The organism is Leucobacter faecis (genome assembly GCF_054456635.2).
On record NZ_JBTJEP020000011.1, the window covers coordinates 1 to 56363 of the forward strand.

The window sequence follows — 56363 nt, forward strand, 5'->3', positions numbered from 1 at the left end:
TTGTAATCGATTATTTATAAACCCCACACTCATAGGGTCTGCGCGGAGCGAGCTTGCGAGCGCAGTCGCAGGATCCACAGCACCTCAATCACACTCAACTTCCGCGTATTTTCGACGGTAAATCGTGATGTCGTAGGTCCCTGCTGTAATGGAATCATGCAACATCCTTTCAGTGTCGAGAGCCCCAACCGGGGGCGATTGAACGACCTGGTCTCCCGGGTCGTGGAGGCCACTGCGCGCATGCGGGCGCTGCAGGCCGAGCTGACGGTGCTGCTGGCTGACGCGTATAAGCTGGCAGAAGCAGAGGGTGACTGGCCGTTCAAGCCCGCGCCGAGCGAAGATGACGATGCCGGCGCCGAGGGTCATGACGCCGAGGGCGACGGCACCGAGGGCGCTGAGGATGCAGCGGGCGCTTCATCTGCGGTTGAGCAGCCGGCGTTTGTGACCGACGAAGCGGTGGTGCGAGCGAGCATCGCCGCCAGGGAAGCTGAGCCTGGCACGAGCGGCAGCGCCGATGACGACGATACGAGCACGAGCACGAGCGCTGACGGGCAGTCGTTTGGGCGGCCCGTGATTAAGCTTCCGCGGGGTGCGCAGGTGTGGCGTGACCGGTCATACCGGGTAGTGCGGGCCGAGATCGCGGCCGCGCTGCGGGTGCCCGAGGGGCGGGTGGGTCACGACATGTCGCATGCCGTTGATGCGGTGGACCACTGCCCGGTCATGCTGGGTGCGCTTGCGAAGGGTGAGGTGACTGACCAGCATGTGCGTGGCCTGGTGAACGCTGGCCGCATCATCGGCCACCAGGCCGCTGCTCAATCAGCCGCCCAAACCGGCACTCAAGCTGACGCCGCTACAAACAGCGACACGGACTCCGCTGCCGCGGCAGCCCCTGACGATACTTCCAGTAGCGCGCCTGTCACCGCAACTGCCGCCGAGACGGCTACCGATACGGCCGCCGAGCTTGGTGACGGTGTGACGGGTGACGGTGAGACCGCTGGTGAGGCGCTCTATGATGAGGCCGCGGTGGCGCGTGAGACGGCCCGCCGGTATGCGCTGCTTGATCGGGCGCTGGTGGTGCACGCGAAGCGCGATACCGCGCCTAAGGTGGCTCCGACGGCGAAGCGGATGGCGGAGAAGCTGGCCGGGGTGACGTTTGATGACCGGCACCAGCTGGCCAAGCGTGACCGGCATGTGCGCCTGGTCGAGCTCGATGACGGCATGTGCCAGGTGCAGGCCGTCGTGACGAGTTTTGAGGCGCACGTCATTTTTGATCGTGTCACCCAGTACGCGAAACTCTTGCAAGAACGCGACATGGCCGCGGGCAAGCAGGCGGCCGAAGGAGCGGGGACGCCGTTGTCGGCGGCCGCGGTGTCGGCGCTGAAACGGCCCCTGGGCGAGGCACGGGCCGATAGTCTGGTCGCGCTGCTGGCGCATGGTGATCTCACGGATGAAGACTTCTACGGTGCTGATGTGAGCGACGCTGATCTGGGTGGCGCAGGTGTGATCGACGCTGATCTGGGTGACACAGGTGTGACCGACGCCGATATGGCAGGTGCGAGTTTTGGGGTTGCAGGTACGGGCCGCACGGCAGGGCGAAAGCGGCTCGGGTTGCGGGTGACCGCGCGGGTACAGGTGCTCGTGCCGGTGTCGCTCACGGGCCGCCTCGATACCGCTGGCTCCGCCGGCACTGCTGACACTATTGACACCTCTGCAGCCGAGCGCAACGTTCGCACGGCTGAGCTCACGCGCGGGTTTCAGCCCGAGCTCGTGGGAGTCGGCCCCATCGACACCGACACCGCGGTAAGAATCCTGCACGACACTCCCAGCTGGGACATCATCACCGTCACCGACGGCACCGGAACAGGGACCAGCACCAGCACCGACACGACGATCTGCGGCAGCTGCGGCACCGTGAACAGCGGCAATACCACCGTCGGCGACATTCTCGCAGTTGATAGCTACCGGGTGCCGGCCCATCTGAAACGGAATTTGGCGGCGCGAGACACTTCTTGCCGGTTCCCGGGGTGCACTCTGCCGATTTACCGGTGCGACATCGACCACACGGTCGCAGCAGAAGATGGCGGCCCCACCTCGCTCACTAATGTCGGCGCCGCCTGCCGCGGTCACCACGTGATTAAACACCACGGCGGGTGCCTCCCCGTACAGAGTGACAACGGTGACTTCACGTGGACGTTCCCATCAGGCCGCAAGTATCTCACCGAGCCGCCCTCGCGGGTGATGTTTCGTACCGTGCTTGAACCGCCAGACGTGCAGGCCCTCGCCGAGGAGCACACCCGCAAGCACCCGTTCGGGGTGCACGAATGGGACGACGCCGCCAACAACAACGCTGGTGACACTACGAAACCTAGCGTTGGTGCTCATACCGAGGAGCACGCCAACGCCGGATCCGAATCCGACTCTAACGAGTGCGGACGCAGTGAAGGCGACACCCCTGGTGGCGATAAAGCTGTGCCGTTCTAAGCGCTGAACTACTCCCACGAATGCTGCACCAAATTGTTTGTCGCGGGGTGAATCCCTGCGCCGCTGACTGAGTTCCACTGCTTGATACGCTTGATTCGCTTGATTCGCTTGATTCGCTTGATTCGCTTGATTCGCTTGGTCTGCTGGGCATTCTGGCGTGGCCTGAGCGGGCGCGCTGTGTGGCTCAGCCGCCCGGAGTAGAGTGTCATTGTGACCAGTCGGCAGCAAGAAATTATGAACGCTCTCGGAGCGCGGGCCACGATTGACCCGGCGGCCGAGATTGAACGCAGAGTCGCATTTCTGTGTGACTACGCGCTTAGCATTCCCGGAGTTCGGGGTTATGTGCTGGGCATCTCAGGAGGGCAAGATTCGTCGCTCGCTGGCCGGCTTACCCAACTCGCGGTTGAACGCCTGCGCGCGGCCGGGCACGACGCGACCTTCGTTGCCGTGCGACTGCCGCACGGCGTACAGCACGATGAAGCCGACGCTCAGCTGGCGCTCGACTTCATCGCACCTGATGAGAGCGTTGTCGTTGACATCGCTCCCGCCACGGCTGCGCTGGCGGCAACGGTCGAAACATCAGGCGCCGTCGCAGTTCGTGGGGGTGAGATCAGTGACTTCAATCGCGGCAATGTGAAAGCCCGTATGCGCATGATCGCGCAGTACGCCATCGCCGGCGACCGAGCCCTGCTCGTACTGGGCACTGACCACGCGGCCGAAGCCGTGACGGGGTTCTACACGAAGTTTGGTGACGGAGCAGCCGACGTGACACCCCTAGCGGGGCTGACCAAAGGGCAGGGCGCTGCGATGCTGCGCGTGCTCGGTGCACCTGACCGACTGTGGCAGAAAATTCCAACGGCTGACCTTCTCGACGGTGAGCCAGGCCAGGCTGACGAAGACAGCCTCGGAGTGACCTACGCTGAGCTTGATGCCTACTTGCAGGGTGAACCCGTCTCTGCAGATACACGTGAGAATGTGGAACGGCGATACCGGGGGAGCGAACACAAACGCAGACTTCCGGTCACGCCGGATGATGGATGGTGGAGGGAAAATCGATGATTCACACGTTTGTACTCGCGGGTGGCTGCTTCTGGTGTCTGGACGCGGCATATCGGCCGCTGCGCGGTGTCACCGAAGTGCTGTCGTGCTACACGGGCGGCTCAACGCCTGACCCCAGTTACGAAGCCGTCTGCACCGGCCATACGGGGCACGCAGAAGCGGTCGCGGTCAGCTTCGATGACGAGGTGGTGCCCGTCGAAATTATTCTCGATGCGTACTTCACGATGCACGACCCCACACAGCTCAACAGACAGGGCGGCGACGTTGGCCCCCAGTACCGCTCGACGATGTTTTACGCGAGCGAGGAACAGCGGGAGCTGTTCGAAGCCGCCCGTGCCCGTGCACGGGACTGGTGGCCGGCAGAAGTCGTCACCACCATTGAACCGCTGGGCACGGTGTATCCGGCAGAAGAACACCACCAAGACTTCTTCGCCAAGAACCCTACCCAGGGCTACTGTCTCGCTGTAGCGGTGCCGAAGGTCAATAAGATTCGCGCCAAATTTAGCGCCTATCTCACGAACTAGGGTTTGGCACGCGGCACAGAACGTTAGAACGGCGCCAGAGCGGGTGCGGTCGAGACTTCATCGGAGGCGAATCTGTCGGACCCGCTCTGTGTCAACGCCTGATCTTTAGATTCCGAGTTCGAAGCCTCGGCTGCCTCAGCCGACTGTGCCAAGCCCGCTGTTTCAGCGGCTCCCGCCGATGCCTGGTCTAGTGTGGTTTCGTCGACCGGAGCGGTGGCGGCCATGCGTTTGAAAGTGGTCGTGCCCCACCGCAGGTCGTGTCCGAGCGCGTCTGCCTCAACGACTGCCGACGTGCCTGACTTGTTGTCGTGCGTGACCCAGTCGCGCACGCGCAACCGTCCACTGATGAGTACGCGGTCACCCTTCTTGAATGAGACCACCGCATGCTCGGCGAGACCGCGAAACGAGTTGATCGTGTACCAGTTCGTTTCTGTGTCGACCCACTCTTTCTTCTCAGCGTCGTAGCGGCGCTCGTTGCATGCCAAACGGAACGAACAGAAGGCGGACTTACCTGCTGTCTGGGTGAGCTTCGGGTCGGTGGCTATCGTGCCAACGACGCAAACTTGAGTGTGCATGTGAATCGCTCCTTCGCGAATCGTTTTCAGCGAACCCGGGCGGTGCTCGGGCCGGGTGAACGAGAAACCCGGGCCGTGCAGGTGCCGGGTTCCCCGTTCGCCTCTAGCGTGCATCATTCGGGGTGCGCGTAGGCCACACAAAAGCAATCTGTGGATAATGCTGTCAAGTCGCGCAAAAGGTCAGCCTGTGGACGAGTCGATGCGCTGGCCCTTGGCAGAACCTGCATAGACTGGACTCGTGACCCATCGCACCAAGAAAAGCTCTGCTCGCGTGACGCGCGCTACCTTACAGCGTGAGCGAATTGGCCTGCGCAACGCTGCGCTGGCTATCGCTGTCGCCGCAGTTACTGTGCTCCCCGCATGTGCGATCTTGGAAGGGCCGACGCCCGAAGCGCCGAAGCGCGAAGCCCCCGCGGTCCCTGCTACCGATCCTGAGCTGATTGCCGGCGGCACAGCAGAGGAGAACCTGCCCTACTTCACCGAAGTGCTGCGCGACTACGCGGCGGGAGACGGTGCGATCAAAGGGGAGCCAATTTCGCGCGCCGTGATTGCGGCCGGTTTCGACAAGAGCGTGATGCAGATAAGCTTCGACCGGTCCGAGACCGGTCTCGAAGCCGACAACATTTTTGTTTCAGTGCTGCTGCAAGACAGCTGTCTCGTCGGGCAGGTGGTTACCTCTGACCGCAGCTTTGTTGCGGAGGCAGTGCCTGCGGTGGGGCCCGAGAATACGATCTGCTTGATCGGAGAGACCGCCCCAATTACCTGGTAGCGCAGGCTTCCAAGAAGAGCGTGCGACGCGTGATCCGGTGCGAAGCCGTAGCAGCCAGCCAGCGAGGCAGACTACAGTAGAGGTAACTGCAACACACCGTCTTTGCATAAGGGAGTTCTGGGCGCCTTCGCGCTCAAAAAAAGTATATGGCTGAGTACATTTACCAGATGGTTCGCGCGCGCAAGGCGCACGGCGACAAGGTGATTCTTGACGACGTTACGATGGCGTTCCTGCCGGGCGCCAAGATTGGCGTCGTCGGCCCGAACGGCGCCGGTAAGTCCACGATCCTCAAGATCATGGCGGGTCTCGACACGCCGTCGAACGGCGAGGCGCACCTTACGCCCGGTTTCACCGTTGGCATCCTGATGCAGGAGCCCGAGCTTGACGAAGAGGCAACCGTGCTCGCCAACGTCGAGCAGGGCGTCGCAGACATCAAGGGCAAGCTTGACCGGTTCAACGAGATCTCGGCCGAGATGGCGAACCCCGACGCAGACTACGACAAGCTGCTCCCCGAAATGGGTGAGCTGCAAGAAGCCATCGACGCTGTCGACGGCTGGGAGCTTGAAGGTCAGCTCGAACAGGCGATGGACGCGCTGCGCTGCCCGCCGTCTGACGCGATCGTTAAGAACCTTTCGGGCGGCGAGAAACGCCGAGTCGCACTCTGCAAGCTGCTGCTTGAGAAGCCAGATCTGCTGCTGCTCGATGAGCCCACGAACCACCTTGACGCCGAGAGTGTGCTGTGGCTTGAGCAGCACCTCGCGAAGTATCCGGGCGCTGTCATGGCGGTGACGCACGATCGTTACTTCCTAGACCACGTTGCCACCTGGATCTGTGAGGTCGACCGCGGTCGTCTGTACCCGTACGAGGGCAACTACACCACGTACCTCGAGCAGAAGGCCGCGCGCCTGGAGGTGCAGGGCAAGAAGGACCAGAAGCTGCAGAAGCGCCTGAAGGAAGAACTCGAGTGGGTTCGGTCGAGCGCTAAGGGCCGCCAGGCCAAGTCGAAGGCGCGTCTGGCGCGCTACGAAGAGATGGCTGCCGAAGCCGAGCGCACTCGTAAGTTGGACTTCGAGGACATTCAGATTCCCGCAGGCCCGCGCCTGGGCAATCTGGTGCTCGAGGCCAAGAACCTGAATAAGGGTTTCGACGGGCGTACGCTCATCGACGGGCTCTCCTTCACGCTGCCTCGCAACGGCATCGTCGGCATCATTGGTCCGAACGGTGTGGGTAAAACAACGCTGTTCAAGACGATCGTGGGCATTGAGCCGCTCGACGGCGGCGACCTGAAGATTGGCGAGACCGTCAAGCTCAGCTACGTCGACCAGACTCGTGGCGGCATCGACCCCAAGAAGACCGTCTGGGAGGTCGTATCTGACGGTCTCGACTACATTCAGGTCGGCAACGTCGAGATCCCGTCGCGCGCGTATGTTTCGACGTTTGGTTTTAAGGGCCCGGATCAGCAGAAGCCTGCTGGTGTGCTCTCTGGTGGTGAGCGCAACCGATTGAACCTCGCGCTCACGCTCAAGCAGGGCGGCAACCTGTTGCTGCTCGATGAGCCCACGAACGACCTCGATGTTGAAACCCTCACGAGCCTTGAGAACGCGCTCCTGGAGTACCCCGGCTGTGCTGTGGTCATTACGCACGATCGTTGGTTCCTGGACCGGATCGCGACTCACATTCTCGCGTATGAGGGCACCGAGGAGAATCCTTCGAGCTGGTACTGGTTCGAGGGTAACTTCGAAGCGTACGAGCAGAACAAGGTCGAGCGGCTCGGCGCCGACGCTGCGAAGCCGTCGCGCGCGACTTACCGCAAGCTCACACGCGACTAATATCGCTCACGGGCGCGGCTCCTCCTGTAGACACGGGGAGCCGCGCCCGTGGCGTTTCGTTTTGAACTCGCGGCACGAGAAGAGGTATTACCCATGGCTCGCACACACATTGACATGGAGCTGCGCTGGGGCGACCAGGACGCCTACGGGCACGTGAACAATGTTGCTTTTGCGCGGTTCCTTGAAGAAGCACGCGTGCGCACTTTCTGGCTCGGTTCAGGGCGTGAGAAGACCGGCATGGAGCAGCATTTTCGTGGTGGCGACCCGTTAGGTCCCAAAATGCTCGTGGCCAGCCAAACGATCGAGTACGCTCGCGTACTTGAGTATTCGGCGCAGCCGATCACCGTCGAGCTCTGGGTGGGTAAACTCGGTGGTTCGAGCCTTGAAGTGCACTACGAGATCATCGACGGTGCGCACTCCGAGCGCACGGTGGTCGCAAAGGCGATCTCCCACATCGTCATCGTCGATGGCGAGACAATGCGCCCGATCCGGCTGTCTGAAGCGGGGCGCGCCGCCGTTGAGCCGTGGTGTGACGCGCCGGTGTCGATGCGGCGCGCCTAGCGCGCCTACGTCGGCACACGAGCGGCACGCGCTACACGCTGCCCGTGCCCTACGCCTCGGGAACGCGGAACATGCTCTCTTGCGCAACGCTCGCAACGAGCGCACCATCGCGATCGTAGAACCGGCCCGTGGCGAGGCCGCGGCCGCCCTGCGAAGTCGGTGACTCGAGTTCGTAGAGCAGCCACTCGTCGACACGAAACGGCCGGTGAAACCACATCGCGTGGTCAAGACTCGCTGCGCGCATACCGGGAGTGGCCCAGGGGATACCGTGCTGGCGTGCGACGGGCTCAAGGAGCAAGTAGTCGCTACCAAACGCGAGCGCTGCGGCGTTCAAGAGCGCTGACGCGTCGAAGGTATCGCGACTGCGCATCCACACCCGCTGCGTGTTGGTGCGCTCGGGCACGCGCAAGATGATGTCTGACTCGACGTAGCGAAAATCGAATGGGCGATTCATCACCCAAGAGGCCCGGCCGTCGCCAGCGAGGTGGCCATACTTCTCCCACACACTCGGAAGCGACTCGGGGTCGGGCACGTCAGACAGGTCGATCGGTTCCTGGTGTTCGACCCCGGGGTCGTCTTCCTGAAACGACGAGATCATCGACATCAAGACGTCGCCGCCCTGGTAGGCCTGTACGCGGCGTGTCGAGAACGAACGCCCGTCATAGAGCCTTGCGACCTCAAAGGTCATGCGCTCTTCGCTGTTGCCCGGGCGCAAGAAGTAGCCGTGCATCGAATGAATCTGGCGGTCTTCGGGCACAGTGGTGCCTGCCGCCGAGATCGCCTGCCCGAGCACCTGGCCACCAAACGACCGACCGTGCGGGGTGGGAAATGCGGGCCCCGTCAGAATATCCTCGGTCGTTCTAGCGCCCGAATCGAGCACCGAAAGCATCGCGAGCAGGTCTGGAAACGCGGTCATTGAGTCCTCCTGAGTGGGTTGCACGGGCGGTGCCTCAACACTAGCGCGCTTTCAGCGCAGGTCGCCCCGGTAGGCTCGTGGGATGGCCGCCACACTCGCTCTCCTAGACCATGCCACGCGCGACGACCTGCGCATCTTTCTCGAACGTTTGCAGCGGGCGGGTAAGCCCGAGGTGCGCATGGTGACCCGCGGCGGTGTGCTCGCGGTATACGGCTGCACGCAGGCCCCCATGGGCATCACGGATTCGGTGCCCGTCGTGCTCGTCATGCGCGCCTTTGCGCTCGCTCACACGCCCGAGACGCCCATCGACGTCACGGTGCAGGGGCGCGCGCTGCTCGATCGCATCGCTCGGCTAGGCATCATCGGGCTTGCGCTCGAGCTGCCCGACGTGCCCGCGATGGCGGCCTGGACGGGCGTACTGCCCCCCGCTGCCGGATGGGAGCCTGCCGGCGCGATCGACGCCTCGTCACTCAGCGCCGTCGCCGAGGCAGGAATCGCGCGGGTTGCCGAAGCGCTGCCGCAGGACCCCGGCGAGGCCGTCGTGCATAAGGTGCGCGCGTCGGTGTGGGGGGCCGAAGTGGCCCCGGGTGTGCCCGCTGCTGCCGCCTTCGCAGCTGAGGCGCTGGGTTTCTTGGGGGAGGAGCCTGCGCGCGTCACGCGCACCCTCACCTGGACACGGGTGTCTACGGGCCGCGGCCACGTCGTGATTCGGTCGCTTCTGGGCTAGCATTCACGCGCTCCGGATCGGCGGGGCCCGGCCTAAAAGTCGGCCGCGCCCCACTGGCAGCATTCCTCGGGTAAGATAGAAAGGTCTACTAGAGGAGTGTGTACATGGCCAACCCCAACGGCATCATCGACCCGCCGATCGACGATCTGCTCGAAAAGGTGGATTCTAAGTACGCGCTGGTGGTGTTCGCTTCACAGCGCGCCCGCCAGATCAACGACTACTACACGGATCTGCACGATGGCAACCTGTTCGATAACGTCGGGCCGCTCGTCGACTCGTCGGTCGATGACAAGCCGCTGTCGATCGCGTTGCACGAGATCGTCGAGGGCAAGCTTGAAATGAAGCCCATCGAGGAATCAGATCTCGCTGAGCTTGAAGACGATGAGCTTGCTGACGAAGCCCTCGAGGCTGGCGAAGAAGCGTAATCGTACGCAGGTTCGCCTGCACGAAGTAACACTTCGCCGCGAAAGCAGCGATGTCGGTGGCGTCGGATACCCTTATTGGAGGGATCCGGCGCCACCGCTGTTTTCCCACGTTCATTTTTCGCTCGCACTGCTAGGAGCCCCCGTGCCACTGCGCCAGTTCACCTCTGAGTCCGTTACCGAAGGGCACCCCGACAAGATTTGCGACCGCATCTCTGACTCGATTCTCGACGCAATGATCGAGCAAGACACGGGCGCCCGCGTCGCGGTCGAGACGATGGTCACGACAGGGCTCGTACACGTGGCGGGCGAAGTGTCTACCAGCGGCTACGTCGAGATCCCGCAGATCGTGCGCGAGGCGATCCGCGACATTGGGTACACCAGCTCCGAGATGGGATTTGACGCCGCGTCATGTGGCATCTCGGTGTCGATCGGGCAGCAGTCGCCCGACATCGCGGGCGGTGTGGATTCGTCGCTCGAGGTACGCACATCAGCGGAAGAAGTTGATCCGCTCAGCGCACAGGGCGCGGGCGACCAGGGGATCATGTTTGGCTATGCCACGGACGAGACCCCCGAGCTGCACCCGCTGCCCAACTGGATCGCCCACCGCATGGCAGAACGCCTCACCGAGGTGCGCAAAGCGGGCATCGTGCCCGAGCTGCGCCCCGATGGTAAAACGCAGGTCACGATCGGTTACGACGGCGATCGCGCCGCAAGCGTAGAAGCGATCGTGCTCTCGACACAGCACCACGCCGACATCTCACAGCCTGCGCTGCGCGAGGTCATTGAGCGCGAGGTCATTCGCCCCGTGCTCGGCCGGGTCGATCTCTTGAGCGATCACGCCGACATCTTCATTAACCCGGCAGGCCCGTTTGTGATTGGTGGCCCGATGGGCGACGCCGGTCTCACCGGTCGCAAGATCATCATCGACACCTACGGCGGCACGAGCCGTCACGGCGGCGGTGCCTTTAGCGGTAAGGACCCCTCAAAGGTCGACCGCTCGGCCGCCTACGCGATGCGCTGGGTAGCTAAGCACGTTGTGCGGGCGGGGCTCGCGAAGCGTGCCGAGCTGCAGGTGGCGTACGCGATTGGCCGCGCCCACCCGGTGGGGCTGTACGTCGAAACATTCGGCACCGAAACGGTACCGCGCGAGCGCATCGAAGCTGCCGTACGTGAGGTCTTTGATCTGCGCCCGCTCGCGATTATTCGTGACCTCGCACTGCTGCGCCCCATCTATGCTGCGACAAGTGCGTACGGACACTTCGGCCGTGAACTGCCCGAGTTTACGTGGGAGGCAACGCCCCGCGTCGCCGAGCTGCGTGCCGCTGCGGGCGTCTAGCGTCAAATAAAGGGAGTGTGGTGAGCGCCGGAATCGAAGAAGCCGAGCAGCCGGGGGAACGCAGGGTCGCTCGTGTGCTGCTCGATTCGGCGCTCCCACAGCTCGACCACCTGTTTGATTACGCGGTACCTGCCGAGCTGCACGACAAGCTGCGGGTGGGGCACCGGGTGAGGGTGCCGTTTCGGTCGAAGGATCGCAAGAGCTTTGGCTACGTCATCGAGTTTGCCGAGCGCAGCGAGTTTGGCGGCGAACTCGCCCCCATCGCCGACATCGTGTCTCCGGTGCCGCTCCTCACCCCTGAGGTGTGGCGGGTGGCCCGCGCGGTCGCTGACCGGGCGGGCGGCTCGGCGGGCGACATTTTGCGTCTCGCGATTCCGCAGCGCATGGTGCGGGTCGAGAAACAGCACATTGCTGAGGTGCCGGCCGAGGGGGATCCGGAGCCAGAGACTGCCCCGGTCACGCTCGATCGTGAGCCCAGTGCAGAAGAAGTGATCGCGCACGAGCTGCTTACGGGCGCGAGGCTTGCGCTCACCGCCTCCCACGGCCCCGAACGGTTACACACGGGCGAGTGGGTGGGCGGGTGGGCAGCGCAGTACGCCCGCATCGCCATGGCGGTGTACGAGGCGGGGCGCAGCGTGATCTGTGCCGTGCCCGATTGGCGCGACCTCGACCAGTTGCGCGATGCGCTCGCCGCGCTCGGGCACGAAGACGTGGTGCGCGTCGACTCGCGGCAGTCAAACGGCGAGCGCTACGCCGGGTTCTTGCGCGCCCTCGACCACGAACCGCGCATCATCGTCGGCAACCGCTCAGCGGTCTACGCCCCCGCGCACGCGCTCGGCGCGATCCTGCTGTGGGACGATGGTGATCCCGTGCTTGCCGAGCCGCTCGCACCGTACGTGCACGCGCGAGACTCGGCGCTCGTGCGTGCAGGGCAGGCCGGAGCCGGGCTGTTCTTTGGCGCCCACGCCCGCAGCGCCGAGGTGCAGCGCCTCATCGACATCGGGTATGTGCGGGCCCAGCAGAACCCACCCAAGCGCACACGCATTCTGCACGCCGATGCTGCGATGACGCCCGACGCATTTGCGGGTCGCGTGCCCGAGATCGCAGCGCGTACCATCCGAGAAGCGCTGCAGTCCGGGCCTGTGCTCGTGCAGGTGGCGACCCCGGGCTACGCGCCGATAGCGGCCTGCCACGACTGTGGTGAGCTTGCCCGATGCCTGGCCTGCCAGGGGCCCATCGGGTTTCGTTCGGCGCAACGCGCGGCGTGCCGCTGGTGTGGCACGAACGCCGCCACCTGGCACTGCAGCGAGTGCAACGGCCGGTATCTCGTCGAACGTGGCATGGGGTCAGAGCGCACAGTCGAACAGTTCGAACGACAGTTCGCGGGCGCCCGCATACTTCTGAGTGATGGCGAACACGCGCGTGAACGCGTTGACGCGAGGCCCGCACTCGTTGTAGCAACCCGCGGGGCCGAGCCGCTCGCGGCGGGCGGGTACCGTGCGGTCGTGCTGCTCGACGCCGAGCGGCTGCTCTCGCGAGAATCGCTGCGCTCGGCCGAGGACTGCGTGCGCTGGTGGGAGAACGCGGCGGCGCTCGCGGCCCCCGACGGGCACTGCCTGCTCGCGGCAGGCGGCGGTCCCGCCGTGCGCGCATTCGTGACCGGCCGCACCCAAGAGTGGCTGCACCAAGAACTGCACGACAGACACCAGCTCAGGTATCCGCCGGCGGTGCGTGTGGCGAGCGTGACCGGTGGGCACGCAGAGGTGGGCCGGGCGCTCGATGCTCTCCAAGGCATGCCGGGGGTAGATCACCTTGGCCCCACACAGCTGCCCGCTGGCGGTCCCGGCAAAACTCCGCCGGGGCTCGTGCGCGCCATCGTACGATTCGACTACGCTCGCGGTGCGGAGGTGGCGTCGCGGCTGCGGGGCGCGCTCGTCGCGGACGCGGCGGGCGCTTCCGCCCGCACAAAAGCACGAGCCCCGGGGCGAGCACGCCCCGAGGCCCTACGCTTGCGTTTCGACGACCGCGGCGTATTCGATTCCTAGGCCGCGGATTCCTAGACCGCGAATTTCTAGACCGCGAATTCCTAGACCGCGGCGAGCTGCTGTTTGATGAGCTCGGCGACGTAGTCCACGTCTTTGTCGCCACGCCCCGACAGATTCGCGATGATGATCGCGTCCTTCGGCATGGTGGGCGCGACCTTGATCACCTGCGCGATCGCGTGTGACGACTCGAGCGCCGGAATAATTCCCTCCACCCGCGACAGCGTCTGAAACGCCGCCAGCGTCTCTGAGTCCGACACCGACACGTACTCGGCGCGGCCGAGGCTTTCGAGGTGCGCGTGCTGCGGGCCCACACCGGGGTAGTCAAGACCCGACGCGATCGAGTGCACGGGCGAGGGCTCACCCGATTCGGTCTGCAGCACCTTCGTGAACATGCCGTGCAGGGTGCCGGGAGTTCCCAGCGTCATCGTCGCCGCGTGACGGTCACCCTCCAGGCCCTCGCCCCCCGGCTCGACACCCATCACACGCACGCCCTCGTCGGCGAGAAACGCGTCGAAGAGCCCCAGCGCGTTCGACCCGCCACCCACCGAGGCGATCAGCAGGTCGGGCAGCCGGCCCTCTGCCTCGAGAATCTGGGCGCGCGCCTCGCGCCCCACCACCGATTGAAAGTCGCGCACCATCGACGGGAACGGGTGTGGCCCCACGACCGAGCCGATCGCAAAGAAATACTCGTCGGGCGCCGCCGCGTACACACCGAACGCAGAATCGACGGCCTCCTTGAGCGAGCGGCCTCCCTCTTCAACCGACACGACCTTTGCGCCGAGCAGCTCCATGCGCACCACGTTGGGGTGCTGCTTCGCCACGTCAATCGCACCCATGTGAATCTCGCACTCGAGGCCCACGAGCGCTGCCGCCGTCGCGAGTGCCACACCGTGCTGGCCTGCCCCCGTCTCAGCGATCAGCTTCTTCTTGCCCATGCGCTTTGCGAGCAGCGCCTCACCCAAACAGTGGTTAATCTTGTGCGCGCCCGTGTGGTTGAGGTCTTCGCGCTTGAAGTACACGCGGGCACCGCCGAGCTCGTTCGTGAGGTTTCGGGCGAAGTACAAGAGCGACGGCCGGCCGACATACTTGGCAAGCAGCGCCTGCAACTCGTCTTGAAACTGCGGGTCAGCCGAGGCCTCCTCATAGGCCGCAGCGACCTCGGCCATGGGGCCAGCGAGATGCGGTGGCAGCGCCGCCCCGCCGTACTCACCGAAAAAGCCCTCGGCGTTCGCGCGGTAGGGAGAGAGCGAATCAGAGTGTGACATGTAAGGATCCTTTGCTTCATTGCGCCACTCGAGACGAAAAAACACCGCCCAGCGAGAGGCGGTGTCGGAAATGCAGCTGCGTGCCTAGACCGTCCTCAGACGGTCCACCAAAAATTCACGGTGGTGAGGCTCGCTGCATGCATGTCGCTGAGTGTACCAGCACATTGACGCACTGCCGCCCTGAGAGAATAGAACCATGCGGATCATTTTTGCCGGAACCCCAGAGTTCGCCGTGCCCAGCCTGCGTGCGCTCGCAGCGCACGGGCACGACATTGCGGGCGTCATTACACGAGAAGACGCCCCACTCGGGCGCAAGCGCGTACTCACCCCCTCACCAGTCGCGCTCGCCGCCGAAGAACTCGGGCTGCCCGTGTTCAAAGCCAACAGGCTCGACGACGCTGCCCTCGCGTGGGCGCGTGAACTGCACGCCGAGCTCGGCGTGATCGTCGCGTACGGCGGCCTCGTGCGCGAGCCGCTCTTGAGCTTGCCCACTCTCGGCTGGATCAACCTCCACTTCTCGGACCTGCCTCGTTGGCGCGGCGCGGCGCCCGTGCAGCGTGCGCTCGCCGCCGGGGAGCAGACGCTCTCGGTCACCGCTTTCAGGCTTGTGGCGGCGCTCGACGCGGGCGACGTGCTCAGCCGCGACGCTCACGAGTTCGCGCCAGGCACGAGTGCAGGCGAGGCACTCACCCAGCTTTCGCAGTTTGGTACGAGCGCCCTGCTTGAAGCGATTACGGCTCTTGCGCACGACCCCGCGGCCGGGGTACCGCAGCAGGGAGAGACGAGCTACGCGCACAAACTCACCCGCGAAGACGGCAAGCTGGATCTCGCGCGCGGCACGGCCGAGGTATTGGCGCAGTGGGCTGGCATGACGCCAGAGCCCGGCGCCTATGCACTGCACGACGACGCGCCGCTCAAGCTCCACGAGCTGCGCCCGGCGCCAGGGGCCGGTGAGGCAGCTGCGGCGTCGGGTTTGCGCGCCGGATCAGTGACCCACGTCGCTGGCCGCGTACTGCTACAGCTGACTGACGGAGCGCTCGAGCTCGTGCGGGTACAGCCCGCGGGTAAGCCCGCGATGGCTGCTGCCGACTGGCTGCGTGGCCGCGGCGGAAGCGCGGTGATCGCATGAGCGGCGAGCAGCGCTCACAGCGCCAACAGCAGCATTCGCAGCGTCGCCAGCCCAAACGTCAACAGGGCAAGCCGCGGGTGTCACCCGCAAGGCTCGCCGCCTACGATGTGTTGCGGGACGTGACCGAACGCGAAGCTTTTGCGAACCTCGCCCTGCCTGCACGTATTCGTGAGGCGGGCCTTGATCACCGCGACGCGGGGCTCGTCACCGAGTTAGTAGCGGGTACGCTGCGCTGGCGCGGCCGATACGACCGCATTATTGAACTTGCGTCAGCCCGTGAGGTTGCACAGGTAGATCCGCGTACGCTCAACGTGTTGCGCCTGGGTGTGCACCAGCTGCTCGGCATGCGCACAGCCTCACACGCGGCCGTCAACGAGAGCGTTGAACTGCAGCGCCTCGTGGCTTCGCCCGGCGGCGCGGGCTTCGTCAACGGTGTACTGCGCGCGGTGGGCCGCGTCGCACCGGAGGAGTGGGATGAGCGCATCGCGGCCGGGGCGTCGTCGAAGGACCAAGCGCTCGCCGCCCAAACCTCCCACCCCGCCTGGGTGTTGCGTGCGCTGCGCGCAGCGCTCAAAGCTGAGGGGCGCGGCGATGAACTGCCGGCGCTGCTGGAAGCCGACAATATCGCCCCGCTTGTGAACCTGGCACTACTGCCCGGGTTCGGCGAGAGCGCAGACCTCGAGAGGCAGCACGGGCCAGAAGGCGATGCGGTCATCGTGGCGTCTGGTTTCTCGCCCGTCGGCTACACGCTGGCGGGCGGAGACCCGGCGCGCGCGATCGCGGCGGCGGGGCTCCCGGAGGGGGCACTTCGTGTGCAAGACCAGGGCTCACAGCTCGCCGCTCTCGCGCTCAGCCGCGCGCGGCCGATCGCATCGGGCGAGCGCTGGCTCGACCTGTGCGCTGGCCCAGGCGGCAAGAGTGCGCTGCTCGGAGCCGAGGCGCGGGCAGCTGGGGCGACGGTGCGTGCGAACGAGGTGGCGCCGCATCGCGCCCAGCTCGTGCGCAGCTCGGTCGAAGCGGTCGCCGACACGGTAGAGGTTGTCTCCTTTGATGGCCGCCGAGACGAAGCGTACGGTGGCGAAGAGTTCGACCGAATTCTCGTTGACGCGCCGTGTTCAGGGCTCGGGGCGCTGCGGCGCAGGCCCGAGGCGCGCTGGCGCAAACAACCGAGCGACCTGCCCGAGCTGACACAGCTGCAGGCCGACCTGCTCGATGCCGCTGTGGCACACCTGAAGCCCGGCGGGGTACTCGCCTATGTGACGTGTTCACCGCACCTCGCCGAGACTCGGGCGGGCGTCGACAGGCTGCTCGCCAGGCACGAGGGCCTGCGGGAGCTCGACGCGCGCCAGACCGTGTCAACTCTCGCGCGCGGAGACATCGATCTCGCGGGTGACGAACTCAGCGTGCAGTTGTGGCCGCATCGCCACGGCACCGACGCAATGTTTATTGCGCTCTTCACGCGGTAGTTGCGCGGCGCCGGGCGATCCGGCGCAAAAATAAACACGACGGGCCCGGCATTGCTGCCGGGCCCGTCGTGTGCGTGCGCCTGTCGCACGTAACCGGTGTTATTACTCCCAGGTCACCTTGGGCTTCGCCTCTGCGAAGTCGACGGTGGGCGTGAGCATCATGCCGCCGCCGTACAGGGTGCCTTCTTCGGTCGTGCCATTGTTGTCGACCTGCGCGGTCGTGGTGACCGTGATGTAGTCGTAGGTCGACACAACGGTCGGAGCGCTGTAGCTGGTGGTCGGCTCGAGGCGCTTCAGCTTCGCTTCACCCTCGGTGCCGATTGTGCGCACGATCGTGCCGTCGATGACCTTTTCGCCGCCGCTGAGCTCCTGCGACACCTCAAGGCCACAGTCGGTCGTGAACGTGGTCGATTCGAGGCACTTCGTGAGTGCGGCCGCCACGAGGGTGCGGTACTCTTCGGTCGCGGCTTCGGTGAGTCGCGGCTTCAAGCTGTACATTGCGTCGGCGTCGTTGCGATCGCCGAGCACAAAGGTGTCGACCTTGCTGTCGAGTTCGAACTGCTCGAGGCCGAGCGAGATCTGGTAGGCGCCGGGGAACGCCTTCTGCGACGTGCTGGGGCGCACCTCGATGCCGTTAACCTGCGGCTCGAGACCCTTGAACGCATCGAGCGAGAAGCTCACGAGTGCGTCAGAGATCTCCCACGAATCACGCGAGTTCCACAGCTTGAAGTCGCGCGTGACGGTGGTATCGCCGATGTCAAACGATGCGGTGACGGTGGCTTCGTAGTCGTTTGGCTCGTCAACTACGGGGTCGACCTCGATGGCAGTGATCGGGGCCACCTTCAGCTGCGCTGCCAGGGCCTCATCAGAGAGCAGATCGTCAGAGGTGGCGCCGCCCGCGAGCTTGCGTGCCGTGTTGGCGTCGCCCTCGGCGAGCGCGTTCAAGAACTGCTCGATCGTGCCGTCGGGCGTCTTTGCTCGCTTGATTGCCTTGCCCTCAGAGCTGCTGGCAGAGCCCGCGGAGTCGCCACTGTCTGCGGGGCCCGAGAGCGCGCGGAACGCGAATAGGCCGCCGACGACGAGCAAAACGATGAGTGCGATCGCGCCGCCAACGATGCCGATGATGGCGCCCGTGGAGAGCCCCTTCTTGGGTCCTCCCGGACCTGCCGGACCTGCCGGACCACCGGGGGCGGTGGGCTCTCCCGGGCCGCCCGCTGCGGGCGCAAACTGGGCTGCTGCCGGATCCTGCGCGAACTGGGGCTGGCCGTACTGCGGTGCGGCGGGCTCCTGTGCGAACTGAGGCTGCGTCGGGTCCTGCGGCTGCGCGAACTGCGGCTGTTCAGACTGCGCCTGTTCAAACTGCGCCTGCTCAAACTGGGGCTGGCCGTACTGCGGAGCGGTGGGCTCCTGTGCGAACTGGGGCTGCGCGAACTGGGGCTGCTCGGTAGGCTGCGAAAGCTCAGGAGCGGCCATGCCAGCCGGGGGCGCGATGCCGGGTGAAGGCGCGAGTCCGCCCGGAGCAGCAGAGGACGGCGTAGGTTCTGCCGGGTTTGCGGCCTGTGGCTGCTGCGGCTGCTGGGGGTCTTGCGCGGGCGTGGTTGGGTGGTCGGGTGAATCACTCATACCCTCAAGCCTAGGCGACCGTGAGACAGATGAAGACCGAATGTTGATTTCACGACCGAACCCATAAGCTTATGGGGTGAGCCAGCAGCGCATTAACCCGAGCATTCTTTCCGCAGACTTTGTAAACCTCGAGGCCGAGTTGCAGGCGATTGCGACCGCCGACCTCGTGCACGTCGACGTGATGGATAACCACTTCGTGCCAAACCTCACCATGGGGCCTCCCATTGTGGAGCGCATCCAGGCGGTGTCGCCGATTCCGCTCGACATGCACCTCATGATCTCTAACGCCGATCGCTGGGCGCCCGGCTACGCCGAACTCGGCGCATACTCCGTCACGTTCCACGCCGAGGCCACCGAAGACCCGGTGCGACTCGCCCGAAAGCTCCGTGACATGGGTGCGCGCGCGGGCATCGCGCTGAAGCCCGGTACTGATCCGGAGCCCTATCTCGAACTGCTGCCCGAGTTTGATCAGGTGCTCGTGATGACCGTAGAGCCGGGCTTTGGTGGGCAGTCGTTTATGCCCGACATGATGCCGAAGCTGCGCAAGTTCGCCGAGGCAAAAGCCAAGCTGGGGCTTGATGTGTGGCTGCAGGTCGACGGCGGTATTACGGTCAACACGATCGCCATGGCAGCAGAAGCTGGCGCCGACACGTTCGTAGCCGGGTCAGCCGTGTACGGTGGCGTACCAGAGCACCGCATTGCAGACCTGCGTGCCGCCGCCGCGTCTCACGTGCACAGCGCCTAAGCCGCGCACGATAGGGTAGAGACGTGAAAACGTTCGAAACGCTGTTTGCCGAGCTGAGCGAAAAGGCGGCTAGCCGCCCCGAGGGCAGCGACACCGTCGCGCGGCTCGACGCTGGTGTGCACGCGATTGGCAAGAAGATCGTCGAAGAGGCCGCCGAGGTGTGGATGGCCGCTGAGCACGAATCAGACGAAGCCTGCGCCGAAGAAATCAGCCAGCTGCTGTACCACCTGCAGGTGCTCATGCTCTCCAAGGGACTCTCCCTCGAGGACGTCTACACGCATCTCTAGCGTCAGCGCCTCACCCCGCGCGCTGACGCTCTCCGGCCTTTTGTAATATCCCGTGGCCGGCGTGAAGCCGCGTCGGCCGTACCCGTGAGGAACTAACACTTATGCTTCGCATCGCCGTCCCTAATAAGGGGTCGCTGTCTGAAATCGCCTCCGAGATGCTCGCGGAGGCCGGCTATTCCGGTCGTCGCGATAGCCGCAAGCTCGTGCACGCCGACGTGCGCAACGACGTAGAGTTTTTCTACCTGCGCCCGCGCGACATCGCCACTTATGTGGGCTCTGGCGCGCTCGATGTGGGCATCACCGGTCGCGACCTGCTGCTCGACTCGGGCTCTGCTGCACGCGAAATCGAACACCTCGACTTCGCGGATTCGACGTTTCGCTTTGCGGCCCCCGCGGGCGGCGAGGTAACTGAACTGACACACCTGGCCGGCAAGCGGGTCGCCACCAGCTACCCGACCCTCGTCGACAATTTCTTGCGTGAGCGCGGCATCATCGCAACACTCGTGAAGCTCGACGGCGCTGTAGAGTCTGCCGTGCAGCTGGGCGTCGCTGACGCTGTGGCAGACGTCGTATCTACCGGGGCGACGCTGCGCGCCGCGGGCCTCGACATCTTTGGTCCCGTGATTCTCGAGTCGACCGCCGTACTCATCGGAGGGCCCACGGAGCATGCGGGTATCGAACGGCTCATGCGCCGGTTGCGCGGCGTGCTCGTCGCACGCAAGTACGTGATGGTGGAGTACGACCTGCCGCACGCCAAGCTCGAACAAGCGACCCAGATTGCGAGCGGCAGCGAGTCACCGACAGTCTCACCGCTGAAAGACCCAGACTGGGTGGCTGTGCGCGTAATGGTGTGCGCTGACGAGGCAAACGATGTGATGGACCAGCTCTACGAGCTCGGCGCCAAGGCGATCATCGTTACCGCGATTCACGCTGCGCGACTGTAGAGGGTAAGCAAATGAGCATCGCTACTCGTGTTATTCCCTGCCTTGACGTTGCGGCCGGCCGCGTGGTCAAGGGCGTCAACTTCTTAAATCTGCGTGACGCGGGCGACCCCGTTGAACTCGCCGCTCGCTACGCCGAGCAGGGGGCAGACGAGCTCACTTTTCTCGATGTAACCGCGACCGTCGATGACCGCTCGACCACCTACGACGTGGTCAGCCGCACGGCCGAGCAGGTGTTCATTCCTCTCACCGTGGGCGGTGGTGTGCGCTCGGCCGACGACGTCGCCCGGCTGCTCGGGGTGGGGGCTGACAAGATTGGCATCAATAGTGCCGCGATCGCCCGCCCCGATGTTTTGGGCGAGATTGCCGATCGCTTTGGATCACAGGTGATCGTTCTGTCGCTCGATGTGAAGCGCAGTGAGCGCACCCCCAGCGGCTTCGTGGTGACCACCCACGGCGGCAAGCGCGAGACCGACCTCGATGCGCTCGAGTGGTGCCGCGAGGCAGTCGAGCGCGGGGCCGGTGAGCTGCTGGTCAACTCGATGGACGCCGACGGCACCCTCGCGGGCTTTGACCTTGAGCTGACCCGGTTGGTGCGCGAGATCGCGCAGGTGCCGATCATTGCGTCGGGCGGCGCGGGCAAGGTCGAGCACTTTGCGCCCGCCGTGGACGCTGGTGCCGACGCGGTGCTCGCAGCCTCGGTGTTTCACGACGGCCACTTTACGATTAGTGATGTGAAACGTGCCCTCGCAGATGCAGGTCACACGGTGCGGTTGCCGGATGCGGCGCCCGAGGCGACAGCATGAGCGACAGCGTGACCGACGACGTCGCACACATCGTCTTCGGCGAGAATGGCCTCGTTCCCGCCATCATTCAAGATGACGAAACCGGCGACGTGCTGATGCTCGCGTGGATGGACCGTGAAGCTGCACGGCGCACGCTCACGAGCGGGCGCGTCACATTTTGGTCGCGTTCGCGTCAGGAGTATTGGCGCAAGGGCGATACGTCTGGCCATCGGCAATACGTGCGCAGCGCCCAGATGGACTGCGACGGTGACACCCTGCTCGTGCGTGTGGTCCAGTTGGGGGCCGCCTGCCACACGGGCACCCGCACCTGCTTCACCGGCCGCGAGCTTGCGGCCGTCGTGGGCGACCCGAGCACCGACGGTAAGCTGTAGGCTGAAACGGTGAGCCTTACGACGACGCGAGCGGCCTTCGACGCCGCGCGAGCCACCAACGCCGTTATTCCCGTCTGCCGCGAGGTGTTCGCTGACGCAGACACCCCGGTCAGTATTTATCGCAAGGTGGCGGCCTCGCGCCCCGGTACGTTCTTGCTGGAGTCTGCCGAGCAGGGCGGGGTTTGGACCCGCTTTAGCTTCGTGGGGGCCGGTAGTTTCGGTGTGCTGGGGGAGCGCGGCGGCCAGGCGCACTGGGCGCCCGCCCAGGGCCGCGGGCTGAGTGAGGAACGGCTCTTGCCGGGTGGTGTCGCGCACCTCGCTCCGGTCGAAGCGCTGCGCGCGGTCTACGAGCGCTGGCGCACCCCCGAGGTGCCCGGCCTGCCTCCACTCGCGAGCGGCTTCGTTGGCTACCTCGGGTGGGAGACCGTGCGGCAGTTTGAGAAGCTCGAGCACAGGCCAGCCGCGGGGCCCGGCCTGCCGACGCAGTCACTCAGCTTTGTCTCAGAGCTAGTCGTCATCGATCACCGCGAAGGCAGCGTTGTGTTGCTCGCCAATGTGCTCAATGACGACGCGCTGGGTGAGACGGCGGGGGGTACGACACCCACGGCCGACGAGCAGTGGGAGAGCGCGCAGCGTCGCCTCGACGCGCTGCAGGCAGACCTGGCCCAAGCGGCCCCCTCGCCGCTCGGCACGCTCGATCGCTCGGCTATTGCTACGCCGGATCGCCTCACCACGACCCCCGAATTCATTGCGGCTACGCTGCGTGCTAAGCAGTACATCGTTGACGGCGACATCTTCCAGGTGGTGCCTTCGCAGCGGTTCGATCACCCCTGTACGGCCGATCCGCTCGACGTGTACAGGGTACTGCGGCACCTGAACCCGAGCCCGTACCTCTACCTCCTGCAGCTGGAGGATGCCGAGGGTGAGGCATTCGCTGTCGTCGGTTCGAGCCCCGAAGCGCTTGTGACAGTGCAGAGCGATGGGCACGTGATGACCCATCCGATCGCAGGCTCGCGGCCGCGAGGCGCCACGACGCCCGAAGACCAGCGGCACGAGCGCGAGTTGCTCGCCGATGAAAAGGAGCGCGCCGAGCACCTGATGCTCGTCGATCTGGCACGTAACGATCTGCTGCGCGTGTGCGAGCCGGGCAGCGTCGAAGTGACCGAGTTTATGCGCATTGAACGCTTTAGCCACATCATGCATATTGTGTCAACCGTTGAGGGGCGCATTAGTCGTGGTGAGAACCCGGTCGACGTGTTTCGTGCAACGTTCCCAGCTGGCACGCTCTCAGGCGCACCCAAGCCGCGCGCACTGCAGATCATCGACGAACTCGAGCCCGTGCAGCGCGGGGTATACGGCGGTGTAGTCGGATACTTTGGGCTCGGGGGCGCGGCCGATCTCGCGATCGCGATTCGCACAGCGACCATTAAAGACGGCGTCGCGATGGTGCAGGCCGGGGCAGGCATTGTGGCCGACTCGGTGCCCGAAAGCGAAGACGCCGAGTGCGCGAGTAAGGCCGCGGCGCCGCTGCGCGCGATTGCGATCGCTAACTCGCTCGCCCAGCTGACAGAGGCAGGCCCGCTTGAGGGCGGCACCCAAACGACACCAACGGGGGCTTAAAGTGCGCGCTAAACCACTCACGCTCGGCGTCATCGCGATCGCGGGCGCGGTCGCGCTCGGGGCGGGATCGCAGCCGTGGATCGAGATTGCACTTGAAGGCGGAGCAGCCGAGACACCCTCGGGGTACGACCTCAATGCAGCCCTGTCACCGGTCGCGATCGCGGTCGTCGCGGCAGCGCTCGCCCTGTCAATCGCAGGACCGGTGTTTCGCCGGGTACTCGGCGTGCTGGTGGCGGGGCTCGGCGCGGGCATCACCGCACTGTCGGTGACAGCCGCCTCTGACCCTGTCCAAGCGATGACGGCCCGCGTCACCGAGCTCACAGGGCTTGCCGGGCATGCAGGCCTGGCATCGGTGCTCGACTACAGCCTTACGCCCTGGTCATTTGTCACCGCTGGAGCGGGCGTGCTCGCTGCGTGCGCTGGCATCGTCGTCATCTTCGTGAGTGGCCGCTGGGCCGTGGCGGGCCGCAAGTACGAAGCTTCGCCCGCAAAAGATCCGGAAGCATCGCGCGATCGGATCTCGGACTGGGACTCGCTGAGTGAGGGTGAAGACCCGACCGAGGCTGAGTCGGACGCGTCAGACGCGCCTGACACCAATCGGGACTGACCCGGTGGCCACGCACGGTGCGAGTGCGTGCCCAATTTCAGGTAGGCTTGAGATGTTCACACCCATTCAGAGGAGATTCATGAGTACCCAGCACGAAGAACCTGGTCACGGCGATTCGCCCGCCGCATGGACGGCGGTTGTAGTGATGCTGATCGGAGTCGCAAGCGGCACCGTTTTCTTCTTCCTGCATAACCCCACCATGGTGTGGGTGTCAGCGGGCATTGTCGCAGTGGGCGCACTTCTTGGCTGGATCCTCGCGAAGGCCGGCTACGGGGTCAACGGTCCCAAGTACACGCCGAAGTCGCACGACTAAGGTGCTGGAACAGTTGCTGGCGGGCTCCCTTGAGGACGCCCGCCAGCGCCGTGTGCGGCTGCCCTACGGCGAGCTCGAGAAGCTCGCCCTTTCGCGTACGCCAGCGCTCGACGCGCTGGCTGCCCTCTCGCCCGCCGATCACATGAAGGTGATCGCAGAGGTGAAGCGCGCTAGCCCTTCGCGGGGTGACCTCGCCGCCATCGCCGAGCCGCAGGCACTCGCCGCGCAGTACGAGGCGGGCGGTGCGAGCGTCGTGAGTGTGCTCACCGAAGAGCGTAAGTTCAAGGGGTCCCTGGCAGACCTCGAAGCGGTGCGCAAGGCCGTCAGCATTCCCGTGCTGCGCAAAGACTTCATCGGTGACGAGTATCAGGTACTAGAGGCCCGAGCTTCGGGCGCCGACCTCGTGCTGCTGATCGTGGCCGCGCTGCCACAGGACCGACTTGAAGCGCTCTACGCGTTTACCCGAGAGCTCGGCATGACGGCTCTTGTGGAGACTCACACGGCCGATGAGGTGGCACGCGCCGTTGACCTTGGCGCACAGCTGGTGGGCGTCAACGCGCGCAACCTGAGCACGTTTGAGCTCGACAAAGAGCTGTTTGGTCGCGTCGCCGATCAGATCCCAGCAGGCGTGATTCGTGTTGCAGAATCAGCCGTGCTGAACGTCACCGACGTCGAGCGCTATCGAGAGGCGGGCGCCGATGTGGTGCTCGTCGGCGAAGCGCTCGTTACCGGCGGCGATCCAATTTCGACGCTGAAGTCTTACCTCAGCGTCTAACCCGACAGGGAGACCATGACACACAACGACGTGGGAACCGGGAGCCTCCGCGAGGCGAACGGACCCTTCTTCGGTGAATTCGGTGGGCGCTTTATGCCCGAGTCGCTCATTGCGGCGATCGATGAGCTGACCTGCGCGTACGACGAAGCGAAGGCTGACCCCAAGTTCGGGGCAGAGCTGACCGAGCTGTTGATGTCGTACGCTGGGCGGCCGTCGCCCATTACCGAGGTGCCGCGGTTCGCGGCACACGGGGGCGGCGCACGCATCTTCTTGAAGCGAGAAGACCTCAACCATACGGGGTCGCACAAGATCAACAACGTGCTCGGCCAGGCGCTGCTCACTAAGCGCCTCGGCAAGACGCGCGTGATCGCAGAGACCGGCGCCGGCCAACACGGCGTGGCTACGGCCACGGCCGCCGCGCTCTTTGGGCTCGAGTGCACCATCTACATGGGTGAGGTCGACACCGAGCGCCAGGCGTTGAACGTGGCGCGCATGCGTCTGCTTGGCGCCGAGGTCGTGGCGGTCAAAGCAGGGTCCCGTACGCTGAAGGACGCTATCAACGAGGCCTACCGTGATTGGGTCGCCTCCGTCGAGCGCACCAATTACATCTTTGGCACGGCCGCTGGCCCGCACCCGTTCCCCGCAATGGTGCGCGACTTTCAGAAGATCATCTCTGAAGAGGCGCGCGCTCAACTCCTTGAGCGCGCGGGCAGGCTGCCCGACGCCGTCGTGGCCTGCGTCGGCGGCGGGTCCAACGCGATCGGCATGTTTGACGCGTTTCTCGATGACGCAGATGTGAGGCTCTACGGGGTTGAAGCCGCGGGCGATGGCGTCGACACCGACCGGCATGCGGCCTCGATCGAACGCGGGCGCCCGGGCATCTTGCACGGCGCAAAAACCTATGTGCTGCAGGACGAAGACGGGCAGACCATCGAATCTCACTCGATCTCAGCGGGGCTCGACTACCCGGGCGTTGGCCCCGAGCACGCCTGGCTCGCGGACATTGGGCGTGCAGAGTACATTCCGGCCACCGACGACGAGGCGATGCAGGCCCTGCGCCTGCTCAGCCAGACCGAGGGTATTATTCCCGCGATCGAGTCTGCTCACGCCCTCGCAGGCGCGCTGCGTATCGGCCGTGAACTCGGTGAGGGCGCCCTGATCGCAGTGAACCTTTCGGGCCGAGGCGATAAAGACATGGCAACGGCAGGTCGATACTTCGACCTGTTCGATGCAGATGCTGAGATGGGGGAGTGAGCGTGCAAGAATCATCGGTTTCACGCGCGATTACGCGGGCGGGTGTTGAACGCCGGGGCGCGCTCATTGGCTACCTTCCCATTGCGTTCCCCGACCTCGATACGAGCATTGAGGCCGCGATTGCGCTCGCGCGAAGCGGCGCCGACGTCATCGAGCTGGGGGTGCCCTACTCTGACCCCGTCATGGATGGCGCCGTCATCCAAGAAGCGACGCAGACGGCGCTCGCCGGAGGATTCAAACTACCCCAGGTGTTTGAAGCGGTGCGCCGCGTGCGCGCGGCAGTCGATGTGCCCGTTCTCATCATGACCTACTGGAACCCTGTGCTGCAGTACGGTGTGGACCGGTTCGCGCGCGATCTCGCTGCGGCGGGCGGCGCGGGCCTCATCACGCCAGACATTACGCCCGAGGCGGCCGCAGACTGGATCGCTGCAAGCCAGCGTGAAGGTCTCGACCGCGTGTTTCTTGCGGCGCCGAGCTCGAGCGATGCCAGGCTGCGGCTCGTGTCTGAATCAACGACCGGGTTTGTGTACACCGTGTCGACGATGGGCATCACCGGTGAGCGCGCGTCGCTCGACCGCGCGGCTCGCACGCTCACTGCTCGCCTGCGCGAAGCGGGCGCGCCGCTCGCGTGCGTCGGCATTGGTATTTCTACACCCGAGCAGGTGGCAGCGGCCCTCGAATACGCTGATGGAGCCATCGTTGGCACGGCTTTCGTGCGCGCCCTGCGAGACGGGGGAGTGCCCGCGCTCGCCGAGGTGGTACGCCATATCGCGAGCGGCACTCACCGCACACCCACCGATCCAGCCAGCACCGCGCGCTAGGATTATTTCAGTAATTGCCGCGCAAGCGGTCCCACCATTCGGGCAGCATCGCCGCCCGCGCCACTAGGGCGGCCTCGCCGCCAGTGAAAGAGGAGTGAATGATTCTCCCGCTCAGTATCCCGAGCCCCGACATGCAGTTTCTGCAGATCGGCCCACTGCGCATTTACTACTACGCGCTCTGCATCATCCTCGGCATTGTGCTGGCGGGCATCTGGACCGCTCGTCGGCTGGGCAAGCGCGGCGGCGAACGCGGCGCGGTCTTCGATTTCCTCGTGTGGGCGCTCGTGCTCGGCATCATCGGTGCGCGTCTCTACCACGTAGTCACGCACTGGGGTGACTACTTTGGTCCGGGCAAGAACCCGCTTGACGCATTCGCGTTCTGGCAGGGCGGCATCGCGATCTTCGGTGCGCTGCTGGGCGGCGCGATCGGCGTGCTCATCGCGTCCCGGATCACTGGCGTACGGTTCTGGTCGTTCGCCGACGCACTCGTGCCCGGTCTCCTGCTTGCTCAGGCCGTCGGGCGCCTCGGGAACTGGTTCAACCACGAACTCTTTGGCGGGCCTACGACGCTTCCCTGGGGGCTGCAGATCTCGGCCGATAACCCCGCGTTCCCGATCGGCCTGCCCGACGGCACGCTGTTCCACCCGACGTTCCTATACGAGGGCCTCTGGAACATTCTGGGCGTCATCGTGCTGCTCGCAATCGAGCGGAAGCTGAAGCCGCGCTGGGGCACCTTCTTTGCAATGTATCTCGTGTGGTACGGCGTCGGTCGTGCGTTTACTGAGTCGCTGCGTGTCGACCCGAGCCTGCTGTTCCTCGGAATCCGCACCAACGTGCTGGCCGCTCTCGCCGCGATTGTCATAGGGCTCGTGTTGTTTATCGTTCAGCGCAAGCGCCACGTCGGTATCGAGAAGTCTGTATACCTGCCCGGCCGCATGAACCCCGCCGACAGCGCGCTAGCCGCCACGGCAAATACAGACGAGTACTTTCATATTCTTCCCCACGCGGGCGACCGCGTCGCGGAACCAGATGACGAAGTAGTGGCGCCGCCCGCGGCTGCCACTGAGTCAGACCAGGCAACACCCGCTAACAAGTAAGGGAGCTTACATGCGCCACGCCAAAATCGTCGCCACCTGGGGGCCCGCGGTCTCCAGCTATGACCACACCCTCGAACTGATTCAGGCTGGCGTCAATGTCGCGCGCCTGAACATGTCTCACGGCACGTACAACGTGCACGAGGGCATCTACCGCAACATTCGCCGGGCAGAGGCCGAGGTCGGGCGCCCGATCGCCGTGCTCGCCGACCTGCAGGGCCCCAAGATTCGTCTGGGCAAGTTCGAGGGCGGCCCCTACGAGTTGGCCGTGGGCGACGAATTTGCAATCACGACGCGCGATATTGTGGGTGACCAGACGATTTGCGGCACGACCCACAAGGGGCTGCCGGGTGACGTAAACGTGGGTGATCCGCTGCTCGTCGACGACGGCAAGGTAGGGTTGCGCGCGGTGCGCGTCACCGAGGACACGGTGTACACCGTTGTTGAGATTCCCGGCTCGGTGTCGAACAATAAGGGCATCAACCTGCCCGGTGTCGCGGTGAACGTACCTGCGCTGTCTGAGAAGGACGAACAGGATCTACGCTGGGCCATCGCGCTTGGCGCCGATTACATCGCGTTGTCCTTCGTGCGTGACGCTGCCGACATTGTGCGCGTACACGAGATCATGGACGAGGAGGGCGTGCGCCTGCCCGTCATCGCGAAGATCGAGAAGCCGCAGGCGGTGGAGCACCTGGAAGAGATTGTGCACGCCTTTGACGGCATCATGGTCGCGCGTGGTGACCTCGGAGTCGAGTTGCCGCTCGAGCGAGTGCCGCTCGTGCAGACCGAAGCGGTTGCACTCGCCAGGCGCAACGCAAAGCCTGTGATCGTGGCTACGCAGGTGCTCGAGTCGATGATCGAGAACCCTCGCCCCACGCGAGCAGAAGCATCTGACTGCGCCAACGCTGTGCTTGACGGCGCTGACGCGGTGATGCTGTCGGGTGAAACGAGCGTCGGCGCATATCCGGTTGAGGCCGTGGCCACAATGGCCCGCATCATCGAAGCGACTGAAGAACATGCGCTCGAGCGCATCGAGCCTCTGGGCGCCGCACCGCGCACCCAGGGTGGGGCTCTTACGCTCGCTGCCGCAGAGGTGGCGGAGTTCGTGGGCGCAAAGTACATTTGCGTGTTCACAGAGTCCGGTGACACCGTTCGCCGGATGTCACGTCTGCGTAAGCCCATTCCGATTCTCGGGTTCACGCCCGATGCTGAGACCAGGCGCCGCATGGAGCTGACCTGGGGTGCGCGCAGCTACGAGGTGCCTCGCGTGGAGAGCACCGACGAGATGTTTGCACAGGTTGACGATGTGCTTCTCGCGCAGGATCGCGCCGAACTCGGCGATAAGGTCTTGATCATTGCTGGATCGCCTCCCGGCGTCGTGGGAACTACGAACACCCTACGTATTCACCGCATGGGTGAAGCAACCGGGCAACTGCCCGAGGCGGGCCCCCGTAAGCACGTTCTGGGGCGCAACAACTAGCGTTTATTTGGCGTTGAACACGAAGGCCCGGCTGGTCTCATCCTGTGTGATGAGACCAGCCGGGCCTTCGTGTTGTGTGCGTTGTGTAGCTATGCCGGGTGATCGGCGTTGTACCGCTCGAGCACCTCTTCGATGGGCGCATCAAGCTGCAGCTTGCCGCCGTCGAGGTAGAGTCCGCGGGTGCAGAACCTGCGCAGGTCGCGTTCGTTGTGCGAAACGAGAAACAGCGTCTTTCCTTCTTTCAGAAGCTGCTCGATACGCTTATAGCAGCGGGCGCGAAACGCTTTGTCTCCGACCGCGAGTACCTCATCGACGAGCAGCACGGGCTCATCGAGCTGCGAGATAAGCGAGAAAGCGACACGCACCTTCATGCCACTCGAAAGGTGTTTGAACGGGGTATCGATCACGTCGCCCGCCCCGGCAAAATCAATGATGTCGTCAAACCGGTCTGCGATCTCAGCGCGACTCAGACCGTGAAGGCCGGCCGTCAGATTTACATTGTCACGCACCGTCAGGTCGCCGACGAATCCACCCGTGATTTCGATGAGGGGGGCCACCCCGCCGTGCACGCGCACATGCCCTTCGTCGGGAAACATGACGCCCGCGACGAGCTTGAGCAGGGTGGACTTGCCCTGACCGTTGCGCCCCACGACACCAATCGCTTCACCGGGTCGTACGGTGAAAGACACGCCGCGCAGCGCCCAGAAGTCTCCTGGCCGGGTACGACGCTTGCTGTTCGAGAAGAGATCCTTGAAGCTGCGGCGAGAACCACGGTTACGGCGAAATCGTACGCCGAGACCCGCCGCGGTGATGATGGGTTCGCCGGGCAGGGCCGCCGAGTCTGAGTGAGGGGTCACGGTTAGAGCTCCTTCAAGACGCCGCCAATAGCGCGACGAAAGACGATGATGCCAGCGGCGAGCGTAACGAGTGTGATCGCAGCTGAACTCAGTACGAGACCGAGGTCAAGCTGATCCGGAAAGAACCCGGCCCGAAACAGGGAGAAGATGCCGGACAGCGGGTTCAGCCAGGCCAGTGGCTGTGCAAAGGCGGGCAGATCGGCCGCGCCGTAAATGATGGGTGAGGCGTAAAACAGCACCCGCAGCACGAGCTTCACCGCTCGCTCGAGGTCGCGGAAAAAGACGACGAGCGGGGCGATGATCAGTCCGACGCCCAGAATGAGGGTGCCCAGCATGAGAGTTGCTACGGGAAACCAGATGAGACCTGCGCCCACGTGCGCACCAGAAAATACGGCGAACAGCACCAGAACGGGCAGGCTCAGCAAGAACTCAACGCCCTTGGAACAGACGATGCGTCCCACCCAGATCCAGTGCGGCAGCGCAACCGAGCGCACGAGCTTCATGTCGCGTAAGAATGCGCGAGTTGAGTCTGAAACAGCGCCATTGAGCCACACCCACGGCAGCAGGGCGGTGAGTAGAAACACGATGTACGGTGATTCGCCCACACCACGCGTGAACACCTGAGTAAAAATGAACCAGTAAATCAGGCTCATGAGCAACGGATCGAGGATCGACCACAGGTACCCAAGCATCGAGGTTGAGTAGCGCACTTTGAGGTCGCGCCTTGTTAAAAGCCACAGCGATGACCATGCGCGTGAGCGCGAACGGGGTGCGGGGATGGGGGAGATCACCCCTCTATTCTGCCGTGTCGCTGTGTGAGTCGGCGCGCGGGACGCCGGGGGCGTTTGAATTTGGTAGGTTAGAGCTTGTGCCGCCACAGAGTTCTTCCGCCGTGCCCGCCCCCCAGCTAGGAGAGGGTGAGGTGCGCGTTGAACCCACAAACAGCGAACGGCCCAGGGCCCCACGCACCGGCAGGATCCAGGTGCCCGTGCCCTCGGTGGTGCGTGCGCGTGAGCGTGGGCGGATCGCCGCGCAGAACCCCGTGGTGCTGCGCACCGAGGTGCTGACGAAGACCTACGGCTCGCTCGTCGCGGCGAACGAAGTCACGATGGACGTGCACGCTGGCTCGTTCACGGGCGTAGTGGGCCCCAACGGTGCGGGCAAAACCACGACCCTCTCGATGATCAGTGGCCTGTTGCGGCCAACCTCCGGGCGTGTCACAGTCGGCGGAGTCGATGTGTGGCGTGACGGCCGAGCGGCCAAACGACTCATCGGTACTCTGCCAGACAGGCTGCGCCTGTTTGACCGACTTACCGGCGCGCAGCTGCTCTACTACTCGGGTGTGCTGCACGGAGTACCCGAAGCCTCTGTCGCGCAGCGTGCGGGTGAACTCGCGGCAGCGTTTGGGTTGGAGTCTGCGCTCGGCAGGCTCGTGTCTGACTACTCTGCGGGTATGCAGAAGAAGATTGCGCTCGCCTGCTCGATGATTCACGCGCCCGAGGTACTCGTGCTCGATGAGCCTTTTGAAGCAATCGACCCGGTCTCGGCTTCAAACGTCACCGAGATTCTCGAGAAGTATGTCTCGGGCGGCGGCAGCGTTGTCATGTCGAGCCACAGCCTTGACCTCATTCAACGCGTCTGTGACCACGTGTCGATCATCGTTGATGGCAGCGTCATTGCGCAGGGCACCGTTGACGCGGTGCGTGACGGGCAGAGCCTCGAAGAGCGCTTCGTGCAGCTCACCGGTGGCGGCGATACACGAAAGGGACTCGAATGGCTGCACGGCTCTTCCGACTCAGAATAGCGCTGCTCGGCGGAATCTTTCGAGGGTCGGTGGGGCGCGCGATTCGGGTGAGCCTCGGGCTTGTCGTCGCATTTGCGGCCGTCGCTGCTGCTGCCGCGGCCCCGTCGTTGCTTGACATCTCAGACGCCCAGCGCGCCATGATTGATGTGCTCGCCGGTGCTTCGGTACTCGCGGCGACTTTTGCGGTGCCGTTCTTCTCGAACAAGCGCTCCCTGTCGCCCGCACACCTCGCACAGTTTCCGGCCACACCTGGCGGCGTAGGCTTCGGACTGCTCATCACCACGGTAGTGAGCTGGCCCTTCTTGCTTCTGACGGCCTGGCTCGTTGCGCTGGGCGTGACTCGCTCAGAATGGCATGGGTCTGGCTGGGTCAGGCCCGCGGCACTGGTGCTCGCGGCGTTGCTTGCAGTCGCCTCCGTGCGTGTCATGTCTGCGCTGTCTCAGCGGTTAACCGGTCGACGTTACGCGGGCGCCCTGCGCACCGCGGGTGTCGTGCTGCTCGTCGCCAGCGTCCCCTTCATCGTATTGGCCGCCTCTGCGGCGATCGGCGCGAGTGGTGAGGCCGCCACAGCGGAAGCGGCACGCATCGCGGGACTGACCCCGTTCGGGGCACCGTTTGCGGCGATCGGTTTCGCCGCCGCGGGCGATACCGAGGCCGCCCTCGTGCACCTGGGTCTCACGGCGGGGGCGATCGCCGTGCTCTTGCTGCTGTGGATCCCGCTCGTGCGGGTGACGCTGTTTCGGGTGGACCGTCCATATGACCCCGGTGTCGCTCGCCGTGGTTTGGGCTGGTTTGAGCGATTCGCTGCTCGCCCCGCACAGGTGATTGCCGCGCGCAGCCTCACCTACTGGTCGCGTGACCCTCGATACCGCGTTGCACTGTTCGCTGTTCCGATCGCGCCGATCATGATGCTTGTCGCGTTTACGGTGGCGGGGGCAGACATGCGCAACCTCGCACTCGTGCCGCTGCCCGTGGTATTGCTGCTGCTCGCGTGGTCACAGCACAACGACGTGGCCATGGATTCAACAGCTATCTGGGAGCACGTGGCGAGCGGAATTCGCGGCACGGCTGACCGCGCTGGCCGCCTCGCCCCGGTGCTGATGCTCGGTGTACCGCTCGCGATCATTGGTTCGAGTGTCACGGTCGCGTTTGCGGGCGAGTGGCGCATCTTGCCCGCGGTGCTCGGGCTCAACCTGGCCGTGCTGTTCGTGGCCGCCGGCGTCACAAGCGTGTTCTCGGTGGTCATGCCCTACCCCACGACGAGGCCGGGCGACAGCCCGTTTGTGCAGCCGCAGTGGTCGGGCTCGGGCTCGGGGCTGTCGCAGACGCTGTCGATGCTGTTCGCGCTGGGCCTGTCGGTGCCACCCGTCTGGATTGCTATTCACGCTGTGCTCGACGTCACCTTCTTCGAGAACCTGTGGGCGCTGCTGTTCGGGGCGGGCTACGGGCTGTTCGTGCTGCTGCTCGGCATCTACATTGGCGGCAAACTGTTTGAACGCAATGGCCCAGAACTGATCGCCGTCACCCAGGTGTTCGACTGATTCATCACGCATCGGTGCGGCCGCGCACTGCCGATCCGGGCGCGAGCGCGGTAGAATCACCCCATGGGTATCTTCACGCGTGATGACAAGTCCACCGGCGGTGGCACCGATGTGCTCGATCGTGAGCTTGAAAAGCTCCTCGAAGACGCGCAGATCGAAGACGGTGACCACGAGCGCTTCTCGCACTATGTGCCAAAAGACAAGATCATGGAGTCGGCCATGACGGGTAAGCCCGTGCGGGCCCTCTGCGGTAAGAAGTGGACCCCTTCGCGCGACCCCGAGAAGTTTCCGGTCTGCCCCGACTGCAAAAAGGTCTACGAGCGCATGAAGAAGTAGCGCTACGAAGCCCGGGAGCTGCGGCTCCCGGGCTTTTTTGATCCGGATCCCAGGGACAGTACCGCGCCGCCAGCCGCGCGCGCAAGCACCGGGCCCGCCACCGCCATGATCATGACATAGCAAGCGGCGAGCGGGCCAATGCCCGGCACGCCGGCGGTGGCGGCGAGACCAGCGATGACGATGTTGAATTCGCCGCGAGGCACGAGTGCTGTGCCCGCGCGAAGCTGGCCGGGCCTCGCGATGCCCGCGCGCCGGGCGGCCCACATTCCAGTGCCGATTTTGGTGATCGCCGAGACTACCGCGAGGGCGAGTGCCAGGGGCAGCACCGCCGGTATCTGCCGGGGGTCAGTTTCGAGCCCAAAGAACACAAAGAACACCGCCGCGAAGAGGTCGCGCAGCGGCGTGAGTACGGCGCGCGCGCTCTCCGCCACCTTGCCCGAGAGCGCGATGCCCACCAGAAACGCGCCCACGGCGGTTGAAACGTTGAGCGACTCGGCGACGCCCGCGACAACGAGCACGAGCCCAAAGACGCCGAGCAGCAAGAGCTCGTCATTGGGCGAAAAGACGAGCCGATTGATGACGCGGCCGAAGCGTAGCGCCACGATGAGCGCGACCGTGACCGCCGCGATAGCCACCCCAATGCTCAAGAGGCCGCCCCAAAGACCCACGCCCGCGAGCATCGCGGTGAGGAGCGGCAGGTAGATCGCCATGAGGAGATCCTCGAACACTAGGAGCGACAGCACCGTGGGCGTTTCGCGGTTGCCGAGCCTACCGAGATCAGCGAGCAGCTTGGCCGCGATACCAGAGGAACTGGCGTAGGTGACACCCGCCATCGCGAGTATGCCGGGCACAGACCAACCCAGCAACACGCCCACGAGCGCGCCGGGCGTAGCATTCACGACGAAATCGACGAGCCCTGAGGTGGTGTGGCTGCGCAGATTCACAATGAGTTCGTGGGCCGTGTACTCGAGGCCCAATAGCAGCAGGAGCAAGATGACGCCGATGTCGGCGCCCGTCCTCACGAACGTCTCGCTCGTGTGCAGCGGGGCGATACCGCCCACCCCAAACAGTAGCCCGGCTATGAGGTACAGGGGGATGGGGGAGAGCCTGATGCGGGTGGCGAGCCGGCCGAGTAAACCCAGCGCCGTAATGATGCATCCGAGTTCGAGCAGCGTGAGCGCGCTCCTCGTCGTCTCGGCATCCATCGTGCGCGCCTGTTCAGGGTTGCTCGAGAATGGTTGCTACCGCGGTGAGCGCCTCGTCGGTGCCCACGACGATGAGCTCGTCGCCGCCGTTGAGCGTGAAACTGGGTGGGGGAGAAGCGATTGCCTCTGCTCCGCGCAGCACCGCGACGATCGAGGCTCCGGTGCGGCTGCGTACTTGAGTGTGGCCGAGCGCGGCGCCGTCAAACCGTGACCCGGCTGCGACGGTGAGCTTCTTGGTGCGCAGGCTTTCGACCTGTTCTGAGAGCTGAGCGAGACGTTCAACCACGCGCCTGGTTCCCAGAAACTCGGCGAGGGTGTCGGCCTCTCCCGGGGTCAACGAGACGGAGGCCGCGCATGCGTCTGGATCGTTGTCGTCGTAGACCACGAGGTCGCGCTGACCCGTGTGGTGCGACACGACGCCGACCCGCTTCCCGCCTGCCGTGACAAAGTCGTCGCGCAGCCCGATACCGGGCAGCGGGGATTCATTCACCTCGATGGAATCATCGCTGGGCATGGTGCCTCCCGTGAGCGTTAGAACACCCCCAATTATTCCACCCGAGCGGGGCCGCTGCTAGCGGTAGTGGGTGACAATCGCGGGGTCGCCGCGGGTGAGGCTCATCGCTACGGGGGGCAGCTCGGCGACGCTGCGCCGGTGCCTAGCACGTGCAGCGGCGATCCCTTCGGCGCCGGTGTGGCCGGGCTGCACCTCACCCGCCAGCATGAGCGGCGTGAGTACGCGGCGACCGGGCTGTCCCTCAAACTCGTCCATGCCTGCGGGGCCATCACCCACGGCAATCAGCTCTGCGGTCGCCGTGCCATATTCGTCGTGTGCGCGCAGTACGTTTTTACGGCCCCCGACAGAAGCCTTACCCTCGGCATTCTTGGCGACAGACACCCACGAGCCTTCGTCGTCTTGCCTGGCCACGAGCTTGTACACCATGCTCATGGTGGGGGTGCCAGACCCGGTAACAACCGAGGTCCCCACGCCGAAGCTGTCGACGGGAGAAGCGGCGAGGGCTGCAACAGTGTGCTCGTCGAGGTCATTCGTGACGGTGATGCGCGTGCGAGTGGCGCCCAGATCGTCGAGCAGCCGGCGCACACGTGCGACGACGACGGGCAGGTCACCCGAGTCGATGCGCACAGCACCGAGGCCCGTGCCCGCGACCTCAATGGCGGTGCGCACGCCGCGCTCAATGTTGTAGGTGTCGACGAGCAGCGTCGTATCGACCCCGAGGGCCGCGACCTGGGCAGCGAACGCGTCTCGCTCGGTGTCGTGCAGCAGGGTGAAGGCGTGCGCGGCGGTGCCCATGGTGGGTACGCCGTAGCTGCGGCCCGCCTCAAGATTTGACGTGGCGTTGAAGCCCGCAATGTATGCGGCGCGGGCGGCTGCGACGGCGGCGTGTTCGCCCGTGCGGCGCGAACCCATCTCGGCGAGCGGTTTACCGGCTGCCGCATTGACCATGCGCGAAGCGGCGGTGGCGATGGCAGAGTCAGAGTTCAGCATGCTCAGGGCAAGCGTCTCGAGCAGCACGCCCTCGGCAAACGTCGACTCGACCGTGAGCACGGGGGAGCCGGGAAAGAATACTTCGCCTTCGGGGTAGCCCCAAATATCGCCCGAAAACTTGTAGTTGGCGAGCCAATCGATCGTTTCTGGCCGCACCACATGGGCGCTGCTGAGAAAGTTGAGCTCGGCGTCATCGAAGCGAAACCGGTTGATGGCCTCGAGAAGTCGGCCGGTACCAGCTACGACCCCGTAGCGGCGAGCACCCGAGAGCCTGCGTGCAAAGAGCTCAAACACACTCTGGCGGTGCGCCGTGCCCGCTTGTAGGGCGGCGTCGACCATCGTGAGTTCGTAGTGATCGGTGAACAGGGCTGAAGACTCGTGCACCTGCCCAGTGTATCTGCGTGCGCGATGCGAGGGTTTCAGCATCACTGGAAATCGCGTGACTTCACGCTGGCGGGGGCCGCGAGTGGCTCAAAGGTTTGGGCGATGATGTTGCCGACGCCCTCGGGCGAACGCTCGTACACGCCACACACGACGAGTGCGGGGGCAGACTTCGCGACAAACCGGTTACGCTCCCACACCTTGGGCCACACAACGATGTTGACCGACCCCGATTCGTCTTCGAGCGAAATGAACGTGACGCCGCTGGCGGTGGCGGGCCGCTGGCGGTGTGTCACGATGCCCGCGACCGTGACTCGCTGGCCCGGGCGTGCCCGCGGCAGGCCGTCTGAGCGCACAATTCCGCGGGAGTCGAGCTGCGGGCGCACATGCGCCAGCGGGTGCACGCCGGTCGTGACGCCCGTCGCCCACAGGTCGAGCGCGCTCTGTTCTTGAGCATTGAGCACCGGCAACAGCGGCGGTTGCACCTCGATCGCGCTGCCCGCGAGAAACTCCTCCCTGTGCTCGGCCGCGCCGGCTGCGGCCCACAGCGCGGCGCGCCGGTCGAGCCCGAGACTGGTGAGAGCCCCCGCCGCGGCGAGAGCTTCGAGCTGGGGGCGACCCAGGTGGGCGCGCCTCGCGAGGTCGGGCAGGCCCCTGAACGGGCCTCGCTCGCGGGCCGCGACGATGCGTTCGGCCGCTGCAGGATCGATGCCCCGCACGCCAGTGAGGCCGAGGCGCACGGCAAATCCGCGGTCGAGCCGGTGCGCCCCGCTCGTGTCGGGGGCGGCGGGGTCGAACGGTGTTGCGGCGCTGGGCTGTTGCGGGTGCTGTGACTGCGCCGGATCGGCGGCAGGGCCGCCGGGGTCAGCGCCCGGGCCGCTGGGCGGCACCGGCCCGGGGGCCGCGGTACAGTCGCGGGCCGTGCGCGCGCGGGATCCGGAGCCTGCGGTGCTGCCTGCGGTGCTGCCTGCGGTGCTGCCGGCGGCCTCGAGCCCCGCCGAGGCCGCCGAGTGCTGCACATCGGCCGGTAGCACTGCGACGCCGTGACGCCGGGCGTCATCCACGAGGGTGCGAGGCGCGTAGAACCCCATGGGTTGCGCGTTTAAGAGCGCCGCAAGAAACGCGGCGGGATAGTGCAGCTTGAACCAGGCACTCACGTAGACGAGCAGCGCAAAGCTGATCGAGTGGCTCTCGGCGAAGCCGAAGCTCGCGAAGGCCTCGATCTGATCGTAGATGCGCTGCGCGTCTTCTTGTGCGAGCCCGTTCGCACGCATGCCGGCGAACAGCTTCTCGCGCAGAGTGATGACGTGCTCTTCGCCGCGCTTTGAGCCCATCGAACGGCGCAGCAGGTCGGCGTCTTCGGCGCTGCAGCCGCCCACGGCCATCGCCATCTGCATGAGCTGCTCTTGAAACAGTGGCACCCCGAGGGTGCGCTTGAGTACCGGCTCGAGCGCCGGGTGCGGGTAGGTGATGGGCTCTTCGCCGCCCCGCCGTCTGAGGTAGGGGTGGATCGCGCCGCCCTGAATGGGGCCTGGGCGAATCAGTGCGATCTCGATGACGAGGTCGTAAAAGCGGCGTGGTTTGAGTCTGGGCAGCGTGTTCAGCTGCGCGCGGCTTTCGACCTGAAACACGCCGATCGCGTCGGCCCGGCAGAGCATGTCATAGACCGCGGGCTCCTCTTTGGGAATCGTGCTCATCTCCCACCTCGTGCCCGTGTGCAAGGCGACGAGATCCATTGCCTGCTGCAGCGCGCTCAGCATGCCTAAGCCCAGCAGGTCGAACTTCACGAGCCCCATAAACGCGCACGACTCTTTGTCCCACTGCAGTACGGTGCGCCCCTCCATGCGCGCGTGTTCGATGGGGCAGACCTCGCCCACCGGTCGCTCGGTGAGCACCATGCCACCCGAGTGAATCCCCAGGTGCCGCGGCAGGCTCAGCATCTGTGTGGCGAGCTGCTGCACCCGCGGCGGAATCTGGCTCGCTTCGATCGCGCCGCGGCGCTCGACCTGCCGTGACCAGGCAAGCTGCTGCCCCGCACTGTATCCGAGGGCTTTCGCCGCGTCCCTGATCGCGGCCTTGGGGCGGTAACTGATCACGTTCGCGACCTGAGCGGCGTTTTGGCGACCGTAGCGCTCGTACACGTACTGGATCGCCTCTTCACGGCGACCCGAGTCGAAGTCGACGTCGATGTCTGGTTCTTCATCACGCATGCTCGACAGAAACCGCTCGAAGGGCAGGTCGTACAAAATAGAGTCAACGGCGGTAATGCCGAGCACGTAACACACGGCCGAGTTTGCGGCTGAGCCGCGCCCCTGGCATAGGATCCCGCGGCCGCGCGCAAACTGCACGATGTCGTGCACGATCAGAAAGTAGCCGGGAAAATCTTTCGCCTCGATCACCTGGAGCTCGCGTTCGAGCCGCTCTCGGGTGCCGGGGGAGATGCTGCCGTAACGCCTCTCGGCCCCCTCCCAGGTGAGCCGCCTGAGCCAGCTCATCTGCGTGTGTCCCTCGGGCACATCGAGCTTTGGGAGCCGCGGGGTCGCGGCCCGCAATGGGAAAGCCAGCTCGCGCGCGAGCGGCACGGTGCGGGCCACCGCCCCCGGGAACCTCGCGAATCTGCGTTCCATTGCCGCGCCGGATCGGAGCCTCGCCGCCCCCGTGGCGGGCAGATAGGGATCCATCTGGTCGAGGCTGCGCCTGGCCCGCACCGCAGCGAGGGCGTCGGCGAGGGGCGCCTGCTGGGTTGACGCGTAGTGCACGCCGCCCGTCGCGACCGTGGGGAGCCCGTGCTGCTGCGCGAGCTGCGCGAGCGCCAGATTGGTGTCGTCGTCACCCGGGTGGCCGTGGTGGGTGAGCTCGACCGCGACGTTGCTCTCGCCAAAGAGCTCGACGAGCGTGCGCACTTCGCGGGCGGCGTGCGCTTCGCGGTCTGAGCGGCCCCCGCCGACCGCGCTCGCGTTACCGCCGAGAGCCTGGCGCACGGCGCCCTTGCGGCAGCCCGTGAGCACCACCCAGTCGCCCGCGGCGGTGTCAGCGAGCTGCTCGATGTCGTAGAGCGGCCGGCCCTTCTGGCCGCCCGCAAGCTGCCCTTCGGTGATCGCGGCGGCGAGCTTGTGGTACCCGGCCGCCCCGCGGGCGAGCACGAGCAGATGGGTAGCAGCAGGGTCTGCGACCCCCAACGGTGGGGCGCCAAGTCCGATTGAGAGTTCGGCGCCGTAGACGGTGAGCAGCGGGGGTGCACTCGGTGTCTTGCGTGCGGCGAGCTGTGCCTCTTGGGCAAAGCTTGCGGCGCCGTAGAGCCCGTTGTGGTCGGTGAGGGCGAGCCCCGTGAGGCCGAGCCGCATTGCCTCTTCGATAAGGTCTTTGGGTGATGAGGCGCCGTCGAGAAAGCTGAAACTCGAGTGGGCGTGTAGCTCGGCGTAGGGCACCGCCGGTGCGCGGTGTGCCTCTGCTTCTGCTTCTGCTTCTGCTTCGGGCGGGCTCGCGAGGGGAGCGCCTGCCTGTGCAGCGTCTGGCATCGTGTGCTCATGATGAGCGGCGGGAGCGGGGCGGCGCGAAAGCCTGCGCTCGAACTCCTGCCACGATAGCGGCGGGTTATTCCATCCCATGGTGTCTTCCTTTGAACGTTCGGTGTGCTGCTAGTCGTACCTCCCCTCGGCAAACCAGCGGTCGGCTTCGTGCACGAGCAGCCATGCGCTGCCCGAGGCGGTCACCACCTGTAAGCGTGCGCGTGGCGGGGTATCCACCCACCAACGCTCCCGCAGCGGCCACGGGGCAGACCACGCAATCACGGGGGCGTTCATGGGCGGCGCGAGCACACTGAAAAGGGCGGGGTCTGTGGTCAAGAGGTCTTCTTCGTTGAGGCGCACAGGGACTCCTGTGGCACCTACGAGAGTGACGGGGAGGGGAGTCGGAAACACGAGCGTTGGCGCTGGGCCAGCGCCTGGCCACGGCAGCCCAGCTGTGCCCCGGGCAGTGTCGGATGGGCTGGCACGAGACGCGTGGCCCCAGGGCGTGAACTGTTGACGGCGGGCTGTGAGCCGCCCGCCGCCGAGCGACGCCGTCACAACGCTGCCTTGGCCGTGGGCTAACTGAATGCCGCGCAGGTGATGGCGCACGCGTTCATCGGATTCTGCGCCCCACAGCTCGCTCAGTTGTGCACGCCCCGTGTGCGTGGGCGTGATTTTCAGGTGTACGATCCCGGCACCCCCGCGTTCTTCGCCCGGGGCAGCGCCCGCGGTGAGCCCGGGGGTGCCGCCTTCAGCCTGCCAGCGTACGCGGTCGAGCAGATCCTCTTCGGTAAAGCGAGAGGGGTGAGACCAGACGCGTTCGTGGCGAGCGCCGGTGTCGTCGGTGAGTTCAATGCGTAGCCCGGTGCAGACGAGGCCTGCCTCGTGCAGCGAAGCGAAGAATCGTGCAACGGTGCCGCTGGCCGCCTCGGTGAGCTGGGTGCCCGCATTGAGTGGCGGTTCGAACTCGGCTTCGGTCGCTAGCTCACGCGGCGGGGTGCGCGCGCGCACATCAGACCCGTGCTGCGGCCCGAGCGCTAGCGCGTGCCGGTGAGCCGCGATACCGTCGACTCCGAAACGCTGGCGTACGGCGTCCTCTGGCAGCGCGGCGAGCGCTCCGAGGGTGTGAATACCGAGCCCCTGCAGGGTGGTCGCAAGCGGCCCGGGGGCTGCGCGGGCGACGGGCAGCGGCGCGAGGAAGGCACGCGCCGCTCCCGCGGGGATCACCGTTACCGCGTGGCTGGCATCGCCCCGGGGTGCGCGGGCGGCCTGCTCGGCGGCGAAGAGCCCGTCGGCGACGCCAACGCATGTGCCCGTCACCTCGAGAGCCTCCAATCGGTGAATAATCGTGTGCGCTGCCGCTTCTTCGCCGCCGTAGTAACGGGCGGGGCCGCGCGCGCGTAGCGCTGCGAGCCCCGGGCGACGCGCTTCAACGCCTGTCACGACCTCTTCAAGCGCGCTCACGACAGGCGCAAAACTGCGGGCGTCTCTCGCCGGATCATGCGCGTGCAGTTCGAGTGTGGGGCACAGGGCCTGCGCGTCTCGCTCGCGCATGCCCGCGCGCACCCCGGCCTCGTGGGCGTCAGAACAGCACGCCACGATGCGGTGGCGAGCTACCAGCGCGAGCGGGGTGGCTGTTGCGGTGGCCGCGAGTGAGCGGCGCAGGGCGTGTACGGGCCAGTCGGGCACCCACACGGCGATCACGCGCTCAGCGCATTGGGACGGAGGTGAAACGGTCATGTGGGTTCCGAAGGCGAGAGGGCGCCGGCCGTGAAGCGCAGAGTGTGCCGCTTAGAAGGGCCGCGATTGCTGCTGGCGGTGACTGTGAGCGCCCGTGTGTGTAGGCGGCCGAAGCCGCGTTCGAGCCCTTCCCAGCGTGATCCGGTGACGTCGAGCGTGGCTGCGGCACCGGGCCAGGCGCCGGTCACGATGAGGGCGGAACCGTGCTCGCGAAGCCTGGCGGCGATGCGCTCCACAGAGCCGGTCGTGGCGGGGGTTGCAGTGTGCAGCAGAGTGATCGTGAGTACTTCGCTGAGTGCCCCCGCGAGGGCGTGGGCATCGGGGCCAGGCTGGGGGATGAGTATGCAGCGGTCGAGCGCGACGCCGAGCGCCGCCGCGGACTCGGCACCAAACGAGGGGCACCCGATTACACCGCACCAGGCGCCCGAGGCCGATGCCTCGGTCAGAAACGCGAGGGCGAGCTGCCATGACCCGTGTACGGTGTACGCGGCCCCCGCCTTGATGGCGCCGCCGGGCAGCAACGGCCTGAGCCCCGGATGGGTGGGCAGGCTGCGTTCTGGCATGCGTGCGGGCTGCATCTGCGAGATGCGTTGCTGCAGCGACTGAACGGTGAGAGAAGCCATAGTTCAATGCTCGAATGTTTATTCGAATAAGTCAACCCGAAGGGCCTGTGCGCGTGGCCCGTTTGGCGCGGAGCCGCCACTTGTGCCCGGAGGGCGTAGGATGGTGAGGATGAACGAGGACGAGCTAGACGATTACGAACGTGACGCTGAGCTGTCGCTCTTTCGCGAGTACCGCGATATCGCCAGCCAGTTTCGTTACGTGGTGGAAACCGAGCGCCGGTTTTACCTGGCCAATGAGGTTGACCTGAAGCGCCAGGATGCCGGAAGTGATTTTTACTTCGAGCTGACCATGAGTGACGTGTGGGTGTGGGATGTGTACCGCTCTGACCGGTTTGTGAAATCGGTGCGAGTGCTGACGTTTAAAGACGTCAATGTCGAGGAGTTGTCGGCGCGCGAGTTCTCGCTGCCACAGGAGCTTGCGCTCGACGAGTAACGCGGCGGTGAGCTGCCAGCGGGCGGGGGTGAAGTTATTTCACCCCCGCCCACTGGCATTTTTTTATCCCCATTTTGATCATCTGATGAATGTAAGGATAGGCTGTCCTCAGGTAAAAATCTCCAACCGTTAAGGAGCCCATATCGTGGCAGCTCGCCCCACTCGCACTCATTCCACCGCAGGCGCACTCCGGCGCACCCGGCTTGCGCTGGCAGCAAGCACCGCGCTGCTGCTCACCGCTGGATTGGCCGCCTGCGCGCCCACCGGCGCGGGGACCAGCGCGGCCCAGCAACCCAGTGACGCTGAGCCTGCGGGCGTCGTGAGTATCACCGACAATCACGGTGTCATCGAAGTGCCCGTGAACCCGCAGCGCGTCGTAGCGCTAGACAACACGGCCTTCGACACCCTCACCGAATGGGATGTCGAGCTTGTTGCGGCCCCCAAGGGGGTGATGGGCTCGGTCTGGCCCGGGTACACCGACGACGACGCCGTGCTCGATGTGGGCAACCACCGCGAACCCGACCTCGAGATGATTGTGGCGGCCGAGCCCGATCTGATCATCGGCGGCTACCGGTTCGGCGATCACTATGACGAGATCAAAAAGCAAAACCCGGGCGCCGCCGTGATCGAGATCTCACCGCGTGACGGAGAAGATAAGTTCTCTGAGCTGAAGCGTCAAACCCAAATCCTGGGGCAGATCTTTGACCATGAAGAAGAAGCGGCCGAGCTCAATGATCGACTCGACGGGGCCATCAAACAGGCCAAGGCCAACTACCCGACCGGAGAAAGCGTGATGGCGGTCAACACCTCAGCGGGGCAGATCGGCTATATCGCCCCCGGTGTCGGCCGTGCGCTCGGACCCGTGTTCGGGGCTCTTGACCTGACCCCGGCCCTCGAAATCGAAAACGCCTCGAGCGACCACCAGGGCGATGACATTTCCGTCGAAGCCATCGCGGACTCGAATCCCGAGTGGATCTTCGCGCTCGACCGTGATGCGGCTTTTGCGCCCGAAGACCGCGAGGCAGGATCGGCACCCGCGAATGAGCTCATTCGCGACGCCGAGGCCCTCAAACAGGTGCCCGCGGTCACGAACGACCGCGTTGTCGTGCTGGATGCTAACTTTTATCTCACCGAGGGAATCCAGGCATACACGTCGCTGTTCGACCAAATCTCGGAGGCATTCGCCACCGCATGAGCACGCATGAAGGTTTGAGCACTGCGGTGCGCCCCGGCACAAGGCCAGCCAAGCCGTGGGCGCTCGCCGCCGCGGTGCTCGTCGTGACGGGCCTCCTTATCGCTTCACTGTCAGTGGGTGTGTACGACATTTCGGGCACACAGTTTGGGTCTGAGCTGTTTTGGATCACCCGGGTGCCGCGCACCCTCGCACTCGTGCTGGCGGGAGCTGCGATGGCCGTGAGCGGGCTCGTGATGCAGATGCTCACACAGAACCGATTTGTCGACGCCACCACTTCGGGCACCACGGAGTGGGCGGCGCTCGGCCTGCTCGTTACCGTGCTGCTCGCGCCCGACGCCAGCATGGTCACCCGCATGGTCATCTCAAGCGTGTGCGCGTTCATCGGAGTGGTGCTGTTCATGACGATCCTGGGGCGCATCGCCATTCGCACGACGCTCGTTGTGCCACTTGTGGGGATCATGCTCGGCGCCGTGGTGAGCGCCGTCACGACCTTTCTCGCCGCGCAGTTCAACCTGCTGCAGATGCTGGCCACCTGGTTCATGGGCAGTTTTACGCAGGTCGTGCGCGGTCGCTACGAAGTGCTGTGGATCGTCGGCATCGTCACCGTGCTCGTGTTTGTGCTCGCCGATCGCATCACGGTTGCGGGGCTGGGTAAAGACGTCGCAACGAACGTGGGGTTGAACTACCGGCGCGTACTATTTCTCGGCACAGGTCTCGTGGCTATCGCGTCGGGGGTGACCACTGTGGTGGTGGGGTTTCTGCCGTTTCTTGGTCTCGTGGTGCCCAACATTGTGTCGATGACGCGCGGCGATAATGTGCGCTCAAACCTGCCCTGGGTGTGCCTCGGTGGGGTGGGGCTTGTCGTCGCCTGCGACATTATTGGCAGGCTCATCATCATGCCGTTTGAGATACCGGTATCGATGGTGCTCGGCCTCGTGGGGGCGGCCGTATTTATTGCGCTGCTCCTCAGGAAGACCGCATGACCGGCGACGTCAGGCCTGCCGGCGACGTCAGGGCGACCGGCGAAGTCAGGGCGACCGATGACACCAGCGCGGCTGGCACCGTGCAGCTGGGCAGTTTGGGCGATGGCCCCAAGCTGCCAGCGCAGCGGGTGACACCGATCCGGCGCTACATGCCCGTGATGACCGCGTTTGTGATCGCGGCGATCCTCGCGATCGCGATGCTCACCTATGGCAACCCCGCCGAACCCGGATCCGCCGGTTTCATGACGATCGTGCGCTCGCGGCTTGGCTCCCTCGGCACGATCGCGCTTGTGGCGGTCTGCCAGGCGGTCGCCACCGTGCTGTTTCACTCGGCGACCGCAAACCGCATTTTGACGCCGTCAATTTTGGGTTTTGACGCGCTGTATGTGCTGTCGCAGACCGCGCTTGTGTTTGTGTTTGGGGTGTCTGCGCAGAGCTTCGAGGGCATTGCAAAGATCATCGCGCAGAGCCTTATGATGATCGCGTTTGCGACGGTGCTCTACGGCTGGCTGTTCTCGGGCAAACGCACAAACCTGCACCTCCTGCTGCTCGTGGGCCTCGTGCTGGGCATGGGATTTGCTTCGGTGTCGACGTTTATGCAGCGACTGTTGACTCCGAGCGAGTTTGACGTGCTGAGCGCCAGGCTCTTTGGATCGATTGGCAAGGGCAACACCGAGTACCTGCCGGTGGCGGCCGTGATTGTCGTGGCTGTGCTCGTGTGGGTGTGGCGACGCAGGCGTGTGTACGACGTCGTGTCCCTGGGCCGCGATGTCGCGACGAGCTTGGGCGTGCACTATCGGCGCGAGGTCATTGGCATTCTCATCACGGTGGCGGTGTTGATCTCGGTGTCGGTGACGATGGTGGGGCCTATGACGTTCTACGGGTTTTTGGTCGCGACGCTCGCGTACCAGCTTGCCCGCGGCGATTCGCACTCAGAAACCCTGCCGCTCGCCATTGGGATCGGGCTCGTAACGCTGCTCGGTGCCACGTTTGTGCTCAAGAACGTGTTCGCGGCGGCGGGGCTTGTCACCGTGATCATCGAGTTTGCGGGCGGGCTGCTATTTCTCATCATGCTGCTGCGAAAGGGACTGCGTTGATACGCCTCGAAGAAATAATCAAGAGCTATCGGGGGCGCCAGGTGCTCGGGCCGATCAATATTGCGATCGAACGCGGCGGGGTGACCGCGCTGATCGGGCCCAACGGGGCGGGCAAATCCACGATGCTCACGATCATCGGCCGGCTGTTGCAGGCCGACGGTGGCCGGGTAGAAGTGGGCGGGCTCGACGTGCGCACGGCACACCCCAAAGACCTCGCGAAAGCGGTCTCGATTCTGCGGCAAGAGAACCACTTCATGGCGCGGCTCACGGTGCGCCAGCTCGTCACGTTCGGCCGATTTCCACATTCTGCGGGGCGCATCACGCCCGTAGACGAGCGTGCGATTCACGCCGCAATCGCGTTTCTCAACCTCGCAGGCATGGAGGAACGATTCATCGACGAGCTCTCGGGCGGGCAGCGGCAGCGCGCCTTCGTGGCGATGGTACTCGCGCAAGATACCGACTACGTGCTGCTCGACGAGCCGCTCACGGGGCTCGATATGCGCCACGCGGTCGCCATGATGGGGCAGGTGCGTGCCGCCGCCGATGCGCTCGGAAAAACCGTGGTGCTGGTGATCCACGACGTGAACTTTGCGGCTGCCTATGCCGACCGCATCGTCGCGCTCGCAGACGGTCGCGTGGTCGCCTCTGGCACCCCCGACGAAATCATTACCCCCGAGGTGCTCGAGCGCGTGTTTGAGACGCCCGTCGAAGTGCTCGAGCACGCGGGCAAGCGGGTCGCGGTGTACTACCGGGCGTAGTGTGCTCGCTCGCGACGCTGCTCGCGAGGCTGCTCGCGAGGCTGCTCCGGATCGCAACACGTCGTCCACAGCCCAGTGATTTGCATACAAGCGGGCAAGATATCCACAATCTCGTTTACCCACTGTTGGAGAGGGGGCATCGGGGCCAATGATGGTGCACCAGGAGGTGCACCATGAATCAAAAAAACGTGGCGGGTTCAAGGACCACGGCCACGCCCGCGGTCAGCCACAACAAGGCGGTGGGAGCCAGGGGTGAGGCGATTGCGGCGGCCTACCTCGAAGGCCTGGGGTACCGCATTCTCGACCGCAACTGGTATAGCCGGTACGGCGAGCTCGACCTGGTCGCAGCAGAGGGCGACATGCTCGTGGCGGTCGAGGTGAAGACGCGCACGGGCCTCGGCTACGGGCACCCGCTCCAAGCCATCACGCAGCGTAAAGCCGACAGGCTGCGCAGGCTGTTGCTCGACTGGTGCCGCACGAGCGACGCCAACGCGACGGGGTTTACCGATGCGGCCGGGCGACCCGATCGCCCGTGGTGGGCCAACCTGCGCATAGATGCCATTGGCATCGTGCTGCGCCAGGGACTCTCGCCCAACATTGAACACCTGCGGGGCATCTCGTGAGCGCCAGGGTGTGCCGCGCGGCGGCAGTCTCGCTCACGGGCCTCGACGGGACCGTCGTATTCGTCGAGGCTGCCGTCTCACAACAGCTTCCGGGCATGGCCATCATTGGGCTCCCCGACGCGGCGCTCGCAGAGGCAAAACTGCGGGTGCGCACCGCCACCAGCCAGATCGGGCTGTCAGTCGCTGAACGTTTCGTGACTAGTAAGCGTCGTAATGAGACAGTGGGCAGTGCTGCAGCTTATCCACAGATTGTGGTCTGTCGCCCCGCACGCACGGTTTCTCACGCATGATGGGGGCATGGAGTGCCTGGGCTGTGGTGAGCTGACCGTGTGGGTGGGCGTGCGTGTGGCAGTGTGCACGGTGTGTGGGCTGGTGCGTGTCTATCCGCCACCGCCTGGCAGGTTGCCGTGGGAGTGAGTGAGGCGCGAAAAAGAATCTCCCCACACAGCTTGACACCCACAAAATAGGGGGTATAGTTGATGTTAGAAGGCAGGGGAACAGCCCCACACCTCAACTGCAAAAGGAGCAGACATCATGACCGAAAAGACCTACACCATCGACATCTTCAACGCCAACGAAGGCGGCGGAATCGAACCAGGTAGCATCCTCGACCAGCTGATCAATCTCGACGGGCGCGAAGCGATCCTCATCGAAGAAGTCGCGCCGATCCTGAACGGGTCGAAGCGGGTATGCGGCCACACCTACCGGATCAGCGCAGACACCGCCGACATCCTTTCTGACCCCGCAGCATACGGCGACGACGAGACTGGCCGCGAAGAAGCCGCTGAGTGGGCAGAATACTTCGCATCACAGGACTAACAACCACTCCGAGCCCCGACCGCCACGGTCGGGGCTCACCCATATCTAGGAGATTGACATGCTGACTGATACTGACCGGATGACAAGCGCCGAGTTTCAGACGGTGCGCGAGTATCTCGGGCTCACGCTCGATGCGATAGCCGGGATATTGGGTGTGCGCCCGGACACTGTGCGGCGGTGGGAGTCTGGCCGCGACACGATCCCATACCGGGTGCGCGAAGAGATTGAAGCTATCGAAGCGGCGACAGCTACGGCGGTGGGCGATCTGGTGTCGGCACTGAACGACGCCCGCGACCCGGCAGTGATGGTGTATCGCACCGACGCGCAGATGTGGGAGGCCCGCCCCGACACGGCACACCTCACTGCGCGATGGTGGCGACATGTAGTCGCGCGCGCAGCCCACGAAGTGCCAGGCGTTGAAATTGTGGCTGCTTGCAGCGCGGGAGCATAGTCGTGGTGAAATGGGAAGACCCGCCGCCGATCATGCGCGAAGAAACTCGGGAATGGGTGACCGAGCTACGTAAGCACCCGTGGCAATGGGCGCTGATCCGTGAGCGCGTTTACACAGTCCAGCGGTCACTATGGCAGAAATCACTGGGCGAAGATTTCGAGTTCGCTCTGCGTGAGGTTGACGGGAAAGGCGCAGCGAAACTGTATGCGCGGTATGCACCTCGCCGGAAAGTACGCAAGCTTGTAGCGTGCGCTGCACCGAAGTGTGGGCGCGCGTCAGTCGCCCGCGGCCTGTGCATGATGCATTACAAGCGGCAACGTGCTGGCCGGCCTCTTGATGATATGTCGCGTGGTGACATGATCGGGTATGGCCGCTACGGCGTGCTCGATGACGACGGTGATACTGTCGGATGTCATGAGTGTGGTGAGCGTCTGGTGAGTCTCGCGTCTCACGTACGCAAGCACGGTCTGACGGCTCGCGCGTACAAACTGCGGTATGGGCTACCGCTCACTAGGTCGCTGGCGTCGGGGCGGCTGAATGAGGAGCGTTCGCGTGCTGCTCGGGCGCGGCTTGGTAGTGAGGGGTGGAAGCGGTTCGAGGAAGCGCGCGACCCCGCGGCTGCGGCAGCGGCACGTGATGAAACATCGTTCGCGGCGGTTGGTGCGCAAAAGGCACAGTCCCCTGAAGTGGCGCGCAAGAACGGGCGCGCTACACGCGTGCCGCGTGAGCACGAATGCCCAATATGCGGTGTTACATGGTGCCCTCTACCGGGAGGGTACCGGGTCATCACAGACCGGCATGAATGCTGGGTGGAACTGACTCGGCGCATCCGTGAAGCTGCGCCGCGCGTGAATGCTGGCCGTGATGTAGAGATCGCGGGCAGGTGGCGTGATGGTCTCTCGCACGAGGATCTTGCCCAGATGTACGGGGTGACTGCCGTGCGTATCAGTCAAATCGTGCGCAGAAGCTACGACGAGTGACTCGTAGACACGAAAAAGCCGCCCCCGCGACCTCGATGTGAGGTGCGGGGGCGGTGATATTTTTACTGCGCGTACTTCGGGGTGTAGCTCGGGCGTGCGTCGCTGCCGAGCATCCACTTCTCGACGTTGGGCCATCGGTCGCCGAGCCATTGTGCGATCTTCTGGTAGGCGAGGATCACGGCAGCGGTGACGACGGCCTGTACGAGCACGAGCGCGGAGAGGCCAGCGAACCCGGCTTCGACGAAGACGCCGTCAACGTACGCGAGCACGCTGCCGATCGCGGGTACCGCGGCGACGATGCGGGTGATGAGTACGCCGACGAGCGCGGCGATAAAGGTTCGTGTGGACTGAGGTTTAGGCACTGGTGTCTCCTTAATTGAGTGCCGCAGAGACCTGCGACATGAACGTGAAAATGGCGATCAGTCCGCCGATCGCGGCGATGATGCCGACGATTGCGCCAACGACGAGATACCAGGGCGTGTTTGGTCGCTGTTTCGCTTCGACAAGCAGTAGACGTTTCTCGACGGTTTCGAGGCGGCGTCCGTGGTTCGCGAGCCGTTCTTCGTATTCCTGCTGCTTGTCTTTCGTGAATGCGACGTGATGCGGGAGTGCTTCTTGCAGGCGGATCACGTCTGCCCGCATGGCTTGCACTTCGTCGAGGATCTGCTTGAGGGGGATTCGGGCCGCCGTCTGGTCGGTGTCGGTCACGGCCCTACTTGACCTTGCCCCAGATGCGCTCCACGATGCGCCGAGTGACGCCCACTTGGTGTTCCCAGCTGGCGAGGAAGCTGCGCAGTGATGCGTTGCCGGTGCGGGGTTTGCCGTCCTTGTCCACGCCGGTACGCTTCACGCCGGTGTCGAGGATGAGTTGGGCGGTGCGCTGTGCGACTTTTTCGATGTCTTGCGGGGTCACGATGTCGTCTTCTTTCTGGCACACACGGTGCCCGTTGATGTCTTCTGTCCAGAACCGAAATTGTGCGTTGAACGTGCGTTCAATGTCGGCGATGCTTCGGTACCAGTAGGGGCCGCTCACTTCACCGGCGATGGGGCTTGATGATGCGATGCCGAATCCGGGGACGTATACGGCGACGTGTCCCCAGTTCGCCCAGGTTTCTTGGCCGGGTTGTCCGTAGCTGCCCCAGTGGTCGAGCCAGATGACGCATACCGCGTCTGGTAGGGTGCGTTCGGCGTGCCGGTATCGTGTGTTGTTTGCGGCGACTGTGGCGCTGGGGTGCATGATTGGTGCGCCTGTGATGCCTTGGGCCATTGCGAGGCAGTTGCCCGCGAGTACCCGGAAGTTGAGGTTCACTGTGACGAGTGATTTGTATGTCATGCCGCCTCCTTTCTGTAGGTATGAGAAAAGCCACCCGGGCAGGTGGCTTAGGTGCAGGTGCAGGTGTCGTGTGTGACGGCGGGTGTGGTTGTCCACGCTGAGACGCCGACGGCGTTTCTGGCGCGTACTCTTGCCCGGTATCCGACGCCTGGGTAGTGGTCGCGTAGTGTGATTGTGCGTGCTGTGGTGGCCGCTTCGCCTTGCCATGCGAAGCCGTCCCACCATTCGTAGTCATAGCTTGTGATTGTGCTGCCGCCGTCTGCGGGGGCGGGCCATGACGCGACGAGTGCCCGTGAGAGTGTGACCGTGGGCGGACTGGGTGCGGTCGCGAGGGTGACTGTGTTACTTTCCCGCCAGCTGCCTGCGCCGATATCGTTTTTGGCGCGTACCCGCACCTTGTAGGGCCCGCCAGACGCGAGCCCCGTAAAGCTGCGGTTCGTTCCTGACACGGCGATGACGCTGCCCCATGCGCTGCCGTCATACAGCTGAATGTCGTAGCCAGTCAATGCCGCGCCACCGTTTCCGGGGGCGCTCCATGACGCGGCGAGTGACGTGCCCGACCCAGTGAGGCTCACGCTCGAGACAGTGTTTGGGGTGTCGGGCCAGTTGATTGTCGCGGTAGCTGACCACGGGCCAGCACCCGACGAGTTGACGCCGCGGGACTGCCACTGGTAGGTAGCACCAGCGACCGGCGACGACAGGATGTAGAGCCGCTCAGAGTTCGCGTTTACGGTCGTCCACCCGCCATACCCGCTACCGGAATTGACGCGGTATTGGAGCTGGTGGCTGGTGGCGCGCGCCGACACTGTACCACGCACACGCATTTTGCTGCCGTCACGCGACCAGCCCGGCGCGGCCCCAGGAGTGCCGGGAGCCTGCGCGATCCTATCCACATGCAGAGTGCCTGAGACGTTCACGGCCGTGAGGCTGTTACTGAGCGACCCGGCACAGTAGACACTCAGGTCGCCGTTGCTGTCGTGGTTGATGACGCGCGAGTTTGAAGCGATGAGGACGTAACCGTTGGGGTCAATCTCGGTCTGGTAGTTGCCGTCGAGCATGACCACGCCGCCGATGGACTGGCCACGGTACGACGACATCTGAAACGACGAAGAGTTGAAAGACTGTAGGCCGATGTCGCAGGCGATGGTCGACCTGTTGTTGGCGGTATCGCGTACGGCGGTGATGGTCATTGCGAGCTGGTAGTTACCGGATCGCGGCCCCCAAAAAGTTTGTGTGAGCGCCATTTATTCTGGCACCTCCTCTGGTACGTCGGGGGTCTGCTCGGTGAGGATCGCTTGTACGGCGGTGTCGATCATGCCGTCTGTGATGGCTTCTTCACATTCGCCGGGGTCGTCTTCGGTGCAGGCGGTGTAGGCGGTGTCCCAGCCGGTGGTGGCGACGATTCTTTGCCGATGCTGGTCTGCCCACGACGTAGGAGAATGCACGCCATGCGACGCGGCACACGCGGCTATCCGCATGATGAGGCCGTAATCCTGCGCCATGCGTGACTGGGTGAGGTAAGACAAAATTGGCTCCTTAAAAAGCTGAACCCCCACACATGCTGGGGGGTGGTGTCGGCTCAAGCGGCACGGAGAATAGAGAGTATGTCCGGCGTGGTGCCCGATGGTGGCGTGTACCGATCACGCTTTCCGGGTACGAATCAGTCACCCCAGTAGCGAACACAGCGACCCGGCATGCCGTCACTTTCCCTGCCGGATGCTTCCCCGAGACACCCAATATTGTGGTGTCAGCGAATAGCGTCGTGATCGGGTCGGCGGTGCAGGGCGTCAGTTATGCGTCACCCACTGCGGCCGGTTTTGACATTGTGGTACGGCGTACAGACACCGTGGGCACGGGCGTCTCATGGACGGCGACGCTCAGCTGACTACCGCGTGCCAATTGAATGTGAGCGTCGCGCTCGAGGCTATTGCGCGACGTGCAGACACCGTGAAACCGGTCGTAGTCGGGGAGTAAGTGCGCATCGGTGACAGCTCGTGGATCGCAGTCGACGCAGTCGGCGTGAGCGTCACGACTGGCACACCTGGCAGCGTGTAACCGAACGGCACGGTCACGGAATCGACGTTGTTGTTGCCGGTGAGCGCCAGCGTACCTGTCCCTACCTCGATGATCGGTACGCGCCGCCACGCCCCCGCGCGGCGTACATACTCTCTATTCTCAGAGGTCACCCACGCGTGCGTACCATCAGGTGCGGCCCATGCTTCAAGCTGTGATTTCAGGGCGAATGTGTTCGCGCCCGACGTGCGCGCACCATCCTCGAACTCGAGACTGCCGCGCGACATTGTTACCGCCGCGCCCGTCGACGGGTCAACCGTCTTCATCCCATTCGGGGTGAACTGGGCGAGCACCTGCCCCGCCGCGTTATAGATGAAAACACCAGGCAGGCCCGTCGAGTCACGCGAGATACGCACGTGCGCACCCTGCAACGACGCCGACAAGATACGGATCTCGTCAATGTACAAATAGTGCGTGCCCGTCGCCGTTTTCGTCGCTCCGAGGTGCACCCACGACAGGTCAGCACCCTGCGGCAAATCGACCCCGACCACGACCCAAGTATTCGCGGCAATATTCGGGAGACTGACGCGGCCTGTAGGCGTGTTCACGTGCACACCCGTGAGCGCCGCCGTCGACCTGACACGCAGCTCCACACGCCGCGCCGCCGACCCAAACTGACTCACGCGCCCGTTGTTCTGCCAGAGAGCATTAATCGACCCAGCCCCGACCCTGTGCACACGCGCCACCTGAGTACCAGAAAACACGGGCGTTGACAGCTGCACCGCCGCCGCCAGCGCGTCAGGCGCGCCACCAAACCAATCCGACGCGACCACCTCACCCGCACTGTTCGGGTAGATCGGCAGCATCGTGTCCGTCGCATACTGCACAAACTCGCCGCCGTGGATCTCGAGCCCGTCAATCCGCTGACCAAACAAGGTCGCGACGTCAAGATGATCGACCGTCAGCTTGCCCGTAAACGTACCGTCCACGCCAATAAGCTTCTCAGTGATCTCCAGCAGCCTGGCCGTCACCACGTCAGCAAAAAGCCGTTGAATGACAGCCTCAGACATGACCGTCTCACCCGTCACCGTCAGCTTGCCCACATCCAGATCGAGAATGTGAGCGTCACGAATAAACGCTTCACCAATCACCGCGACAACAGCGAGCAATTTCTCAGCCGTCAGCGGGGCCTCAGCAAGCGCCTGCACCGCCGTATCCAACGCCTCACCCGCCGTACCCTCCACCCCATCAATCCGGGCAGACTCGCCAGCAACCACACCGTCAAGCACTGCAAGCGCCGTCTGAGTCGCCTGCTGCGCCGCATCACCAGCATCAAGACGACCCTCAGCCGACCCAATAGCCGACTCCGCAGAATCAAGCCGCCCAGTAGCGTCATCAATACGGCCCGACTCCGCAGCCACCAGACCGTCAAGCGCCGCCAGCTCATTCTTCGTGGCCTGCTGCGACTCCTCAGCCGCCTCGATAGCCGACTCCGTGGCCGCCAACTTCCCATCAAGCTCAGTTTTCGCGGCATCAAGGCGCTCGCCCGTAGCGTCAAGCTCAGCCTGCAGCTCGTTCGATCGATCCTCCACAAAAATGGCTTGCACACGGGCATCATGCGCGGCATCATCCGTCGCCTCGACGACCTCGACACCACCCACCCACGTATCAAGATCCGCCGCCTGCGCGTCATCCAGCGCCCCGACGGTGCCGCCCAAGATCGGGAAGTCCTCGACCACGCCCGCAGCGCCACCGAGCACGTCACCCACATTCAGGTCACCAGCCGGGGTCTGCACCGTCGACACGGGCAGCTGACGGGCACGCCGCATACCCGACACCTCAGCCTCGACCCCAGCAATACGCGCCGCGATCCGATCTACAGCATCACTCATGCCTGATACACCCTCTCTAGCCTCAGCTCCGCGTCAATATCGGAGAGCAGCCGCCACGACACGATGCGATGCCACAAAGCGACCGGGTCAGCACTGCCAGCAACCCGGCCCTGCACGAGGATCGTGTCGCCCGCCGCCCATGACCACAGCGCCGCCAGCTTGTGATCACGCACCGTGATCGACGGAAATTCGATAGCACCACCCGACAAGGCGAGCTCACGGCCCACCTCGACACGCAGCAGCTCAGATGACTTAATCCCAGGCCGCGACAGCACCCGGTTACGGGGGAAGCGCCGGTCGACACGAGCCGCATTCGAGCGGACAGCGCCGTCGCCCTCGCCCGCACCACGCCCCAAAACCTCAGACGCATACGGCACCGAGCGAGGCTTCAGCTCCGATATGACATTCACGCCCTGCTGGAAGACGAGATCGTCACGCACAC

58 protein-coding genes and 1 pseudogene (1 of these 59 running past the window's edge) are annotated in these 56363 nt (G+C 64.7%); 40 read left to right on the top strand and 19 right to left on the bottom strand.

From position 1 onward, the window contains the following. The first annotated feature begins 156 nt into the window (after nucleotides 1-156). The 3 genes from ACXR2T_RS09660 (at nucleotide 157) to msrA (ending at nucleotide 4064) form a co-directional block, all read left to right on the top strand. A complete protein-coding gene (locus ACXR2T_RS09660) occupies nucleotides 157-2481 on the top strand; it encodes an HNH endonuclease signature motif containing protein (RefSeq protein ID WP_458839204.1) in 2325 nt (774 codons plus the stop codon). A 210-nt stretch (nucleotides 2482-2691) separates the two neighbouring features. Next, nucleotides 2692-3540 (top strand): NAD(+) synthase, encoded by an 849-nt coding sequence (gene nadE, locus ACXR2T_RS09665; RefSeq protein ID WP_458815497.1) that lies wholly within the window; start codon nucleotides 2692-2694, stop codon nucleotides 3538-3540. Further along, a complete protein-coding gene (gene msrA / locus ACXR2T_RS09670; RefSeq protein ID WP_458815606.1) occupies nucleotides 3540-4064 on the top strand; it encodes a peptide-methionine (S)-S-oxide reductase MsrA in 525 nt (174 codons plus the stop codon). The genes nadE and msrA overlap by 1 nt, the downstream gene beginning before the upstream one ends. Before the next feature lie 23 nt (nucleotides 4065-4087). Here msrA and ACXR2T_RS09675 read toward each other — a convergent pair whose 3' ends face one another. After that, entirely contained in the window at nucleotides 4088-4639 is a 552-nt protein-coding gene (locus ACXR2T_RS09675) for a single-stranded DNA-binding protein (RefSeq protein ID WP_458815499.1), read from the bottom strand. Nucleotides 4640-4877: 238 nt separating this feature from the next. Between ACXR2T_RS09675 and ACXR2T_RS09680 the strand changes: the two genes are divergently transcribed. The 3 genes from ACXR2T_RS09680 (at nucleotide 4878) to ACXR2T_RS09690 (ending at nucleotide 7798) form a co-directional block, all read left to right on the top strand. Then, on the top strand, nucleotides 4878-5408 hold the full coding sequence (locus tag ACXR2T_RS09680; RefSeq protein WP_458839206.1) for a DUF6993 domain-containing protein: 531 nt from the start codon (nucleotides 4878-4880) through the stop codon (nucleotides 5406-5408). A 146-nt stretch (nucleotides 5409-5554) separates the two neighbouring features. After that, complete coding sequence (gene ettA, locus ACXR2T_RS09685) at nucleotides 5555-7237, top strand: energy-dependent translational throttle protein EttA (RefSeq protein WP_458815503.1); 1683 nt, start codon at nucleotides 5555-5557, stop codon at nucleotides 7235-7237. A gap of 93 nt (nucleotides 7238-7330) precedes the next feature. Then, a complete protein-coding gene (locus ACXR2T_RS09690) occupies nucleotides 7331-7798 on the top strand; it encodes an acyl-CoA thioesterase (RefSeq protein ID WP_458815505.1) in 468 nt (155 codons plus the stop codon). A 49-nt stretch (nucleotides 7799-7847) separates the two neighbouring features. Here ACXR2T_RS09690 and ACXR2T_RS09695 read toward each other — a convergent pair whose 3' ends face one another. After that, nucleotides 7848-8714, bottom strand: a complete 867-nt coding sequence (locus ACXR2T_RS09695; protein WP_458839208.1) for an acyl-CoA thioesterase — start codon at nucleotides 8712-8714, stop codon at nucleotides 7848-7850. A gap of 82 nt (nucleotides 8715-8796) precedes the next feature. Here ACXR2T_RS09695 and ACXR2T_RS09700 point away from each other — a divergent pair, with 82 nt between their 5' ends. The 4 genes from ACXR2T_RS09700 (at nucleotide 8797) to ACXR2T_RS09715 (ending at nucleotide 13247) form a co-directional block, all read left to right on the top strand. Next, the gene (locus ACXR2T_RS09700) at nucleotides 8797-9441 is read left to right on the top strand and encodes a DUF8185 domain-containing protein (protein ID WP_458815509.1); all 645 of its coding nucleotides are present in this window, start codon (nucleotides 8797-8799) and stop codon (nucleotides 9439-9441) included. A 104-nt stretch (nucleotides 9442-9545) separates the two neighbouring features. After that, the gene (gene rpoZ / locus ACXR2T_RS09705) at nucleotides 9546-9866 is read left to right on the top strand and encodes a DNA-directed RNA polymerase subunit omega (protein ID WP_458815511.1); all 321 of its coding nucleotides are present in this window, start codon (nucleotides 9546-9548) and stop codon (nucleotides 9864-9866) included. 142 nt (nucleotides 9867-10008) lie between these two features. Then, the gene (gene metK / locus ACXR2T_RS09710; RefSeq protein WP_458815513.1) at nucleotides 10009-11202 is read left to right on the top strand and encodes a methionine adenosyltransferase; all 1194 of its coding nucleotides are present in this window, start codon (nucleotides 10009-10011) and stop codon (nucleotides 11200-11202) included. 20 nt (nucleotides 11203-11222) lie between these two features. Continuing rightward, nucleotides 11223-13247 (top strand): primosomal protein N' family DNA-binding protein, encoded by a 2025-nt coding sequence (locus ACXR2T_RS09715; protein ID WP_458839210.1) that lies wholly within the window; start codon nucleotides 11223-11225, stop codon nucleotides 13245-13247. A gap of 41 nt (nucleotides 13248-13288) precedes the next feature. Here the strand turns inward: ACXR2T_RS09715 and trpB (ACXR2T_RS09720) are convergent, their stop codons facing one another. Then, complete coding sequence (gene trpB / locus ACXR2T_RS09720; RefSeq protein WP_458839211.1) at nucleotides 13289-14512, bottom strand: tryptophan synthase subunit beta; 1224 nt, start codon at nucleotides 14510-14512, stop codon at nucleotides 13289-13291. Nucleotides 14513-14708: 196 nt separating this feature from the next. On the opposite strand from trpB (ACXR2T_RS09720), the gene ACXR2T_RS09725 reads away from it, so the two are divergent. Together ACXR2T_RS09725 and ACXR2T_RS09730 are read left to right on the top strand one after the other, a co-directional pair. Then, nucleotides 14709-15641 carry a methionyl-tRNA formyltransferase gene (locus ACXR2T_RS09725; protein ID WP_458839212.1) on the top strand — a complete coding sequence of 311 codons (933 nt, stop codon included), beginning with the start codon at nucleotides 14709-14711 and terminating at the stop codon, nucleotides 15639-15641. Continuing rightward, nucleotides 15638-17107 carry an RsmB/NOP family class I SAM-dependent RNA methyltransferase gene (locus ACXR2T_RS09730; protein ID WP_458815521.1) on the top strand — a complete coding sequence of 490 codons (1470 nt, stop codon included), beginning with the start codon at nucleotides 15638-15640 and terminating at the stop codon, nucleotides 17105-17107. The genes ACXR2T_RS09725 and ACXR2T_RS09730 overlap by 4 nt, the downstream gene beginning before the upstream one ends. Before the next feature lie 102 nt (nucleotides 17108-17209). On the opposite strand, the gene ACXR2T_RS09735 is transcribed toward ACXR2T_RS09730, so the two are convergent. Continuing rightward, nucleotides 17210-18730, bottom strand: coding sequence for a hypothetical protein (locus tag ACXR2T_RS09735; protein WP_458839214.1), 1521 nt, complete (start codon nucleotides 18728-18730; stop codon nucleotides 17210-17212). Nucleotides 18731-18806: 76 nt separating this feature from the next. On the opposite strand from ACXR2T_RS09735, the gene rpe reads away from it, so the two are divergent. The 13 genes from rpe to pyk all read left to right on the top strand — a co-directional run bounded on the left by rpe (nucleotide 18807) and on the right by pyk (nucleotide 29844). After that, nucleotides 18807-19475: a ribulose-phosphate 3-epimerase gene (gene rpe, locus ACXR2T_RS09740; RefSeq protein ID WP_458839215.1), complete on the top strand. Its 669-nt coding sequence runs from the start codon at nucleotides 18807-18809 to the stop codon at nucleotides 19473-19475. 23 nt (nucleotides 19476-19498) lie between these two features. Continuing rightward, entirely contained in the window at nucleotides 19499-19762 is a 264-nt protein-coding gene (locus tag ACXR2T_RS09745) for a phosphoribosyl-ATP diphosphatase (protein WP_458815527.1), read from the top strand. Between the two features lie 101 nt (nucleotides 19763-19863). Beyond that, nucleotides 19864-20706, top strand: a complete 843-nt coding sequence (gene hisG / locus ACXR2T_RS09750; protein WP_458815529.1) for an ATP phosphoribosyltransferase — start codon at nucleotides 19864-19866, stop codon at nucleotides 20704-20706. Between the two features lie 11 nt (nucleotides 20707-20717). Further along, a complete protein-coding gene (gene hisF / locus ACXR2T_RS09755; RefSeq protein ID WP_458815531.1) occupies nucleotides 20718-21509 on the top strand; it encodes an imidazole glycerol phosphate synthase subunit HisF in 792 nt (263 codons plus the stop codon). After that, nucleotides 21506-21880: a phosphoribosyl-AMP cyclohydrolase gene (gene hisI, locus ACXR2T_RS09760; RefSeq protein WP_458839217.1), complete on the top strand. Its 375-nt coding sequence runs from the start codon at nucleotides 21506-21508 to the stop codon at nucleotides 21878-21880. The genes hisF and hisI overlap by 4 nt, the downstream gene beginning before the upstream one ends. A gap of 9 nt (nucleotides 21881-21889) precedes the next feature. After that, nucleotides 21890-23500, top strand: a complete 1611-nt coding sequence (locus tag ACXR2T_RS09765) for an anthranilate synthase component I (RefSeq protein WP_458839219.1) — start codon at nucleotides 21890-21892, stop codon at nucleotides 23498-23500. 1 nt (nucleotide 23501) lies between these two features. After that, nucleotides 23502-24107 (top strand): Trp biosynthesis-associated membrane protein, encoded by a 606-nt coding sequence (locus ACXR2T_RS09770; protein WP_458815537.1) that lies wholly within the window; start codon nucleotides 23502-23504, stop codon nucleotides 24105-24107. A 79-nt stretch (nucleotides 24108-24186) separates the two neighbouring features. Then, nucleotides 24187-24420 (top strand): DUF6704 family protein, encoded by a 234-nt coding sequence (locus ACXR2T_RS09775; RefSeq protein WP_458815539.1) that lies wholly within the window; start codon nucleotides 24187-24189, stop codon nucleotides 24418-24420. 1 nt (nucleotide 24421) lies between these two features. Continuing rightward, entirely contained in the window at nucleotides 24422-25195 is a 774-nt protein-coding gene (gene trpC, locus ACXR2T_RS09780) for an indole-3-glycerol phosphate synthase TrpC (protein ID WP_458839220.1), read from the top strand. Between the two features lie 15 nt (nucleotides 25196-25210). Next, a complete protein-coding gene (gene trpB / locus ACXR2T_RS09785) occupies nucleotides 25211-26449 on the top strand; it encodes a tryptophan synthase subunit beta (RefSeq protein WP_458839222.1) in 1239 nt (412 codons plus the stop codon). Further along, a complete protein-coding gene (gene trpA, locus ACXR2T_RS09790; protein ID WP_458815545.1) occupies nucleotides 26446-27270 on the top strand; it encodes a tryptophan synthase subunit alpha in 825 nt (274 codons plus the stop codon). The genes trpB (ACXR2T_RS09785) and trpA overlap by 4 nt, the downstream gene beginning before the upstream one ends. A gap of 98 nt (nucleotides 27271-27368) precedes the next feature. After that, nucleotides 27369-28367, top strand: a complete 999-nt coding sequence (gene lgt, locus ACXR2T_RS09795; RefSeq protein WP_458839224.1) for a prolipoprotein diacylglyceryl transferase — start codon at nucleotides 27369-27371, stop codon at nucleotides 28365-28367. Nucleotides 28368-28377: 10 nt separating this feature from the next. After that, nucleotides 28378-29844: a pyruvate kinase gene (pyk, locus tag ACXR2T_RS09800; RefSeq protein WP_458815549.1), complete on the top strand. Its 1467-nt coding sequence runs from the start codon at nucleotides 28378-28380 to the stop codon at nucleotides 29842-29844. Between the two features lie 89 nt (nucleotides 29845-29933). Here the strand turns inward: pyk and ACXR2T_RS09805 are convergent, their stop codons facing one another. Continuing rightward, nucleotides 29934-30701, bottom strand: a complete 768-nt coding sequence (locus ACXR2T_RS09805) for an ABC transporter ATP-binding protein (RefSeq protein ID WP_458839225.1) — start codon at nucleotides 30699-30701, stop codon at nucleotides 29934-29936. Nucleotides 30702-30703: 2 nt separating this feature from the next. Further along, nucleotides 30704-31492 (bottom strand): ABC transporter permease, encoded by a 789-nt coding sequence (locus tag ACXR2T_RS09810; protein ID WP_458815553.1) that lies wholly within the window; start codon nucleotides 31490-31492, stop codon nucleotides 30704-30706. Nucleotides 31493-31623: 131 nt separating this feature from the next. Between ACXR2T_RS09810 and ACXR2T_RS09815 the strand changes: the two genes are divergently transcribed. From ACXR2T_RS09815 to ACXR2T_RS09825, 3 genes are all read left to right on the top strand, one after another. Beyond that, nucleotides 31624-32505, top strand: coding sequence for an ABC transporter ATP-binding protein (locus ACXR2T_RS09815; protein ID WP_458815555.1), 882 nt, complete (start codon nucleotides 31624-31626; stop codon nucleotides 32503-32505). Next, nucleotides 32475-34046, top strand: a complete 1572-nt coding sequence (locus ACXR2T_RS09820) for a hypothetical protein (RefSeq protein ID WP_458839227.1) — start codon at nucleotides 32475-32477, stop codon at nucleotides 34044-34046. Before ACXR2T_RS09815 ends, ACXR2T_RS09820 begins: the two co-directional genes overlap by 31 nt. Nucleotides 34047-34109: 63 nt before the next feature. Further along, entirely contained in the window at nucleotides 34110-34382 is a 273-nt protein-coding gene (locus ACXR2T_RS09825) for a DUF3039 domain-containing protein (RefSeq protein ID WP_458815559.1), read from the top strand. A gap of 2 nt (nucleotides 34383-34384) precedes the next feature. On the opposite strand, the gene ACXR2T_RS09830 is transcribed toward ACXR2T_RS09825, so the two are convergent. The 6 genes from ACXR2T_RS09830 to ACXR2T_RS09855 are packed head-to-tail and all read right to left on the bottom strand — an operon-like array spanning nucleotide 34385 to nucleotide 43344. Further along, on the bottom strand, nucleotides 34385-35587 hold the full coding sequence (locus tag ACXR2T_RS09830) for a cation:proton antiporter (protein ID WP_458839229.1): 1203 nt from the start codon (nucleotides 35585-35587) through the stop codon (nucleotides 34385-34387). A 13-nt stretch (nucleotides 35588-35600) separates the two neighbouring features. Further along, nucleotides 35601-36101 carry a cation:proton antiporter regulatory subunit gene (locus ACXR2T_RS09835; protein ID WP_458815563.1) on the bottom strand — a complete coding sequence of 167 codons (501 nt, stop codon included), beginning with the start codon at nucleotides 36099-36101 and terminating at the stop codon, nucleotides 35601-35603. Between the two features lie 57 nt (nucleotides 36102-36158). Further along, a complete protein-coding gene (locus ACXR2T_RS09840) occupies nucleotides 36159-37517 on the bottom strand; it encodes a nicotinate phosphoribosyltransferase (protein WP_458839352.1) in 1359 nt (452 codons plus the stop codon). Beyond that, nucleotides 37517-41080 (bottom strand): error-prone DNA polymerase, encoded by a 3564-nt coding sequence (locus ACXR2T_RS09845; RefSeq protein WP_458839231.1) that lies wholly within the window; start codon nucleotides 41078-41080, stop codon nucleotides 37517-37519. The genes ACXR2T_RS09840 and ACXR2T_RS09845 overlap by 1 nt, the downstream gene beginning before the upstream one ends. Nucleotides 41081-41110: 30 nt before the next feature. After that, nucleotides 41111-42721: a DNA polymerase Y family protein gene (locus ACXR2T_RS09850; RefSeq protein ID WP_458839232.1), complete on the bottom strand. Its 1611-nt coding sequence runs from the start codon at nucleotides 42719-42721 to the stop codon at nucleotides 41111-41113. After that, a complete protein-coding gene (locus tag ACXR2T_RS09855; protein WP_458839234.1) occupies nucleotides 42718-43344 on the bottom strand; it encodes a hypothetical protein in 627 nt (208 codons plus the stop codon). The genes ACXR2T_RS09850 and ACXR2T_RS09855 overlap by 4 nt, the downstream gene beginning before the upstream one ends. Before the next feature lie 109 nt (nucleotides 43345-43453). Here ACXR2T_RS09855 and ACXR2T_RS09860 point away from each other — a divergent pair, with 109 nt between their 5' ends. The 11 genes and pseudogenes from ACXR2T_RS09860 to ACXR2T_RS09910 all read left to right on the top strand — a co-directional run bounded on the left by ACXR2T_RS09860 (nucleotide 43454) and on the right by ACXR2T_RS09910 (nucleotide 50683). Then, the gene (locus tag ACXR2T_RS09860) at nucleotides 43454-43777 is read left to right on the top strand and encodes a DUF2469 domain-containing protein (RefSeq protein ID WP_458815573.1); all 324 of its coding nucleotides are present in this window, start codon (nucleotides 43454-43456) and stop codon (nucleotides 43775-43777) included. Between the two features lie 145 nt (nucleotides 43778-43922). Next, the gene (locus ACXR2T_RS09865) at nucleotides 43923-44972 is read left to right on the top strand and encodes a siderophore ABC transporter substrate-binding protein (RefSeq protein ID WP_458839236.1); all 1050 of its coding nucleotides are present in this window, start codon (nucleotides 43923-43925) and stop codon (nucleotides 44970-44972) included. Beyond that, nucleotides 44969-45955 (top strand): ABC transporter permease, encoded by a 987-nt coding sequence (locus ACXR2T_RS09870; protein WP_458839238.1) that lies wholly within the window; start codon nucleotides 44969-44971, stop codon nucleotides 45953-45955. Before ACXR2T_RS09865 ends, ACXR2T_RS09870 begins: the two co-directional genes overlap by 4 nt. Continuing rightward, on the top strand, nucleotides 45952-47052 hold the full coding sequence (locus ACXR2T_RS09875) for an iron chelate uptake ABC transporter family permease subunit (protein ID WP_458839239.1): 1101 nt from the start codon (nucleotides 45952-45954) through the stop codon (nucleotides 47050-47052). The genes ACXR2T_RS09870 and ACXR2T_RS09875 overlap by 4 nt, the downstream gene beginning before the upstream one ends. Continuing rightward, nucleotides 47049-47810 carry an iron ABC transporter ATP-binding protein gene (locus ACXR2T_RS09880; RefSeq protein ID WP_458839241.1) on the top strand — a complete coding sequence of 254 codons (762 nt, stop codon included), beginning with the start codon at nucleotides 47049-47051 and terminating at the stop codon, nucleotides 47808-47810. Before ACXR2T_RS09875 ends, ACXR2T_RS09880 begins: the two co-directional genes overlap by 4 nt. 173 nt (nucleotides 47811-47983) lie before the next feature. After that, entirely contained in the window at nucleotides 47984-48433 is a 450-nt protein-coding gene (locus tag ACXR2T_RS09885; protein WP_458839243.1) for a YraN family protein, read from the top strand. Continuing rightward, a complete protein-coding gene (locus ACXR2T_RS09890; protein ID WP_458839245.1) occupies nucleotides 48430-48723 on the top strand; it encodes a hypothetical protein in 294 nt (97 codons plus the stop codon). Before ACXR2T_RS09885 ends, ACXR2T_RS09890 begins: the two co-directional genes overlap by 4 nt. A gap of 244 nt (nucleotides 48724-48967) precedes the next feature. Then, on the top strand, nucleotides 48968-49252 hold the full coding sequence (locus ACXR2T_RS09895; RefSeq protein ID WP_458839247.1) for a hypothetical protein: 285 nt from the start codon (nucleotides 48968-48970) through the stop codon (nucleotides 49250-49252). Between the two features lie 58 nt (nucleotides 49253-49310). Beyond that, on the top strand, nucleotides 49311-49703 hold the full coding sequence (locus ACXR2T_RS09900; RefSeq protein WP_458839249.1) for an Aca2/YdiL-like domain-containing protein: 393 nt from the start codon (nucleotides 49311-49313) through the stop codon (nucleotides 49701-49703). Between the two features lie 356 nt (nucleotides 49704-50059). Further along, a pseudogene (locus ACXR2T_RS09905) lies at nucleotides 50060-50257 on the top strand (MucR family transcriptional regulator); the annotation flags it as partial. Nucleotides 50258-50512: 255 nt separating this feature from the next. Next, nucleotides 50513-50683: a sigma factor-like helix-turn-helix DNA-binding protein gene (locus ACXR2T_RS09910; protein ID WP_458839357.1), complete on the top strand. Its 171-nt coding sequence runs from the start codon at nucleotides 50513-50515 to the stop codon at nucleotides 50681-50683. Nucleotides 50684-50745: 62 nt separating this feature from the next. Here the strand turns inward: ACXR2T_RS09910 and ACXR2T_RS09915 are convergent, their stop codons facing one another. The 5 genes from ACXR2T_RS09915 to ACXR2T_RS09935 are packed head-to-tail and all read right to left on the bottom strand — an operon-like array spanning nucleotide 50746 to nucleotide 53542. Then, the gene (locus ACXR2T_RS09915; protein ID WP_458839250.1) at nucleotides 50746-51045 is read right to left on the bottom strand and encodes a hypothetical protein; all 300 of its coding nucleotides are present in this window, start codon (nucleotides 51043-51045) and stop codon (nucleotides 50746-50748) included. Between the two features lie 10 nt (nucleotides 51046-51055). After that, a complete protein-coding gene (locus ACXR2T_RS09920) occupies nucleotides 51056-51391 on the bottom strand; it encodes a hypothetical protein (RefSeq protein ID WP_458839251.1) in 336 nt (111 codons plus the stop codon). 4 nt (nucleotides 51392-51395) lie between these two features. Then, nucleotides 51396-52016 (bottom strand): hypothetical protein, encoded by a 621-nt coding sequence (locus tag ACXR2T_RS09925; protein ID WP_458839252.1) that lies wholly within the window; start codon nucleotides 52014-52016, stop codon nucleotides 51396-51398. Nucleotides 52017-52063: 47 nt separating this feature from the next. Beyond that, nucleotides 52064-53260 (bottom strand): fibronectin type III domain-containing protein, encoded by a 1197-nt coding sequence (locus tag ACXR2T_RS09930; protein ID WP_458839254.1) that lies wholly within the window; start codon nucleotides 53258-53260, stop codon nucleotides 52064-52066. Continuing rightward, nucleotides 53261-53542, bottom strand: a complete 282-nt coding sequence (locus ACXR2T_RS09935) for a hypothetical protein (protein ID WP_458839256.1) — start codon at nucleotides 53540-53542, stop codon at nucleotides 53261-53263. 218 nt (nucleotides 53543-53760) lie between these two features. Here ACXR2T_RS09935 and ACXR2T_RS09940 point away from each other — a divergent pair, with 218 nt between their 5' ends. Continuing rightward, on the top strand, nucleotides 53761-53901 hold the full coding sequence (locus ACXR2T_RS09940) for a hypothetical protein (RefSeq protein WP_458839257.1): 141 nt from the start codon (nucleotides 53761-53763) through the stop codon (nucleotides 53899-53901). On the opposite strand, the gene ACXR2T_RS09945 is transcribed toward ACXR2T_RS09940, so the two are convergent. Further along, nucleotides 53894-55921 (bottom strand): hypothetical protein, encoded by a 2028-nt coding sequence (locus tag ACXR2T_RS09945; RefSeq protein WP_458839259.1) that lies wholly within the window; start codon nucleotides 55919-55921, stop codon nucleotides 53894-53896. The genes ACXR2T_RS09940 and ACXR2T_RS09945 overlap by 8 nt on opposite strands. Then, nucleotides 55918-56363 carry the final stretch of a hypothetical protein gene (locus ACXR2T_RS09950; RefSeq protein WP_458839260.1) on the bottom strand. It continues 1021 nt past the right edge of the window, so 446 of the gene's 1467 nt are visible here — the last part of the coding sequence; the start codon falls outside the window, past its right edge; its stop codon occupies nucleotides 55918-55920. Before ACXR2T_RS09950 ends, ACXR2T_RS09945 begins: the two co-directional genes overlap by 4 nt.

Coding starts and splice junctions, on each gene's coding strand:
- ACXR2T_RS09660 (WP_458839204.1), top strand. CDS start 157: ATGCAACATCCTTTCAGTGTCGAGAGCCCCAACCGGGGGCGATTGAAC.
- ACXR2T_RS09675 (WP_458815499.1), bottom strand. CDS start 4,639: ATGCACACTCAAGTTTGCGTCGTTGGCACGATAGCCACCGACCCGAAG.
- ettA (WP_458815503.1), top strand. CDS start 5,555: ATGGCTGAGTACATTTACCAGATGGTTCGCGCGCGCAAGGCGCACGGC.
- ACXR2T_RS09690 (WP_458815505.1), top strand. CDS start 7,331: ATGGCTCGCACACACATTGACATGGAGCTGCGCTGGGGCGACCAGGAC.
- ACXR2T_RS09695 (WP_458839208.1), bottom strand. CDS start 8,714: ATGACCGCGTTTCCAGACCTGCTCGCGATGCTTTCGGTGCTCGATTCG.
- ACXR2T_RS09700 (WP_458815509.1), top strand. CDS start 8,797: ATGGCCGCCACACTCGCTCTCCTAGACCATGCCACGCGCGACGACCTG.
- rpoZ (WP_458815511.1), top strand. CDS start 9,546: ATGGCCAACCCCAACGGCATCATCGACCCGCCGATCGACGATCTGCTC.
- trpB (WP_458839211.1), bottom strand. CDS start 14,512: ATGTCACACTCTGATTCGCTCTCTCCCTACCGCGCGAACGCCGAGGGC.
- ACXR2T_RS09725 (WP_458839212.1), top strand. CDS start 14,709: ATGCGGATCATTTTTGCCGGAACCCCAGAGTTCGCCGTGCCCAGCCTG.
- ACXR2T_RS09730 (WP_458815521.1), top strand. CDS start 15,638: ATGAGCGGCGAGCAGCGCTCACAGCGCCAACAGCAGCATTCGCAGCGT.
- ACXR2T_RS09735 (WP_458839214.1), bottom strand. CDS start 18,730: ATGAGTGATTCACCCGACCACCCAACCACGCCCGCGCAAGACCCCCAG.
- hisG (WP_458815529.1), top strand. CDS start 19,864: ATGCTTCGCATCGCCGTCCCTAATAAGGGGTCGCTGTCTGAAATCGCC.
- hisF (WP_458815531.1), top strand. CDS start 20,718: ATGAGCATCGCTACTCGTGTTATTCCCTGCCTTGACGTTGCGGCCGGC.
- hisI (WP_458839217.1), top strand. CDS start 21,506: ATGAGCGACAGCGTGACCGACGACGTCGCACACATCGTCTTCGGCGAG.
- ACXR2T_RS09775 (WP_458815539.1), top strand. CDS start 24,187: ATGAGTACCCAGCACGAAGAACCTGGTCACGGCGATTCGCCCGCCGCA.
- trpB (WP_458839222.1), top strand. CDS start 25,211: ATGACACACAACGACGTGGGAACCGGGAGCCTCCGCGAGGCGAACGGA.
- lgt (WP_458839224.1), top strand. CDS start 27,369: ATGATTCTCCCGCTCAGTATCCCGAGCCCCGACATGCAGTTTCTGCAG.
- pyk (WP_458815549.1), top strand. CDS start 28,378: ATGCGCCACGCCAAAATCGTCGCCACCTGGGGGCCCGCGGTCTCCAGC.
- ACXR2T_RS09820 (WP_458839227.1), top strand. CDS start 32,475: ATGGCTGCACGGCTCTTCCGACTCAGAATAGCGCTGCTCGGCGGAATC.
- ACXR2T_RS09825 (WP_458815559.1), top strand. CDS start 34,110: ATGGGTATCTTCACGCGTGATGACAAGTCCACCGGCGGTGGCACCGAT.
- ACXR2T_RS09830 (WP_458839229.1), bottom strand. CDS start 35,587: ATGGATGCCGAGACGACGAGGAGCGCGCTCACGCTGCTCGAACTCGGA.
- ACXR2T_RS09835 (WP_458815563.1), bottom strand. CDS start 36,101: ATGCCCAGCGATGATTCCATCGAGGTGAATGAATCCCCGCTGCCCGGT.
- ACXR2T_RS09840 (WP_458839352.1), bottom strand. CDS start 37,517: ATGCTGAAACCCTCGCATCGCGCACGCAGATACACTGGGCAGGTGCAC.
- ACXR2T_RS09845 (WP_458839231.1), bottom strand. CDS start 41,080: ATGGGATGGAATAACCCGCCGCTATCGTGGCAGGAGTTCGAGCGCAGG.
- ACXR2T_RS09850 (WP_458839232.1), bottom strand. CDS start 42,721: ATGACCGTTTCACCTCCGTCCCAATGCGCTGAGCGCGTGATCGCCGTG.
- ACXR2T_RS09855 (WP_458839234.1), bottom strand. CDS start 43,344: ATGGCTTCTCTCACCGTTCAGTCGCTGCAGCAACGCATCTCGCAGATG.
- ACXR2T_RS09860 (WP_458815573.1), top strand. CDS start 43,454: ATGAACGAGGACGAGCTAGACGATTACGAACGTGACGCTGAGCTGTCG.
- ACXR2T_RS09870 (WP_458839238.1), top strand. CDS start 44,969: ATGAGCACGCATGAAGGTTTGAGCACTGCGGTGCGCCCCGGCACAAGG.
- ACXR2T_RS09875 (WP_458839239.1), top strand. CDS start 45,952: ATGACCGGCGACGTCAGGCCTGCCGGCGACGTCAGGGCGACCGGCGAA.
- ACXR2T_RS09885 (WP_458839243.1), top strand. CDS start 47,984: ATGAATCAAAAAAACGTGGCGGGTTCAAGGACCACGGCCACGCCCGCG.
- ACXR2T_RS09895 (WP_458839247.1), top strand. CDS start 48,968: ATGACCGAAAAGACCTACACCATCGACATCTTCAACGCCAACGAAGGC.
- ACXR2T_RS09900 (WP_458839249.1), top strand. CDS start 49,311: ATGCTGACTGATACTGACCGGATGACAAGCGCCGAGTTTCAGACGGTG.
- ACXR2T_RS09925 (WP_458839252.1), bottom strand. CDS start 52,016: ATGACATACAAATCACTCGTCACAGTGAACCTCAACTTCCGGGTACTC.
- ACXR2T_RS09930 (WP_458839254.1), bottom strand. CDS start 53,260: ATGGCGCTCACACAAACTTTTTGGGGGCCGCGATCCGGTAACTACCAG.
- ACXR2T_RS09945 (WP_458839259.1), bottom strand. CDS start 55,921: ATGAGTGATGCTGTAGATCGGATCGCGGCGCGTATTGCTGGGGTCGAG.